Consider the following 57374-nt stretch of genomic DNA (forward strand, 5'->3'; position numbering starts at 1 on the left):
ATTCTGCGCTCGTATGGTGTAGGTAACGCTCCGCAAAACGGCGAGTTTATCCAGGTGCTGACCGAAGCCAGCCAGCGCGGCATCGTGGTGATTAATTTGACCCAGTGTATGTCCGGCAAAGTGAATATGGGCGGTTATGCCACCGGTAATGCCCTTGCGCAAGCAGGCGTGATTAGCGGTTTCGATATGACCGTTGAAGCCACGCTGACCAAGCTACACTATTTGCTGAGCCAGAATCTGGACGTTGCGGCTATCCGTAGCGCGATGCAGGAAAACCTGCGTGGCGAACTGACCCCCGATGAGTAAGGAGATGCACATGACCCAGCGCGCGCTGTTACTGGTCGATTTACAGAACGATTTTTGCGCCGGCGGTGCGCTTGCCGTCCCGCAGGGCGATAGTACGGTGGACATCGCCAATCGGCTTATTGAATGGAGTCTGGCGAGAGGTGAAACGGTGGTCGCCAGTCAGGACTGGCACCCAGCGAATCATGGCAGCTTTGCCAGCCAGCATCAGGTTGAACCCTATACCCTGGGCGAACTTGATGGCCTGGCGCAAACCTTCTGGCCGGATCACTGCATCCAGAATAGCGAAGGCGCGGCGCTGCATCCGCTGCTTAAACAGCAGGATATTGCTGCCGTGTTCCATAAAGGCGAAAACCCGGTTATTGATAGCTATAGCGCCTTTTTTGATAACGGTCATCGGCAGAAAACGCAGCTTGACGCATGGTTACGCGAGCGCGGGATTGACGAGCTAACCGTACTTGGCCTGGCGACCGACTACTGCGTGAAGTTTACCGTGCTTGATGCGCTGAATCTGGGCTATTCCGTCAACGTGATTACCGACGGCTGTCGCGGGGTAAATATTCAGCCACAGGACAGCGCACACGCGTTTATGGAAATGTCGGCGGCGGGCGCGACGCTGTATACGCTGGCAGACTGGGAAGAAACTCAGGCGTAAAATCTGTCGGCGTCAGACCTCAATATTGACACCGTGCGATCTTTCTCCCGGGCGCGGCGCAAAGGGCCTTGCCCGGACTACCAGTCCGCGCGGTTTGGTAGCCCAGACAGATGCGCAGCATCGCCTCCGGGACACCAGCAAAGCATCATCCAAGGCTCGAAATCTCCTCCAGCGAAACTTTGCGCGTTTCGATACCAAAGCAAAACAGAATTAGTGCGCAGAGCACTAGCATCACGCCGAGAACAATAAAAACGGTGATTGAACCATAGCGAGTCAGCAACACGGCCACACCATAGGGCGTAAACACCGCAACAATTCTCCCTACGGCGTTCACAAAGCCCGAGCCACGTAGCCGAAGATGCGTCGGCCACAGTTCAGGCACGTAAACCGCCGAAGCAAAACAAACGTACATGTAGAGGAAAAAGATCATCACCAGGCCATAGCTCAAAATGGCCCACTCCTCGGTTTGTATTGAATAGAAATAACCGAGCAGCGCAATAATAATCAGCAGCGATGAGCCAAACAGTCGCCGCGGAAAACGGTCTATAACCAATGCCGCAATAAAAATCCCCACCGGCGCGCCAATCATAATAATCGCGGTCATAAAAATAGATTTCGTCACATCGATCCCCGAATTAACAAAAATCGTTGGGATCCACACCGTAATGGTATAGAGCGAAATGTTCATCGCGATCAGCACGGTAATCGCCACCAGGGTACGTTGCAGCATCTGCCCTTTAAACAATAGCCAGAAGGAACCGCTTTCCGGGTACCCGTCCGCCTTCAGTTCGCTATTCTGGAAAGCTGGCAAGACAATATTCTTCTCTTTCTCGATTTGCGCTTCCACTTCCAGGAGGTGTTTTTCCGCGGCGCTTCGCTGCCCCTTTCCCGCCAGCCAGCGAGGAGATTCAATAAAATACTTACCGGACAGATACCAGGCCAGCAGCATTGCCACTCCGCCGAGCAAGAACATCATCCGCCAGCTTAAAAAAGCAATAACCACGACGCCAATTGCCGCTGATAGCATTGGCGACCAGTTACCAACAAACGACAGTCGTGCGGACCATTTGCCGCGAACGGTAGGCGGAATAAATTCGGTAAATGAGGCGTAACCAACCATGATTAGCGCCCCCATCCCGGTCCCCATTAAGCAGCGGAAAAAGATGAGCCAGTACATGTTAGGAACAAAGGAGGCCGCGCTTGCGGAGATCCCAACAATCAGCAAGTTCATGCGAAACGCTTTGCGCCGTCCAAGATAATCGCCAATAAAACCGCCGGTCAGCGAGCCGATAAAATAGCCGAACATCAGCGCCGAGGTAAATGCGGCATTAAGATAATTATTTGACCAGCCGTTGCTGACTAATTTTGCCAGCACCACGTTCCCGGAATAGCTAAGAAAACCGGTGACTAATAAACTGAAACTAATAATGCCGAAAATACGAAAATGAAATCGAGATAAGGGTAAACGATCTAATCTTGCGCCGATAGGGTCACAATGTTCCATCTGGATGCCTCAAATTCAGCTAAAATATAAAGTATGGCGATCGCGGCAGAGTAAAACTTGCCGCGCCATCCATCATCATTAATTTTTTGGCATTGCCAGGTGCAAACTAAATAATATTGATACGAACAGCATTAAAGTTAATAAACGAGTTGAATATTATTTTCTTTACAAAATGCTATCCATTCCGCACCTGGCGCCTTATTGGTTATAAGGTAATTAATATGACTAAAATCGACTAACTGGACAAAGGCTTTACGATCGAACTTAGAGTGATCAACTAACAGGGCTACTTCTGTCGCCTGACGGATCATCGTTTTCTTGATTTCCGCCTCCGCTTCATTGGAGTCAAGCGCCCCGCTCTGCATGTCCAGGCCTTTGCAACTCATCACCATGATATCAACATGATAGCGACTGATAATCTCTTTGGTGATCCGCCCCTGTAACGATAGCGTGTTCTTATTCAGCTCACCGCCGGTAGAAACCACTTTAATTTCCGACTGCGCCAGTTCATGAAACGCTTCCGCCGAGTTGGTTAATAACGTGAGGTCGCTTCTTTCCTTGAGCAGTTTTAATAACTCCATGGCGGTACTGCTGGAATCAGCAGCCATAGTGGTTTTATTTTTAATAAACGGTAATGCATTGTGCGCAATAATCTGTTTCTCTTCAAAGAAAGACTTTGCGCGCTTATAAAAATGAATATTGTCGGACAGCGCAGTGGTATTTAATACCGCCCCGCCATACGTTCGGGTCAAAAAACCTTCATCTTCGAGCTTTTCCAGATCGCGGCGAATGGTTTCCTCAGTCACCTGAAAAATTGAGCTTAAATTAGAGACCGCCACTTTCTTATCATTAGCCACCATTTGCTTAATGGCCTGAATTCTGTCTTTTGCCGCCACGATAACACCTCTGTTTCCTGCAAAGTAATAATAAGACCTTAGTATCTCACAGGCTATGTTTATTTTCAAAAGAACATGTCTGAATCACAGATTTTAATACTCTTTTACACAGAAACAGAGGTTAGTAACATCACTCTTATTTCGTATCCAACGCCTCTGCCATTCGCCTCATCAATAATGAATCATCATCAGTTAACGAGATCGTCAGGGCTTCGACGTTTTCACGTACTTGCTCAGGTGCCGTCGCCCCGCTTAACAGGGTGATTAAATCACTCTGCTTTAAAATCCACGCCAGCGCCAGCGCCGGGATCGAGCAGCGATATTTATCACACAGCGGCTGCCAGCGTTCGAGCATCTCAATCACGAGCAGCATATTTTCTCGCTGGAACCAAACTTTGTTGGCCCGCGCACCGCCAGGGACATAATCCCGCGTGATGGTTCCGGTCAACAGCCCCTGTTCAAGCGGTGAGTAGACCTGCACGATGATGCCATTCTGCTGGCAAAGCGGCAGCAGTTCAGCTTCCAGCGCCCGATCAAGGATGCTGTACTTGGCCTGAATGATATCCAGCTCGCCGTGCTTGAGATACTCCTTGATATGCCCGGCATCGACATTCGCCGCGCCAATAGAGCGGATTTTCCCCTCTTTCTTGAGCGCGTTAAGCGTATCCATGGTTTCCGCAATAGGTGTAAAGCAAGGCTCTACCGACTGCCAGTGGGTCATATAAATATCAATGCTGTTGATACCGAGTCGTTGCAGGCTGGCGTCTACCTCTTCGCGAATCGACTCAGGCGTAAGGTTTTTATACAGCTGGCGGTCGCCCACTTTGTTAAACAAGCTACCTTCCCGCTCCCAGACAATGCCGCATTTGGTTTCAACCACGATCTCGCTGCGGGGCAGCTTTTTCAGCGCCTGACCAACAATGACTTCGCTGTTACCGAAGTTGTAGCCCGGCGCGGTATCAATCAGATTAATGCCGCAACGGTGCGCTTCAAGAATGGTGTCGATACAAACCTGCAAATCAAGATCGCCATTCCATGCCGGACCGCCGCCGATGGCCCAGGTGCCCAGCCCCATGCGGGAGAGCGTAATATCCGTACTGCCTAATGGAATCATTTTCATCTGCCGCTATTACCCTTCATATTCGTCGAGAAGTTGTTCAACCAGCTTTCTATTTTTCACGCCCGTCGTGGCACCCACGCTGAGTACCGATATCGCCGCCGTCGCGTTGGCAAACAGCGCGCAGTCGCGAAGCGGTTTGCCTTCAAGCAGCGCGGAGATAAACCCCGAGGCGAAATTATCTCCCGCGCCGATGGTGTCGATGGCGGTAATTCCCGACACCGCAGGGACCTCCATTTTCATATCAGCACGCTTGATAAAGCAGCCCCTCTTACCGGTCTTAATGACTACCGTTTTCACACCGCAACTCAGGAAACTGTCGGCTATTTCATCCAGCGTCTCTTTCCCGGTGAGCAGTTTTGCCTCTTCAAAATTGGGAAACAGATAATCCACATAGCTCAGCGCTTCACGGATGTCGTCCAGCGTTTCATTCAGCCGCGGTTTAATCATATCGGCGCAGATAATGAGCTTATGCGCTTTCGCCTGAGTGAAAATAGCCGTTAACGCTTTGCCGTTCAGCAAGGGACTATTAAAGATGCTTGCCAGCGACAGCAGCTTTGCCTGCGAGAAACGGTCAAAATCAACATCGTTAATATTCAGTTTCCACAGGCTGCCGTTGCGGTTGGTGACAAAGGTGCGTTCACCATCGGCTGTGACTAAACCCACGTTAATGGAAGTATCAATATCCGCATCCTGTTTCAGGCTCTGAATATCAATATTCTCCCGACGGCAGTGGTTAATAATAAAATGCCCCGCAGCATCATCACCTACCCGGCTTATTAACGCGGTACGATGACCGAGACGAGAAATAATCGTCGCTTCATTAATCGCATCTCCCCCGGTGGTCATAGCAATACGTTCTAACGGATAAGAATCTACATCAAAGATATTTTTACTCACCGGCTGCAAGGGAATATCAACAATAGCCGCCCCTATACAAATAACCTCGATCTTATCCATATTGTCATTCCGCTTTACCGTCTGAACCAAATAATTTGATTTTCTCCAGCGCGCGCTCTTTTACGGCTTTACGTACTTCACGCTCGACGTGCAGGAACGGCTGATCCTGATTCTCCTGCACTGCAACCATCGCGGCCTGACACAATTCAGTATGGATATTGATTTTCGAAATACCTAATGAGATGGCTTTCTTAATATCCGCATCGCTAATGCCGGAGGCACCATGCAGCACCAGCGGAACGGATACCGCCTCGCGCACGCGTTTAACCACGTCAAAGTTCAGTTTCGGTTCGGAGGTGTAGACGCCGTGCTGGTTACCAATCGCTACCGCCAGAGAATCACACCCGGTACGCTCGACAAATTCAGCCGCCTGGCTTGGGTCAGTGTAGTGATAACCGGCCAGCGCCTCTTCGTAGACCGTTTCATTCCCCACATGGCCCAGTTCTGCTTCGACCGGAATACCCAGCGGGTGGAAGAAATCGACCGCCTCTTTGGTCAGACGAATATTTTCTTCGAAATCAAAAGCGGAAGCATCACGCATCAGCGAGTTCATGCCGTGGGCCCAGGCGTTATGGATGATCTCCATACTGCGTCCGTGATCCCAGTGGGTAATTACCGGTACCGAGGCCTTTTTCGCCATAGAAACCATCATATGCGAAAAATCTTCAAACGAGGTATTGCCGACAAACCCGGTACCGAACGAGATAATTACCGGCGATTTCGACTCTTCCGCCGCATCAATCACCCCCATTAACATTTCCGCATTCCACACATTAAAGTGGGCAATCGCATAATGTTTATTCTGGGCATCATTTTCCCAATATTTAATATCTGCTAGCATGGTTATTTCTCCCTTTCCAATTAATTAATGATTAACTTTAATAACGCCTTTAATAATGTCGCGTTTGTTATTAACGGATTCATCAAACGCGCGCTGAACATCTTCATAATCGTAAATATGGGTCACCATCGACTTGACATCGAAACAACCGGAGGAGATAGCCTCAATGGTGACCGGGTAGCGGTTGGCGTAGCGGAAAACGGTTTGAATCGAGACTTCACGGTTAATTTTGAGGAAATTAATCGCCGAGTCACCGGGCACCGTACCGACAATCATGATTTTGCCGCCGCGCATCACCAGATAAGGGGCCTGCTTAACGGTGATGGCTGAACCGGCGGTTTCAAAAACAATGTCGGCCCCCATATCACCAGAGAATTGCTGGCAGCGGGCAACAGTGTCCTCTTTTGCTCCGTTGATGACGGTCGTTGCACCAAGCTGTTCGGCTATTGCGAGGCGTTTTTCCAGGACATCAACCACAGCGATGTCGGTTGCGCCCATGCACTTACAGGCTTGTAGGGTCATTAAGCCGATACAGCCGGCCCCCAGAATGACGATTTTCTTGCCCGGTTTAACATCCGCCAGCATCGCAGCATGCATCCCTACCGCCGCAGGCTCTACCAGCGCGCCTTCCATGGTGTCCATGTTATCGGGCAGCTTGTAAGTGAAGCTCTCCGGATGGCACAGATAGTGGGTTAGTGCGCCGCGATAATTTGGCTGGGTAGCCATAAAATCGACATCCGGGCAGATGTTGTATTTACCTTCCAGACAATAACGACAGTGGCCGCACGGCACGCCGGGTTCAATGTTCACCCGGTCGCCCGGTTTAAATTTACTGACGCGATTTCCTACCGCCACCACGGTACCGGCACATTCATGTCCGAGGCCAATTTCCTGGTTGGGGTCTTTTGGCGGAATAAAAGGACCCGATTCGAAACCATGAACATCTGAGCCGCAAATACCGACGTATTCAATTTTAATCAGCACTTCATGCTCTTTCGGTACCGGCATATCGGCGATGATAATCTTCATCGTGCCGGGCGTTTTTAATATCGCTTTTGAATTTTGCATTTTCTTTCCCATCAATATTATTTGCTGGTGGCTGCATCAATACCGAGACTTTCGACAGAGACGCCTTTGGTTTCAATTCCGATAGTAGCAATGGCAATGGCGACAATAATGGAGACCGCCCCGAGCAGTACAAACACCCCCGTCACGCCGTAACTATTAAGCAATACTGCAACCGCGTAAGGCGCAGCGATACCGCTGATACGCCCCACCGCATTTGCCAGTCCGGAGCCACGCAGTTTCGCTTCGGTTGGCCATATTTCCGGTACATACACCGCCGAGGCGTAGCAAACGTACATATACACAAAGGTAATCAGGAAGAAGCCAATTAACGTAATCAGCAACATGCTGGTTTGTAGCGAGTAGATATATCCCAGCACGGCGATTAAAACTAATAAGCCCACCCCCATGGTCTTTCTGGGGATTTTATCCATCACCAGCATGGCGATAAATATTCCAAACGGTGCACCGAACATACTCATGGTATTTAACACAATGGAATCTTTCAGGTTAATACCCTGGGTCATAAATATCGTCGGCAGCCAGTTAATTAAAGTGTACTGCACGACGTTCATGGCAATCAGAACAAAGGAACCTAAAATAACGCGCTTGAGTAATACGCCGGTTAATAAAGCCGAATACGGAACAGAGCGCGGTGCCTTGCCGTCATCCTCTATCACCACTGGCGGTAGTGGCTTACCGGTCTGCTGAACCACGCCCTCTTCTATTGCCCGCATCACTTTTTCGGCTTCCGCGTAACGTCCACGAGACTCCAGCCAGCGAGGCGACTCGGGGAACCAGCGCCAGGCAATGGCGGTGGCAATCAGCGACAGCACCGCCGGGATCCGCAGTTGCACGCGCCAGTTCCATTCAGCACTGATTAACGGCGTCAGTCCCATCGCAATCAGCGAGCACAGCGGATAAGACCAGTTACCGATAAACGAGACCCTACTGGACCAGGTACCACGATTTCTGCCAGGCATATATTCGGTGAACCCGGCAAATAAGGTTACCAGCAGCGCACCTAATCCCACTCCCATCACAAAACGGCAGGCAATCAGGAAGGTCATATTTGGCGAAAACGCCCCCACAACCATGGCAATAATATGAATCGCTTCATACAGAATAAAGGCTTTTTTGCGCCCGGTTTTATCCCCGATAATTCCCCCGGCAAGCGCGCCGAGAAACATTCCCGCCGTGGTAATGGCGGAAAACGTAGCGGTGGTGGAATTATCGGTCCAGCCAAGTTCTTTTAACTGCGCGAGAATTAACCCGCCGACGGCATTACTCCAGCAGACCAGTAATCCAAAGGCGACCATGGCAAACATCGACGAATGCCAGCGGCAGTCAGGCAGCCTGTCCAGCCTCGCGCCGCAGTGCGGTTTTGCTATTTGTTCCATCCGGGAACCTTCCTTTAATAAATGGGGTTATTCATCAAAGTCGTAGGTCATAATGACCTTAATCGCGGTTTTATCGACCATGGCGTCAAACCCTTCGCGCCATTGCGACAAGCCGATACGGTGAGTAATCATCGGTTTAACTTTGATCGCGCCGCTGGCCAGCAGGCGGATGGCGTTGCGCCACGACGTGGAGTCGTAGGCCATATGCCCGATAATGCTTTTATTCCATGCAGTGATATCGTTGATGGAGAAATCAAGAGGTTTAAAGCCCATGCCCACGCGAACCACTTCACCATTCGGGCGCAGCATTTCGATCGATTGTTTAAGGGCGATATTGGCGCCGGAGCATTCGATGACCAGCCCCAGATTGTCTTTACCGCAGATTTCCTGGCAGCGCGCGACCACATCTTCGGTGGAACCGTTGACAACCGCTGTCGCCCCCAGCTCTTTGGCGATCGGAAAGCGTACGGCAACATCCTCTTCCAGCCCGACCATGACGATATTTACGGCCCCCATGATACGTGCCATTTGCACGGAAAAGAGCCCTAATGGGCCGGTGCCGAAAACCACAACATCCTGGCCGGGAAGGAATTTAGATTGCTGAGCGATAGATTTGTAGGCGTTACAGATAGGATCCAGCACCGCCGCTTCTTCATAATCAACGCCCTGCGGAATTTCCCACAGCGCGTGACGGTGAATTTTGAGGATTTCCCCCGGCACCAGACAATATTTCGAGAACCCTCCGCCCCAAGTGTTGTTGTCGAGACCTAAGTTCACTTTTTCTGTACAACACAGAAAATCGCCTTGTTCGCAGGCCGGGCAAACGCCGCAGACGTGTCCGCTGTTGTCAGAAACCACCCGCTGGCCAACTTTCCAGTCCTTGACCTTTTCCCCGACCCGCACAATGTTGCCCGCAAATTCATGGCCACGAACGGAGTTGAACTGGTCGGAACCGCTGTCGACATTGTAATGCTTCATGTCCGCGCCGCAGATGGCCGCCGCTTTGATTTCAATCACCACGTCATCCGGCCCGCATACCGGTTCCGGAACCTCAATCATCTTATAGCCGCCAAAGGCCTTGCCAAATCTTGCCAGTGCTTTCATTGCGTCTTCCTTTGTGTTTAGTTTGCATCAGTGGCACCAATACTTAACCACAACATCTTCAAGGTCAACACTAAATCTTTAAAACACAGATAATGATCTGCATTTCACAACTCAGATCACAAATACCGCGAAATGGGTGTTACATGAAGGTGGAGGATTGGAAGAAAGAAAAATCGACAGGCGTGCCGCTGCGCTTATCCGTACAGCCGTGAACACCTTCGCAGTTTTGTACTGTGGATGATGCTAGCCTGCGAAGGTTGTTTTTTCGCCACGCCATTTCCGTGGCGTGTTTGTTTTGCAATGTTACTTTTTAAGTCAAAGAGGATTCGATATGAAACTTTTGCCTTTGTTGGCAGCATTACCCCTGCTCTGCGCGAGCGTTGTTTCCGCTAACTCCCTGATGTCCGTCGGCTACTTTAACGGCGGTGGTGACGTCACTGCCGGTCCTGGCGGCGATATCGATAAACTGGACGTGCGCCAGATTACCCATCTCAACTACTCATTTGGTCTGGTCTATAACGACGAAAAAGACGAAACCAACGACGCTCTGAAAGACACCAGCAAGCTGTATCAAATCTGGCTATCACCGAAAGTGCAGGCTGATTTGCAGAAAATTCCCACATTGCGTAAACAGAATCCGAATCTGAAAGTTCTGCTTTCCGTTGGCGGCTGGGGAGCTCGCGGATTCTCTGGCGCGGCGGCAACCAAAGAAACCCGTGAGGTATTTATTCAGTCGGCACAGGAGATTGTTGAAAAGTATGGTCTGGATGGGATTGATCTTGATTGGGAGTACCCGGTCAACGGTGCATGGGGACTGGTCGCCAGTCAACCGGCCGATCGGGATAACTTTACTGCCCTGCTGAAAGAGCTACGGGCGACCTTTGGGCATAACAAGCTGGTCACCATTGCCGTGGGCGCAAACGCGGAGAGCCCGAAAAGCTGGGTGGATGTGAAAGCGATTGCCCCCTCGCTCGACTATATCAATCTGATGACCTACGACATGGCCTATGGAACTCAATACTTCAATTCCAATCTGTACAATTCAACCCAGTGGCCGACAGTCGCAGAAGCGGATAAGTACAGCGCGGATTTTGTGGTCAATAACTACATTACCGCTGGTTTAAAACCGAGCCAGATGAACCTGGGAATTGGTTTCTATGGCCGGGTACCTAAACGCGCCGTCGAGCCGGGCATCGACTGGAGCAAACCTGATGCACAGAAAAATCCGGCGACGCAGCCTTATTTCGAAGCACAGCAAGTTGAGCTGTTCAAGTCGTTAGGCTTTGATCTGACCAAAGATACCTATGTGAAATACAACGACATTGTGGCGAAGCTAATCAACGATCCGCAGAAGCGTTTTACTCAGCACTGGGATGATGAAGCGAAGGTGCCGTGGTTGTCGGTGCAGTCGGCTGACGGTAAAGCGCTATTTGCCCTCTCCTACGAGAACCCACGCTCGGTGGCTATCAAAGCGGAGTACATCAAGAGCAAGGGCCTGGGAGGCGCGATGTTCTGGGAGTACGGCGCGGACGATCAAAACCAGTTAGCGAAACAGCTGGCAGAGACGTTAGGGATCAAGCACTGATCGACTCTGTGCCATGCCAGGCACAATAGGTTATGATTAGCACCATCCGCTGCGCCAGACATTGGCGCAGTTTTTTATTTTCTACAGGAGGCATGGGGTCTTATGGCTTTTATCCCCAAAAACTACGCCCGTCTTGAAGTTGGTTATCGCGAAAAGGCGCTGAAAATCTTCCCCTGGGTCTGCGGACGCTGCTCCCGCGAGTTTGTCTATTCAAACCTGCGTGAGTTGACGGTGCATCATATCGACCACGATCACTCCAATAACCCGGAAGATGGTAGCAACTGGGAGATGCTGTGCCTGTATTGCCACGACCATGAACATTCCAAATACACTGAAGCCGATCAGTATGGCTCCACGGTGGTGGCGGGCGAAGATGCTCAGAAAGACATCGGCGAAGCAAAATACAACCCATTTGCCGATCTGAAAGCAATGATGAATAAGAAGTAACACCAGGCGCTCATTACGCTTCAGCGCCCGGCGTTCAACAGCCGGGCCAGAGCTATCAGGATTTAAACGTCGCAATAGGTTGCGGCGTGATGCCGAAGTCAACTTTCAGCTGCTGTTTGCTCTTCATCACCATCTGTCCATTGGTGTCGATGGTCATATGCTGCGCCTCAACGTTGTGTCGGGCCTGCCAGAGCATAACTAGCTGCAGGCTGTTCTCTTTCTGTTCCGCAGTCAATGCTACGCCATCCGGCCATTTCCCCAGCTCCACCGCCGTCGCCAGACGCTGATAAACTTCCGGCGTCATGCTATCGATAATTTGTTCAATTTCCATCTTCCGCCAGCCCCGCTTTGGAATAATTTGCTGAATCGGTTTTTCAACCTTTAATTTGCTCACCATTTTCATCATTGGTGAAGCTTAAAGACGCCGAATTAACACAAAAACGCTCGCCGGTGGGTTGCGGACCGTCCGGGAACACATGTCCAAGATGAGCATCGCATTTTCCGCAGCGAATTTCAGTGCGCTGCATACCGTGGGAGTAGTCCGTTAGATAACGGATCGCTTCCTCGCTGACTGGCTCATAAAAACTCGGCCAACCACAGCCCGAATCATACTTGGTTTGCGAGTTAAACAGCGCTGCATCGCACACCAGGCAGTGATAGACGCCATCGCGTTTGTTGTGGAGTAGCCGCCCGGTGAACGGCGGTTCAGTACCGTGATTCTGCGTCACGTAAAACTGCATCTCGCTCAAATCTTTTTTGAGCTCGTCCGAGGAGGGTTTATTCGACATTGGCTTGCTTCTCGCTGTGTAAAGGACAACTTTTCGCGTCAATTCTAACAAAATATTAACAATGAAGCGTGAACTTTTGTTCTAAACTTAGGCGATGCCAAGAGGCAGCTACGCAATTGTGATTAAGATCACATTTTTATCTTTAATGCCCTTTAAAATTCCGGGCGCAGCCCCCATATGGAATTGGGCTCAAAGGGAAAGTGGGGTAAATCAATCGCGCAAAGGTATGCTGAGGATTGATTTGTCGCAATGATTGACACGATTCCGCTTGACGCTGCGTAAGGTTTTTGTAATTTTACAGGCAACCTTTTATTCACTAACAAATAGCTGGTGGAATATATGACTATCAAAGTAGGTATCAACGGTTTTGGCCGTATCGGTCGCATTGTTTTCCGTGCTGCTCAGGAACGTTCTGACATCGAGATCGTTGCAATCAACGACCTGTTAGACGCTGACTACATGGCATACATGCTGAAGTATGACTCCACTCACGGCCGTTTCAACGGTACCGTTGAAGTGAAAGACGGTCATCTGATCGTTAACGGTAAAAAAATCCGTGTTACCGCTGAGCGTGATCCGGCTAACCTGAAGTGGAACGAAGCAGGCGTTGACGTAGTTGCTGAAGCAACTGGTCTGTTCCTGACTGACGAGACTGCTCGTAAACACATCACTGCTGGCGCGAAAAAAGTCGTTCTGACTGGCCCGTCCAAAGACAACACTCCGATGTTTGTTAAAGGCGCTAACTTTGACAAATACGAAGGCCAGGACATCGTTTCTAACGCATCCTGCACCACCAACTGCCTGGCTCCGCTGGCTAAAGTTATCAACGACAACTTCGGTATCATCGAAGGTCTGATGACTACCGTTCACGCGACCACCGCAACTCAGAAAACCGTTGATGGCCCGTCTCACAAAGACTGGCGTGGCGGTCGTGGCGCAGCTCAAAACATCATCCCGTCCTCTACCGGTGCTGCTAAAGCTGTAGGTAAAGTACTGCCAGAACTGAATGGCAAACTGACCGGTATGGCGTTCCGCGTTCCGACTCCTAACGTATCTGTTGTTGACCTGACCGTTCGTCTGGAAAAAGCTGCTTCTTACGAAGAAATTAAGAAAGCAATCAAAGCTGCTTCCGAAGGCGCAATGAAAGGCGTTCTGGGCTACACCGAAGACGACGTTGTATCTACCGATTTCAACGGCGAAGTTTGCACTTCAGTATTCGATGCTAAAGCAGGTATCGCTCTGAACGACAACTTTGTGAAACTGGTTTCCTGGTACGACAACGAAACGGGTTACTCCAACAAAGTTCTGGACCTGATTGCTCACATCTCCAAATAAGTTGAGATGAAAAAGTAATCTGTAAGAGCGACTTCGGTCGCTCTTTTTTTTATCTGAGCATTAAAGGATTGCGTAATGATTAATAAAATTTTTGCTCTCCCGGTTATCGAACAACTTACCCCTGTCCTCTCCCGCCGCCAGCTTGATGACCTGGAGTTAATCGTTGTTGACCATCCACAGGTTAAAGCTTCTGTTGCTTTTCAGGGCGCTCACCTGCTCTCCTGGAAACCCGCAGGTGAAGAGGAAGTTCTGTGGCTCAGCGGTAACACACCGTTCAAAAAAGGCGTTGCCCTGCGCGGCGGCGTGCCGATTTGCTGGCCATGGTTTGGTCCTGCGGCTCAGCAGGGTCTGCCATCACACGGCTTCGCCCGTAATCTGCCGTGGACGCTGAAAGCACATAAAGAAGACGACAACGGCGCGGTGCTGACCTTTGAACTGCAAAGCAGCGATGCGACTCGCCAGTACTGGCCGCACGAGTTCACGCTACTAGCCCGTTTCAAACTGGGTAAAACCTGTGAGATTGAGCTGGAAGCACACGGCGAATTTGAAACCACTTCCGCCCTGCACACCTACTTCAACGTTGGTGATATCGCCGCGGTGAAAGTGAGCGGCCTTGGCGATCGTTACGTTGATAAAGTCAATAATGCCGAAGAGGGTGTATTAAGCGACGGCGTACAGACTTTTCCTGACCGTACCGACCGCGTTTATCTGAATGCGGATGCCTGCAGCGTGATTCATGACGACGCGTTGAACCGCAACATCGACGTTATCCATCACCATAACAGCAACGTGGTAGGCTGGAACCCAGGACCGGCACTTTCTGTCAGCATGGGCGATATGCCTGACGATGGTTATAAAACCTTCGTTTGTGTAGAAAGCTGCTGCGCGATCGAGCCACAGAAGGCCAGCGAAGAGAAACCTTCGCGCCTGGCGCAAACCATTCGCGTAGTAAAACGCTAAAAGCCAGAACTGATTGTGTTCGTCATTGTGCCGGGCGGCGGCTCATGCCTTACCCGGCCTACGATACTTAAGCCCCGCTGAGTTTTAAACCATATCCAGCGGCGTTTTTCTTCCCGGTGCCGGATAGGCTTTATCCAGAAGCGCCAGCTCCTCAGCACTGAGCACAATTTCCAGCGCCGCAGCATTTTGCTCTACGTGCTCAATGCTTGCGGCTTTCGGAATAGCCAGCACGCCCTGATGGCTAACCACCCACGCCAGCAGCACTTGTGCGGCGGTGACGCCTCGGGCTTCAGCGATATTTTTCACAACGGTATGATTTAAAAGTCCATTACGCAGGCGTCCAGCCTGAGCCAGCGGACAATATGCCATCACCGGCAATCGCTGCTGCTGACACCACGGCAGCAGGTCATACTCAATACCGCGGGAAGCCAGGTGATAGAGCACCTGATTGGTCGCGCATTGATCGCCACCGTCCGCCTGCCAGAGCTGCTGCATATCATCGTAATCGAGATTCGACACACCCCAACGGCGAATTTTACCCTGCGCAACCAGCGCTTCCATACCCTCAATCGTCTCCTGCAATGAGTAATCACCACGCCAATGCAGCAGATACAGATCGAGATAGTCGGTATTCAGGCGGCACAGGCTGGCTTCGCAGGCGCTGGCTATTTTGCGTCCACCAGCATTCCACGGATAGACTTTGGAGACCAGCACCACACGTTCGCGCTGCCCGCGAATGGCTTCACTCACCACCTCTTCCGCACCGCCATCAGCATACATTTCCGCCGTGTCGATAACCGTCAGCCCTAGATCAATGCCCGCACGTAGTGCAGCAACCTCCTGAGCGTGCAGCGCCTGGTTTTCGCCCATATACCAGGTTCCCTGCCCGATGACAGGAACCGCCGGATGCCCACCAAAACTGATTGTCCTTTCTGCCATTGATACCTCCTGTTATTTGATTGCACCACCGTAATGCAAAACAGGGCATTACGCCCTGTTTTGATGCACGAATTGCCTTGTAAAGAAGCACAATCAGAAGGAGTAAGTGATCCCGGTAGAAATCACACCGCTCCAGGATTTGTCCACCATTGGGCTATCGGTGATTTCATCGGACAGACGCGTATAGCGGGCAACACCGTATACGCTCCAGTCGCCGAGGAAACGATAGTTTGCCGACAGCTCCAGGTACGGGTTCCAACTGCTGTCCGGATCGTAGCTGCGCATGCCGCTGCGATTCGACTCATGCTTCGAAACACCATAGTAGTACTCATTCTGGTTATCGCTGTTCCACTCCACACCAATACCCGGTGTAAGCGTCAGGTTACCGTTGGTATAGCGATACAGCCAGGCCAGATCCCACACAATACCGTTGCTGTTATCCAGCGTGTCGCCTGCAAGCGTAGTGCGCAGGAAACCGTACTGCGTATTGTGAACGTACGAAAGCCCTGCCATCACCGTGGATTTACGCTTATCCAGGCGACGCATTTGCTGGCTGTCGCTATCGCCCGGTTTAAAATACATCGGCGACCAGTATGCGGTCACGGAGAGCTTATCGTTGGTGTCATTCCACAGGTAGTAACCACCACCTAAACCGCGAAACCAAAAGTTATCGCTCTCATAATTAATAACGGGCACCGGGTAAACATCAGCATCGTACTGCTTGTAAGGATGTTCGACGACACCCACACCCGCACCCAAAGTGAACTTCCCTTCAGCGTGTACGACGGATGCTGAAGTCGCAATCAACACACCAAGTGCCAGAAGTTTGATTTTAGTCACGATCCATATTCCTGTTGTCAAATAATCAGCGCAGGCAGTTTAACGTTGTAAACGTCATGCCTCAAATTCTTTACCTGTCATTACACTAAACTAACTAATTTCTCATCTTCAGATGACTGCAGGCTGACAACAAAATGACAGCGTGATGACTCCCGTTGACAAGACGTGAGTAAAGCCGTCGTTTTTCTTGATGAGTTATTGATATGTCATTGAAATTGATTTTCTGTGCCATGCAAGTTTTCCAAATGCATCTACGCTTTAATTTAGAAGAAGTAATTGCGGGGCACGTTATCCAGAGACTTCGCCAACCTGGCATAAGGGTTGCTGGAGAATCAGTGAACGTTGTGCGGCTTACCTCTTCCGGGAGCTCCCACTATTCATATGAACGGCTCTCAACCTGTGCTAAATACGAAAGGACGGCATGCCATGAATATATTCGATCACTATCGCCAGCGTTATGAAGCTGCCAAGGACGAAGAGTTCACACTGCAGGAGTTTCTTACCATCTGTCGGCAAGATCGCAGTGCTTATGCTAACGCAGCAGAAAGATTGCTGATGGCCATCGGTGAGCCGGTCATGGTCGATACGGCCCTGGAACCCAGGCTATCCCGTCTCTTTTCAAACCGGGTTGTCGCACGCTATCCGGCGTTTGAAGAGTTTTACGGTATGGAAGATGCCATCGAGCAGATTGTTTCTTACTTAAAACACGCCGCTCAGGGGCTGGAAGAGAAGAAACAAATTCTGTATCTGCTGGGACCCGTGGGCGGCGGCAAATCATCGCTTGCCGAACGCCTGAAGTCCTTAATGCAGCGCGTCCCGATTTACGTTCTGAGCGCCAACGGGGAGCGCAGCCCGGTTAATGATCACCCGCTGTGCCTTTTTAATCCGCAGGAAGATGCGCAGATTCTTGAGAAAGAGTACGGCGTGCCTACCCGCTATCTGGGGACTATCATGTCGCCATGGGCGGCCAAACGTCTGCATGATTTCGGCGGCGATATCACTAAATTCCGCGTGGTAAAAGTCTGGCCATCTATACTGGAACAGATTGCCATCGCCAAAACCGAGCCGGGTGACGAGAACAACCAGGATATCTCCGCGCTGGTGGGTAAAGTGGACATCCGTAAGCTGGAACACTACGCGCAGAATGACCCGGATGCCTACGGCTATTCCGGCGCCCTGTGCCGTGCCAACCAAGGGTTGATGGAGTTTGTGGAGATGTTCAAAGCGCCAATTAAGGTGCTACATCCGCTGCTGACCGCCACTCAGGAAGGAAACTATAACGGCACCGAAGGGATTTCAGCCCTGCCGTTCAACGGGATTATCCTTGCCCACTCCAACGAATCGGAATGGGTTACCTTCCGTAATAACAAAAACAATGAGGCTTTCCTCGACCGTGTGTATATCGTCAAGGTACCTTATTGCTTGCGCATCTCGGAAGAGATCCGTATCTACGAAAAACTGCTTAACAACAGTGAACTGACCCATGCGCCTTGCGCCCCAGGCACCCTGGAAACGCTATCGCGCTTCTCAATTCTGTCGCGCCTGAAAGAGCCGGAAAACTCGAGCATTTACTCAAAAATGCGCGTTTATGATGGCGAGAGCCTGAAAGATACCGATCCGAAAGCGAAATCCTACCAGGAGTATCGCGATTATGCCGGTGTCGACGAAGGGATGAACGGCCTGTCCACCCGCTTTGCCTTTAAGATCCTTTCGAGGGTATTCAACTTCGACCACGCGGAGGTCGCTGCTAACCCGGTACATCTGTTCTACGTCCTGGAACAGCAAATCGAGCGCGAACAGTTCCCGCAGGAGCAATCCGAGCGTTACCTGGAGTTCCTCAAAGGCTATTTGATCCCGAAATATGCTGAGTTTATCGGTAAAGAGATCCAGACTGCCTACCTTGAATCCTATTCTGAGTATGGGCAGAACATTTTTGACCGTTATGTCACCTACGCCGACTTCTGGATTCAGGATCAGGAGTATCGCGACCCGGATACCGGTCAGTTGTTTGACCGCGAGTCGCTGAATGCGGAACTGGAAAAAATCGAGAAACCGGCCGGGATCAGTAATCCGAAAGACTTCCGTAACGAGATAGTCAACTTTGTGCTGCGCGCCAGAGCACATAACAGCGGGCGTAATCCAAACTGGACCAGCTACGAAAAATTGCGCACGGTTATTGAGAAGAAAATGTTCTCCAATACCGAAGAGCTGTTGCCGGTCATTTCCTTCAACGCGAAAACGTCAACTGATGAGCAGAAGAAACACGATGATTTTGTCGACCGCATGATGGAGAAAGGTTATACCCGCAAGCAAGTTCGTCTGCTGTGCGAATGGTATCTGCGGGTCCGTAAATCATCCTGATAGACCAGCTCGGCAGGCGATAACTGCCGGGCTAATAATAACTGCGCGGACTCCGTTAACTCGGGTTGCAGGAAAAGATAGTACTGAAGCCCGAATAATTAAGGGCATTACCCTAAATAATTCAAGTTTCAGGACAAAACGATTAAGCGTTTTGAACAGCGCTTGCGTTGGCCCCGAAGGGGTGAGGCCGGAGGCCGAATCACGCGGCAAGGGAGTGAATCACCGGGAGCTTACTAAAGTAAGTGACCGGTGTGAGCGAGTGCAGCCAACGCACATGCAACTTGAAGTATGACGGGTATCGTTGGCAAATGCAGTACAGGAGGGCATATGACCTGGTTCATAGACCGACGCCTGAACGGGAAAAACAAAAGCGCAGTCAACAGGCAGCGCTTTCTGCGCCGTTATAAAGCGCAGATAAAACAGTCGATCTCCGAGGCCATCAATAAGCGCTCGGTGACTGATATTCAGAGCGGAGAGTCCGTCTCCATCCCAACGGACGATATTAACGAGCCGATGTTTCATCAGGGTCGCGGCGGGCTGCGCAATCGCGTGCACCCGGGTAACGATCACTTTGTACAAAACGACCGCATAGAACGCCCACAGGGCGGCGGTGGCGGTGGTAGCAGCGGTCAGGGACAAGCCAGCGCCGACGGCGAAGGACAAGATGAATTCGTCTTTCAGATTTCGAAAGATGAATATCTGGATCTGTTATTTGAAGATCTGGCCCTGCCAAACCTGAAAAAAAATCAGCAACGGCAACTGACGGAGTTTAAGAGCCACCGTGCAGGTTATACCGCCAACGGGGTTCCGGCCAATATCAGCGTCGTTCGCTCGCTGCAAAACTCGCTGGCGCGGCGTACTGCAATGACAGCGGGTAAGCGTCGGCAACTGCACGCGCTGGAAGAAGATCTGGATATCATCAGCAAAAGCGAACCGGCACAGCTGCTGGAAGAGGAACGCCTGCGTAAAGAGATTGCGGAGCTGCGGGCGAAAATCGACCGCGTACCGTTTATCGACACTTTTGACCTGCGCTACAAGAACTATGAAAAGCGACCAGAGCCTTCAAGCCAGGCGGTGATGTTCTGCCTGATGGACGTCTCCGGATCGATGGATCAGGCAACCAAGGATATGGCCAAGCGTTTTTACATCCTGCTGTATCTGTTTCTCAGCCGGACCTACAAAAACGTGGATGTCGTTTATATACGCCACCATACGCAAGCTAAAGAGGTCGATGAACACGAATTCTTTTATTCGCAGGAAACCGGCGGCACGATTGTCTCCAGCGCCCTGAAATTGATGGATGAAGTGGTCAAGGAGCGTTACGACCCGGGGCAGTGGAATATCTACGCCGCACAAGCATCGGATGGTGATAACTGGGCTGATGACTCGCCGTTATGTCACGAATTGCTGGCGAAGAAAATTCTACCTGTAGTGCGTTACTACAGCTATATCGAGATAACCCGACGCGCGCATCAGACGCTGTGGCGCGAATATGAGCACCTGCAGTCAACGTTCGAAAACTTTGCCATGCAGCATATTCGCGATCCTGAAGATATCTATCCGGTGTTCCGCGAACTGTTCCACAAGCAGACGTCAAAATCCGACGGTTAGTCTATCCAAAACAGCCAGCGACGCGTTGTTGCTGGCTGTTTCCACCCTCACTTAGCCAACCTGTTCACACTCCGGCGTCAGTGGCAGCAGGTCAGAATCAATCTCAGCCATAATCAGGCTGGCGAGGTTTTGCTTCTGATGTACCTTACCGCACTGGACAATGATCTGCCGCGCGTTGTCATAACCCGGAGCCCAAAGCCGATTGTTCATGCGCACATCTTTATAGATGGCGATCAGCGGTTTTTTCCATGCCGCCGCCATATGCACAACGGAAGTATCCGGTGAGATAACCAAATCAGCTTGTGCAATCAGCGCCATAGTATGGTGCAGCGTTTTAAACGGATTCACCCTTACCTTTTCGGGCAAAGGAATACGGATCTCATTGCGATGATCGAGCAAGACAATGTTTATATCAGGATAATCTGAGCGTAATTTTTCAATGATTAACGCGAGTTGTTCCTGCGACAAACTGCGGTCCTGATGCCCGGCAAAAATATTAATCACCACCTTACGCCCATCCAAACCAGCCAGATACTCGCGAACTTGCTGATAGATATCCTGCGGAATATGCAGGTCATAGGACTCCAGATGCTTTTTATCCAGCTTCAGGTGATCGGCAATAAGTGCAAATGTCTTGCTGACGTGCCAGTTTTCGCAGTCAAAATCAAAGGACTTGGTGTAGTGGTTAATCGACGCCCACTTATTAAACCCCAGCACTGACTTAGCTTTTATTTGTCGTAGCAGCAACATTCTGTGTACTGGGATATCAAACAGCGAGGGATCAATAATAATATCGTACTTATTATTCGCAAGCTCATTAATTACAGATTGAGGAACATTGTGTTTGAATTTACGCAGGTAATCCGCGGAATCGACATTTTCAGCTTCATAGATGCGACGGATGTACGGGTTGTGCCGCATAACCTGACTGTTTGACTTTGTCAGCAGGAAATCAACGGTCATCCCCGACTCATGGAGGCATTTAACCAGCGCCGAATCCACAATCACATCGCCTATCGCCCCTTCATTACGCATCATCAGGACCGTTTTAGCCGATGACAAGTCGACATCATGGCGTTTGCGATTATCCCAAAATGCTTTGGCGATATGAACCCGCAAGACATTGCGTACTTTCTTTACAAAGTAATTACGGCGCCTGTTCAGCTCTCTTATTTTTTTGAACTTTCTGGGGGATACCTGCACCGCTGTGTTTTCCATCATCATAACCTCGTAACCACTATCAACAGTACTTCTCCTGATCTTGCTAAGGACTAATAAAAATAAGAAAAGTTCGCTTGATAAAAAAAATTCTTATGTCTATGGCGCAGGAAGAATAGTAATACTTTTTGTCATTCCAGCATAACTGATTGAAGATAAAATGAGTAAATTGTGGAATTAGCCTGGATATCATCGAGTAACCCAATTTGCATAGCTGCCTTATACTTAAGCAACTACTTACCCCCCCATCATCGGTCAATATTTGCGCACCGGAGGTAAGACGTTTGAATGACATACCCAGTCTGGACATGGTAAAATCAGCGCAATGACTTTGGCGGAACTATCATCATGAAATTAAAGAATAAATTACTCCGCCATTTTATTTCTGCGGGCGTGATTGTTCTGACCTCTTCATTTCTGGTGTATGAATTAGTCGCCAGCCATCGGGACATGTCGGAATATATGCGATATATCGTCGAAAAAGGCGAAGCCGCATTTTTGTACGATAAATATCAGAATCAGCTTATTATCTCCCAGTTCTCGCGCAAACTGGATACGTCTCCCTCTGTGGAAATAGCAAAACAAGCTTGCGACGGCGTACAAACCAACGGAGAAGTCAGTGGACTAAATATTGCCGGACGCTCGTTTCCTCTGCTTCACGGTACGCTCAGCACCACTCAATCTTCATGTCAGCCGTGGGTTAATGACCTCCCTGCACTACAGGCATTTGACGCAGCGATTATCCAGAACAGGCCCATCTCTGCGCTGAGAACGGGCACTGCCAAATCAGACCAACGCTTTCGTTATTACATTGATTTAAAAAATAAATATGCATATTTTTATTCGCCGCTTGAGATAAACAGTAGCCCGGTAGATAACTGGAATTTTCTTCATGACAGTAAACTAGGCATAACCCAAACCAGTTTTAACAATTTACTGCGTGGACGCACGCTGATTTCCAGCATCTACGCTGACGCCTTGACCGGACAGAATATTTTATCTTTTTTAACGCCGGTCTATCATCAGGAGCGACTTAAAGGGGTCGTCATGGTTGATGTTACCCGCAAAGATCTCGGGAAACTCCTCTATACCGCCGACCGTCCCTTAGTCTGGCGCTATCTGGACGTCACCTTAACGGACTCGGATTCAACAACCGAAATCATCGTTCATCGCAGCCAAACGCATATTTTCGGCTATGCACACTACAACAATCAGGTTGCAGAAAATATGCAGATCGCGCTGTCGCTGGACGTGATGTATTTCCTGCTTAGCTCCTGGAAGCTGTTCCTGTTTTACCTGATATCTACCGGCGTACTACTGCATCTTGTACAGATGCACTTCCGTTTGTATACCGATGTTTTCAAAGAAAACATCAGCGATTCATTAACCGGTCTTTTCAACCGTAAAATCCTCTCCCCGATCCTTGAGTCCCGCCTGCAAAAGCTAACGGAACAGGGCGTGAACATCGTGTTCATGGCGCTCGACTGCGACCGACTGAAATACATTAATGATACCTGGGGGCATAACGAAGGCGACCGGGCTATTGTTATGCTCGCACAGGCCATATCGTCGTCCATACGTAAAAGCGATTACGGTATTCGCCTGGGCGGAGACGAGTTCTTCCTGATTCTGATCGATTACGCCAATGAAGATGCTCAGGATATTCCCGAGCGCATCCGCCAACACTTGACGACGGTTGATATCAATAAACGCGTTAATTTCTCTTGGGGAGCCTGCAGCATGGCGCCGGGAAATAACCTGGTGGACGTGATGAACATCGCCGATGCCCGGCTGTACGAAAATAAAAAACAGAAAAAACATCCACTTCCGGCACGAGAAGGTTAAAATGGATACTTTAACCCGCAAGGATAGACTGACATGAATGCGCCTGTAATACAGAGCACCCACCAGCAGTTGCTCGAGTTGCTTAACCGATCCGATGCTCGTTACCGGGTTGTTGAGCATGAAGCTGTCGGGAAATGTGAAGCGGTTTCTGAGATCCGCGGTACGGCCCTGGGTCAGGGTGCAAAAGCGCTGGTATGTAAAGTCAAAGGTCATGGGGTGAATCAACACGTACTGGCGATTCTTGCCGCCGATCAACAGGCCGATTTAGCGCGCCTGGCCGAACATATCGGTGGCAGCAAAGCCTCACTGGCCAGCCCCGTAGAGGTCGATACCCTCACCGCCTGTGTGTTTGGCGCGATTCCACCTTTCAGTTTCCACCCATCGCTGCGTCTGGTCGCCGACCCGCTGCTATTTGAGCGTTTCCCGGAAATCGCCTTCAACGCCGGGCAGCTCGACAAATCGATTATCCTCAACACCGCTGATTATTTACGTATCGCCCAACCCGAGCTGGTGGTCTTTCGCCGCGAGGTCTGACCCCTCCCTCGCTTCTACTGCAACGTTATCTGAGTTATTTCCGATAGCGTTGCATTTTATTTTGCATTCTTTGTTACCGGTATCACGAAAAGCACTTTACGTAATTCTGATACCAAATCCCGCAATTGTTAACCCTCCAGCTTCAACCACACTATAGCTCGTGATTACTGAAACCGTACCTTAACGACACCAGGTGACATCAATGACGACTAAAGTTACCCGTAAAGAAAAAATCAGCTATGGCCTTGGAGATATGGCCAGCCATATCGGCCTGGATAACGTGATTATTTTTCTGACGTTTTACTATACCGACGTGGTGGGCCTCCCGGCAGCCTTTGTCGGCACGATGTTTCTGCTCGCCCGTACCGCCGATGCCATCATCGACCCGGCAATGGGCTATATGGCTGACCGCACTCGCTCGCGCTGGGGGAAATTCCGCCCGTGGATGCTGTGGTTAGCCCTGCCATTTGGCCTGAGCTGCCTCCTGACTTACGCCGTACCGCAATCTCTGGATATGACCGGCAAAATGATTTTCGCCAGCGTCAGCTACACCTTCATGATGCTGATGTATACCGCCATCAATATTCCCTACTGCTCGATGGGGGCGGTGATCACCCCCGATAATGACGAACGTATCTCCCTGCAATCCTGGCGCTTCTTCCTTGCCACGCTCGGCGGCGCGATGTCGACGTTTTTCATGATGCCGCTGGCGGAGTACCTCGGCGGCGCGGATAAACTGGCGGGCTATCGCTGGGCGATGGCGATTATGGCCAGCGCAGCGGTGATTATGTTCTGGATCTGTTTTGCCAACACCCGTGAACGTATTAAAGCGCCCGCTACCCATAACAATTATCTGTCTGAACTGCGCGATCTCCTGCGCAACGATCAATGGCGAGTCGTCGCGGTGCTGGTGATGACCAACATTGGCTTTGGCGTAATCCGTCTCGGGGCGATGATGTACTTCGTCACCTACTACCTCGGCAGCGCCAGCTACTTTATGTGGATGCTAGGCGCGCATATTCTTGGCAAGGCCGCAGGTAGCTTGCTGGCCAAACGACTGACCCGTAATTTCAACAAAGTTCAAATGTTCGGCTACTGCGCTGTGCTGGCGGGGGTGCTGAGCATCGCTCTATTCTTCGCACCGAAATCCGTTTTCGTGCTGGTCCCGCTGACGTTTATTATCTCCACGCTTTATCAGGCCACCACCACGCTGATGTGGGTAATGATGGCTGATGTCGCCGACTACGGTGAATGGAGACAGGGTAAACGTATGGATGGCGTCATATTCTCCACCTTCCTCGCGGTCCTCAAGTTGGGAATGGCCCTCAGCGGCGCTATCGTCGGCTGGACCTTGGGCTTTAGCGGCTACGTCGCCAACGCGCCAGAACAAACATCACTTGCAATGAACTGCATCGTCGCCCTGTTTACCATTGTTCCCGGCCTACTCTCGCTGGCGGCCTTCGCCACGCTGCGCTGGTACAAGCTTGATGACCAGACCATGCAGGAAATCAATTTGGCTAAAACGCAATCTCTTGTGAAAGGATGATCTCACCATGAGCGAATTAATACAGCACGCTAACGCCATCGAATGGCGCTTTGAACGGCAGATTTTACGCCTTGAGCCCTGGGGCGAAAACAGCCTGCGGGTACGCGCCACCTGCGCGCCAGAGTTTAATTCGGAGCTTCAGGCGCTACTGACGCCAGAATCATGCAAGGCTGAAATCTCCCGGGATGCGGAAACGCTGACCCTGCGTAACGGCAATATCAGCGCGGTGTTGAACCTCAAGGGCCAGCTAGCATTTTATAATCAGCGCGGCGAGCTGCTACTCGAAGAGATGTGGCGGCAACGTTCCACCGTTGGTATCGGCGCCAGCGAAAAGAGCCAGGACAAATACGTCAGCGCCCTGAAACTGGACGGCCGCGAATTTAAACCACTTCCAGGGGGCAAATATCAGCTAACGGTTCGTTTCGAAGCCCGCCATGAAGAGAGACTGTACGGCATGGGCCAGTACCAGCAGCCGTGGCTGGATCTGAAGGGTTGTTCTCTTGAGCTGGCGCAACGTAACTCACAAGCCAGCGTGCCGTTTGTGCAATCCAGCCTCGGCTACGGCCTGCTGTGGAACAATCCAGCGATTGGCGAAGCCAGCTTTGCCAAAAACCACAGCCAATGGACCGCCCGCGTCACTCAGGAGATGGACTACTGGATAACCGCCGGCGACAGCGTAATGGAGATAACCCGCCAGTACGCTAAAGCCACCGGTACGCCGCCCGCCGCTCCGGAATTCATTAGCGGCCTGTGGCAATGTAAATTGCGCTATCGTACCCAGCAGGAGGTACTGGAGGTGGCTCGCGAATACCGCCGCCGCAACCTTCCGCTCTCGGTGATGGTTATCGATTTCTTCCACTGGCCGAATCAGGGAACCTGGTGTTTCGACCCTACCGACTGGCCGGATCCGAAGGCGATGGTAGAAGAGCTCGAATCAATGGGCATCAAGCTGATGGTTTCAGTCTGGCCGACCGTTGAAGCCCGCAGCCCGCTGTTCCCGCAGATGAAAGCTAAAGGCTGGCTGGTGACCAGCGATCGCGGTGTACAGGTCAACCTGGATTTTATGGGCAATACCACCTTCTTTGACGCCACCCATCCTCAGGCACGGCAGTTTGTCTGGGATACGGTAAAGAAAAACTATTTTGACTACGGGATCAAGCTGTTCTGGCTGGATGAAGCCGAGCCGGAGTATCGCGCCTATGACTTCGATAACTATCGCTATCACGCCGGACCGGTGCTGGAAGTGGGCAACCGCTATCCGCGTGATTTCGCCCAGGGCTTCTACGATGGCCTGCGTGCGCAAGGTGAAGAAGAGATTGTCAATCTGGTGCGCTGCAGCTGGGCAGGCAGCCAGCGCTACGGCGTGCTGGCGTGGTCCGGCGACGTTCACTCCTCCTTCCATTCGTTTCGCAATCAATTGGCTGCCGGGCTCAACATGGGGCTGGCGGGCATTCCATGGTGGACCACCGATATCGGTGGTTTCCAGGGCGGCAATATCCACGATCCGGCATTTCACGAACTATTGATCCGCTGGTTCCAGTGGGCGGTATTCTGCCCGGTTCTGCGCATGCACGGCTATCGCGAACCGCGGATCCAGCCGCCGGAAAGCTATCGCCACGGCATTCCTCAATGCGACAGCGGTTCGCCAAATGAGCTGTGGAGCTACGGAGAGGATAATTTCGCCATCATGCAACGCTGGCTGGGCGTTCGCGAGACGTTACGTCCCTATATTGATGAGCTGTACGCCAATGCACATCGCCACGGCGACCCGCTCATGCGCCCGCTCTTCTGGCACTATCCCGACGATGCGCAAAGCTGGCAGGTCGAAGACCAATACCTGTTTGGCCAGGATTTGCTGGTCGCTCCGGTCATGCACGCAGGCCAGCGTCAGCGCGAGGTCTGGTTGCCTGGTGAACATCAATGGGTCGATTTACAGGGCGAGCGCTATCAGGGCGGGCAGTGTATTTCGGTTCCTGCCGAGCTGGAGACTATTCCGTTGTTTATTCGTGAAGGCAGCCCGCTGGTTTCACTGCTGGTAAAATAAATCAGGCAGATGCCTGAAATAGCGAGCATGTGCTAAAAAAAGCCTGTCTACTCACGCAATTATGCGTAGAGTAAATGGGCTTCTCTTTTTTTGTATTTTGGCAAGGACCTCTGCACATGCTCGACACCACCCTGTTAATTCTGCTGGGCCTGGCGGCGCTCGGCTTTATTAGCCATAACACGACCGTTGCGATTTCAATACTGGTTTTAATTATCGTCCGCGTCACCCCGCTTAATACTTTCTTCCCGTGGATTGAAAAGCAGGGGCTGACCATCGGGATTATCATCCTGACTATCGGCGTGATGGCGCCTATCGCCAGCGGTACTCTTCCGCCCTCAACGCTGCTCCATTCGTTCGTTAACTGGAAATCACTGCTGGCGATTGCAGTCGGCGTCGGTGTCTCATGGCTCGGCGGGCGCGGCGTGGCGTTGATGGGCTCGCAGCCACAGCTGGTGGCCGGGCTGCTGGTCGGCACCGTACTCGGCGTTGCTCTCTTCCGCGGGGTACCGGTAGGTCCGTTAATCGCCGCCGGGATCATTTCGCTGTTTATAGGGAAGTCGTAGTCAGGCTGGCGAGATAGCGTCCCGGCGTTTGGCCCAGCCCTTTTTTAAACATGGTGATAAACGCGGTGGTGGAGTCATAACCCAGACTCTGCGCTGTCTGTTGAACGCTTTGCCCGCGGATCAACATTTGCAGAGCGAGGATCAGCTGCAGCTGATGCCGCCAGCGGCGAAAGCTCAGGCCCGTTTCGCGCACCACCAGCCGCGCCAGATTACGCTCGCTCATGGCGAACTCCGCCGCCCACTGCGCCAGCGTTTGCCAACGAGCGGGATCATCGGCCATGACCTCCGCCATTTGGCGAATTTTCGGATGTCCGGATACCGGCAGTTGCAGATGTTCCTGCGGCTGCTGGGGTAGTTCATCAAACAGCACCTGCACCAGGCGGTGCATCGCCGCTGATTCCAATTCTGCCCTGCCGCGCTGGGCCATGGTCAAAATAAGCTCGCGCACCAGCGGTGAAATCTTTAACGTACAGCAGAAATTCGGCATCGGGGCCGCACCGGGTTCAATAAACAAAAAGCAGATCTGCGCTCCCGGCGTCGCCCGGTTGCTATGGGGTATCTGCCCAGGGACCCACACCGCATACTGCGGCGGTACCATCAACATGGCATTTTCCACCTCGCAGGTCAGTGCCCCGTGCAGTGCCAGGATCAGTTGCCCTTTGCGGTGCTGATGGCGCGGAATGTACTGCTCGTTCGCGACTACCTGAATACGAAAAGCCAGCGCCGCCTCATGCCCGCTGTCCGGGTCGTAGCCATCCAGACCGAGTCCGATCATAAGATTGTCCGATTTTAGCGATAATCTGTCATTTTAGCTTGATTTAAACAGGCGGCAAACAGGCTATTGTAAACGCCTCGTATTCTTGTTTGAGATAGCCATGAATTCTGTTTCACCTTCTGCCGGTCAACGCAATCTGTTATTGATTGCCGGTATTCTGCTGATAGCCACCACTTTACGCGTGGCCTTTACCGGCGCCGCGCCGCTGCTGGATGCCATTCGCAGCGAATATGGTCTCACTACCGCGCAAACCGGTCTGCTAACCACCCTGCCGCTGCTGGCATTTGGCCTGGTCTCGCCGCTGGCTGCGGGCATCGCACGTCGCTTCGGCATTGAACGCAGCCTGCTTCTGGCAATGATCCTGATTTGCCTGGGTATTGGTCTGCGCTCCCTACCCTCCGTCGCGCTACTGTTTATCGGTACCACAATTATCGGCTGTGGTATTGCCCTGGGAAACGTTCTGCTGCCGGGGTTAATCAAGCGCGATTTCTCGCAGCATGTTGCCAAAATGACTGGCGCTTACTCTCTGACGATGGGCGGTGCAGCGGCGCTGGGTTCGGCCATGGTGGTTCCGCTGGCGCTTGCCGGATTGGGCTGGCGCGGTGCGCTGCTGATGTTAATGGTTTTTCCGCTACTGGCGCTGTTTGTCTGGCTACCGCAGTCTCGCAGGCAGGCTACCGCGCCGCTGACGGGCTCAGGCGCGATCCATAACCGCGGGATCTGGCGCTCGGCGCTGGCCTGGCAGGTTACACTGTTTCTCGGGATTAACTCGCTGGTCTATTACGTGATTATCGGCTGGCTACCCGCTATTTTACAAAGCATTGGTTACAGCGAAGCGCAGGCAGGCTCCCTGCACGGGCTACTTCAACTGGCAACCGCCGCGCCGGGGCTGGCGATCCCGTTAATACTTCATCGGCTGAAAGATCAGCGTGGTATTGCTGTTCTGGTCGCCCTGATGTGCGCCGTCAGCGCGCTCGGATTATGGTTTTTACCTAGTCAGGCAGTGCTGTGGACGCTTATCTTCGGCTTCGGCTCTGGCGCAACCATGATCCTGGGGCTGACCTTTATCGGCCTGCGGGCCAGTTCAGCGCACCAGGCCGCCGCGCTGTCGGGGATGGCGCAGGCGGTGGGTTATCTGCTGGCTGCCTGCGGGCCGCCGGTGATGGGGAAAATTCATGATGCCAACGGCGACTGGCATATTCCGCTGATCGCCGTAGCGCTGATTTCTGTTGCCATGGCAGTGTGTGGCGCGCTGGCCGGTCGCGATCGGGAGATCAACAGCTAACCCTATCAACGCCCGGCAACCTTCGCTGCCGGGCGCTTAATTACTGGCTTGCGGCGCGTAAAAACGCGTGAACCAACGGTGCAGGCCGCCCTTCCAGTGCATTGCGCTCGTGCTGGAATAGCGTGGCGACAAAGAACGGATGCGTCACCAGCTCCACGGCTCGAATCTCGCCGTCATCATCCCAGCCCGTCACCCGTAGATCGCCCTGCTCCAGTTCACGGGCAAAATCTTCAGCAATCCCGTAGCTACAGTGATAACCCTCTTCAATGCTGTCACGGCCATAGGCGCGAGCAATAAGCGTATTGGCGCGCAGTTCAATATTGTCCGACTTTTCCACCAGCGAGCAGCTTAGCGGCGCAATCACCATTCGGCCTTCAGTATCGGTTTCCGCGTGCGCGGCGTCCTGCCAGCCCATGACGTTACGTGCGTACTCAATAATCGCGTGCTGGAACCCACCACAGGTGCCAAGGAACGGAATGCTGTTTTCACGCGCGTGGCGAATGGCGATAAACGCGCCTTCGGCATTTTTATAAGGACTGGCGGGAACGACCCAGATAGCATCGTAGTCGGCCAGATCGTCGGCGGAGCTTATCTCGCTGGTTGCCAGCCAGTCGTAGCGCAACGGAAGCTCCAGTACAGCAGCGGCATCATCAATCGCCAGCGGAATCGCTTTATGGGCAATTACATCAGGGTTGTAGTCACCAACCAGGGCAATACGCAAGGGGGAGGAGGTCGAGGAGGTCATAGCAGGATCCTTATGTCAGAGCGATTATCAGGCAACACAAGGAGCCTCAGGTTAGCGATCCCGGCGGCGGAACACAATCCTTATTTTTTACACGCCAGGTTCCGCGCAATTTTGCCTGACAGGCGGTATGGTATAAAGCAAAGGAATGGCTACGGATACGAGATGAAGAGCAAAATTCTGGTCAGCGCCTGTCTGATGGGCTTTCAGGTTCGCTATAACGGCAGCAACAAGGCGCAGCTGACCGACGCGCTATCGCGCTGGCAGCAAGAGGGACGGCTGGTCATCCACTGCCCGGAGCTGGCAGCCGGTTTGCCAGTCCCCCGACTCCCGGCAGAAATCCTCAATGCTCAGGGCGCTGATGTAATGCAAAACCGTGCGCAAATCGTTGAAAGTAATGGTCAGGATGTTACTGCGCACTATCAACTGGCCGCCTGGCTGGCGCTGAAAGCAGCGCTAGAAGAAGGCTGTGCCGCCGCATTGTTGACCGATGGCAGTCCAACCTGCGGTAGCCAGTTTATCTATGATGGTACCTTCAACGGGCAGCGCAAACCTGGCTCTGGCGTTGCTGCAGCGCTGCTTCGCGAACACGGCATTACGGTATTTTCCGACGGGCAGATCCCGCAACTGCTCAACTGGATGGAACAAAGGGAGAGTGACGATGATTCAATGTAAACGCGTTTATGACCCACAAGAAGAGAGCGATGGCTATCGCGTACTGGTTGATCGTCTGTGGCCACGTGGCATTAAAAAAGAGGCGCTGAACTACGATGAGTGGTGTAAAACGCTGACCCCGTCGACTGATTTACGCAAAGCTTTCCACAACGAAACTATCGATTTTGCTCACTTCAGTCAGCTCTATCGTCAGGAGCTGGATGACCACCGCGATGAAGGCGCGCGCCTCGCGGCGCTGGCCCGTCAGCAGCCGCTGACGCTACTCTATGGGGCGAAAAACACCCGACAAAATCATGCTCAGGTGCTTGCCGCCTGGCTGGAAGCGCTGGAATAAGCGCTACGACTTAGCCGGATGATCGCGACGCCAGAGGTCCCATTCGTCAATCGTTTCGCCACCCGGCAGCTTACAGTCCGTGCGCACGCCCTGCGGGCTTTGTACAGGCACCTGAGTGCCTCCCAGCTGTTCGCAGTAAACCGACGCCGGGTTAGCCATGCCCACCGGATGCGTGGGCTGAGTCTGTTGAGGCTGAGCGCATCCGGCGAGCGCCAGAGGCAGCATGATAGTCATCCACTTCATTTTTACTCCTTCGTTGTTCAGGACGACCTTTTCGTCCTGAATCTCCACGGTTTCTCCATTTTAACTACACTTTTACCTCGTAGAGTAGCCCCTGTTCTCGAACTGACCAGAGAACAGATCATTCCATAATCAATGAGTTTTTCCCCGTCGCCCCCGACGGGGCTTTTTTTTGGGATTTAATAAATTGAAATAAAAGGATTTATTTCAAAAATGTCCACATATCGACCACATTGACAAGAATAGCCCCCCTTTCCAGGGGGCTATTTTTATACTGCAAGACTAAGTTGACTGTTCCCGTAATGAGAAGCCGGGAAAGCATCGCCGGGGATAAATCCTGGCGGCAAAGGATCTGCGCTGGTTGAGCGCTTCGTTACTCTGCGCTCTACGGTGTTAAGTGTCGTGAATGACTCGCTGCATTCAAGATTCTGGCATTGATGATATTGCCGGATGGTGAACTCGCTTAACCGGCGGCTGGTGCGGGTGCGGGCGTTTGCGCCGCAGTAGGGACAAACAAACATGATGATCTCCCATAGGGAGTTGAACTCACACCTATTATGGCCGCTACTGCTCAGTTTCTGCAATCCAGTCGCTTATTTTCGCCTCAAGCTCCATTTTCGTGGTAAATCCGTTATCACCGATTACATGCTCCGCTCTTGCAATGATCCAATCCTGAGTATCGATTTCAGGCTTAAAGCCCGACACGTTCAGATGCATACCCGGATATAAATCGGCGCGGCCGCGCGCCAGGGTTATCGAAAACTGTGCCGCGCCTTTCTGGATCTGTATCCATTTTGCCGCAGCTGCGCGCCTGGCCGCCGTTTCGTTCTGATAGGTTTTACGCAAAACATATACGTTACCTTCAGCGCCCTCCATGTAATCCCCCTCCGGCCGGCTGCTTTTCTCCTCGGCCTTTTTTCTGGCAGTATTTGTTTTGCGCTTAGTGACCTTGACCGGTTTTTTCTTGCCGAAATTAAGATCCAGCCAGTACGCCCGCACACCAGTGTAAGCATCACGATCGGCAATGCGGAACCTGTGACGATCTCCGCTGGCACGGGTTATCTCAGCCGATGGCAGCGCCCTACCGGATGCACTGACGCCTCCCCCAGGCAGGATAAACAGCAGACAGCCATTTTTCACGGTGGCAATGGCCCCCAACATCTCCGCCATGCGCGTTAAAAACGACATGTCGCTCTCTTCGGTCTGATCCGCATGGTCGATCTCGATGTCGATCAGGGCTTCGCTAATCATCGGCTTCAGGTCATAGCGCCGGGCTATGGCCGATACCACCCGCTCTACTGTCACATCATGCCAGGACACCTCCCGCCTGACGTTCATCTCTTCGCGAAAATCAGCGCTGTGCGCGGTGATGTCGATAACATCCGGCGGCCCGCTATGCCCCACCTCGTCAACGGTGTAGAGACCTTTGTAGATCAACGCCTCACCCAGCCAGCCGATGGACACCGCCAGCTCCGCACCACGTGGGGGTAAATCTGTTACCCCGTCAGAGTCATCTACTGACAGGGTTAGCTGGTCAGCATCAAAACCGTTGTTATCTGTAACAGATAGCGAGGTGATGCGGTCGGCCAGTTCGGTCAGGGCAACCCCACCCAGCGTGATGCTAAAATCCGGTGTCTTTACGACCTCACTTAATTTATCTACATACGCTTCGGCTGCTGTTGTCAGCGTGTCTGCTATCGACATAACTCCCCCGTTTTTTGCTGATGATTCCATGCCCGCGCGCGGGGCTGAATCCCTTTTTGTTGTCAGCGAACGGGCAGACCGGCAACCAGGCGACGCCAGCAGACTTAACGTTGAATATTGCCCTGAACTCAAAGAGCAACATGATGGTGAACTTATGTCTGAAACTCGTTTTCACGGCGTCCGCTCTCGCGAAAATACCGACCTACAGCAGGCAATCAATGACATTGATTCCAGCGTAATCGGTATTGTTGCGGTTGCTGATGACGCCGATCCGGAAACCTTCCCGCTCAATACGCCGGTTCTGCTGACACGGGTGCGTAACGTCCTCGGCAAGGCAGGTAAAACCGGGTCACTTTACAAAACCCTCAAAGCCATTTCCGATCAGTGCAGTCCGCGTGTTGTGATTGTCCGGGTGGAAGAGGCTTCCGGTAACGGCCCCAGCCAGTCTCAGGCCGTTATTGGCGGAACAGATGGCGACAGCTACACGGGAATGTATGCCCTGCTGACAGCGGAAGCCAAAACCGGCTATCGTCCGCGCATTCTGGCGGTGCCGGACTACGACACCGAGGAGGTAACGTCACAGCTTTGCGTGATTGCCCAGAATCTTCGGGCTTTTGTTTATGCCGGTTGTAACGGCTGCGCGACCATGGCGGAGGCTATTGCTTATCGCAAAACCTTCGCTTACCGCGAGCTGATGCTGATCTGGCCTGACTTTATCGCTTACAACCCCCTGACGGATGATAACGAAACGTTTCCCGCCCCGGCTTACGCCTGCGGCCTGCGCGCCGCTATTGATAACAGCCAGGGCTGGCACAAATCACTGTCCAACGTTGTAGTGAATAACGTTCTGGGTATTTCGAAAGATGTTTTCTGGGCATTGCAGGCAGAAGACTGTGACGCCAACGAGCTGAACAACAACGAAATCACAACGCTTATCAAGCGTGACGGTTTCCGCTTCTGGGGTAACCGCACCACGGACACCGAAACCTACACTTTCGAGGTGTTCACCCGTACCGCGCAGATCCTGGCGGACAGTATCGCGGAGGCGCAATTTACCTCTGTTGACAGCCCGCTCACTCCGGCCAACGTGAAAGATGTGGTAAGCGGCATCCGCTCTGCTCTCAGCAAAAAAGTCACTGCCGGTCAGCTTATCGGCGCTGACTGCTGGTATGACACGCTGGACAACGGCACCACGGATTTGCGCCAGGGAAAACTGATTGTGCGCTATAGCTACAGCCCGGTCCCGCCGCTTGAAGATCTGACGCTATACCAGACCTTTACTGATGATTTTTACGAACCGGCGTTCGCGTCGCTCGGGGGTGAATAATGGCTGTTCCTCACAAACTGCGGCTTTTTAGCTGCTTTGTTAACGGCGACAACTATCTGGGAAAAGTGACCTCTTTCACTCGCCCCAAACTGTCACGAAAGGTAGAGGACTATCAGGGCGGTGGCATGCTGGGTGCTGTCGGTGTTGATCTCGGCCTTGAGGCTGGCGCGCTGGATTCCACCATTGTATTTGGTGGTGTCATCAAAGCACTGTTTCTCGAATACGGGGCAGAAATTGACGGTACGCGGCTGCGCTTTGCGGGTGAATATTTCACTGATGGCGAAAGCCAGCTTGTCGAGGTTGAGCTGCGCGGGCGATTTACTGAACTCGACGGTGGAGACTCAAAACAGGGAGAAGACACCGAGGAAAGCTACACCTTCAAATCCACCTACTACAAATTCTCCATAGATGATCAGCCCATTATCGAAATCGATCTGCTGAATTTCATCTACAAAAAGAACGGTCAGAACATGTTCCAGGACCGCATCACCTCCGCCCTTGGCATGGGCAATTGATAACCTTTCAGAGGGTGGCAAAGATGCCGCCCGGAGATTTTAAACATGGCTAAAAAAACTAAAAACCTGTTCACGCTGATGCAGCCGGTAGTTCGTAAAGACAGTGAGATCGGTCAGGTGGAAATCACCGGTGCCATCAGTCAGGCCGGATCGTTGCGCGGCCTGAATCTTATCCGCGTTGCCAATATGGATGCAGACTCAATTGCCACGCTGTTGACGCGAGTCACCGCGCCTGCGCTGACACAAAAAGAAATCAACGAAATGCACACTCTGGATTTTATCGGCCTGGCAGAGCTTCTGGTCCCTTTCTTGAATCCGCCGGAGCCTGGAGCGTCGAACGTGGCGGAGACGGAGAGCGAGTAATCACCGTTGCGTTTGACCAGATAGACGATCTGGTTGCTGATATTGCCGTTATTTTTAACTGGCCGCCCTCTGAAGTTTTCGGCATGGATCTTGGCGAGGTGATAGCCTGGCGCAAGCGGGCGGCGCTTCGAAGTGGTGCCAGTGATGAAGAGTCTTGATATCCGCGTTGCTTTCAGCGCGATCGACAGATTTACCCGCCCCGTTAATGCTGCCCGCCAGACTGCGGGCGGCCTATCCGACTCCCTCAGAAAAACACAATCCGCCCTGAAAGGACTCGATAAGAGCAGTGCTACTTTTCAGCGAATGACCGCGGCCGTCGGCAAAACCGACCGTTCCATCTCACGTGCCCGTACCCGCTTTGATGGATTATCAGAAGCGCAACGTAAAAACGGAACGCTGACGGAAAAACAGCAAATACTGATGTCCCGACTGGGTGAGCGGCTTGATCGGTTGACCGCAAAACGCGTGACGGAAGTGGCCCGCCTTCGTGAGAGTGCATCAGCCCTGCGCCAGCATGGCGTCATGCTTTCCGGTAGTAGTGCCACCATTGGTAACGCGATACGCCGCACAGAACAATACAACCAATCCCTTGAACGGGAAAAACGGCAACTTGCTGCGGTCACTCAAGCTCGTAAACGTTACGAGGGCGCACAGCAGATAGCCGGAAAGTTGCGCTCTGGCGGTGCCATAGCATTAGGTACAGCAACCGCTGCCGGGTACGGCGCCGGACGCTTCCTGTCGCCTGCAGTTGGTTTTGATGAGGAAATGTCAAACGTCCAGGCGTTGACGCGGCTTGATAAGGGCGATTCACAGCTGGCCGCCTTGCGCACTCAGGCAAAAAAACTCGGTGCTGAAACCGCCTTCACCACACGTGACGCCGCCAGCGGCCAGGCCTTTCTGGCAATGGCGGGCTTCACGCCAGATGCTATCCGTGCCGCACTGCCCGGCGTGCTCAATATGGCACTAGCGGGCAGTATGGAATTGGGTGAAACGGCAGACATCGGCTCAAATATTCTTTCACAGTTCGCCCTCGACGCCGGGGAAATGGACCGCGTCAGCGATGTGCTGACAGGTACATTTACCCGTACCAACACCACGCTTAGCAGCCTCGGCGAGACAATGAAAGTTGTCGGGCCGGTAGCCGCGGGACTTGGGATAAGCCTGGAAGAAGCCGCAGCTATGACCGGCACGCTGGCGCGCGTGGGTATTCGCGGTAGCGAGGCCGGTACGGCAATGCGTCGCTCCCTCTCCCGCCTGGCCTCCCCCACTACGGCAGCCAAAAAGGCACTCAAAGAGCTGGGAGTGGAAACTGCCGACGCGAGCGGAAAGATGAGACGTCCGTTCGATATTCTTCTCGATCTACAAAAACGCGTTTCCCGCTTTGGCGAGGTGGATCAGGTTTCATTTTTCAAAGATATCGCCGGAGAAGAGGGTTTTACGAGCCTCCAGTCTTTGGTCAACGGCGCAGGTGATGGCTACCTCCAGTCACTCTATGAACAAATTGCAGAAGCACATAAAAATCAGGAGGCGTTCGCCGTCGCTAACAAGAAAAAAGACAACCTTGGCGGCGATTTGAAAGAGCTGGACAGCGCGTGGGAGGCGTTCCGCATTTCTGTGGCTGAGACAGTAGACGGCCCATTGCGCAGGCTGACACAGGGGCTTAGCCGGGTTATTGGCACTATTCAAAGCTGGGTAGACGAAAACCCCAGACTTTCACGAGCGTTGTTACTCGTCTGTGGTACTGCACTGGCATTAACCGCAGTAATTGGCGGTATGTCATTAGCTGCTGGTCTACTTTTAGGGCCGCTTGCAAAGCTCAGGCTGGGGCTTGCACTGCTGTCCGGCGAGAGCGGCATCGGAGGTACGGTATCAGCGTTCCGCATATTGAGTGCTGTGGGCGGCAGTTCACTGGCAAAAATCAGCGGATGGCGTGCCTTACTCGGCGGTCTGGCTGGACGCGCCAGCGTATTAACCAGGTTGATGGTAACCCTGCGCGGCGCGTTACTTGGCGCCTTTTCCTCTCCGGGGACGGCGATAAGCGCCCTGTCAAAAGGCGTTGGCGGGCTGGTGTTGCGGCTAACCGGGATCCCTGCTCTGCTCGGTATTGTGAAAGGTGGAATTACGACACTGGGCGGCGGATTATCAATGCTCTTGAGCCCAATCGGTTTAGTGGGTGCTGCGTTTGTAGCTGCTGGGGTACTGATCTGGAAATACTGGGGACCAATTAAGGCCTTCTTTAGCGGTTTTTTTACAGGCGTCATCCAGGGGTTAGCGCCTGTTTATAACGCATATTCCCGGCTGGCGCCCGTTTTCGGGGTCATTGGGGATGGCGTCAAAAACGTCTGGAACTGGTTTAAAAAAGTATTAACGCCCGTTGAGGAGAGTCGCGAGGCGCTAAACAAGTGCGCCAGCGCCGGGCAAACCTTTGGCGAGGTCCTGGGGACCGCACTTAGCGTTCTGCTTTGGCCCCTTCAGAAGTTAATGGAAGGCGTCGGCTGGTTACTGGAGAAGCTCGATCTCATCCCCGATGGCATTGAAAGAGCCAAGCTGGAAGCGGCCAGACTCAGGGCTATTCCGGTTATGTGGGAATGGGATGAAAAATCCGGGCGCATGGTTAAAAGGGAGTGGCAATGGTCATCTGAAAAGCCTGCAAGCAAAGGCAGCGCCCCGCCGCCCAATGTGCTCGGGGGCAACTCTGGAACAGAGCGGCGGCTGGGCCAAATCGCGGATAACACCAAAGGCCTTTTAGATGAGGAAAAGCGCAAACGTATCGGGCCGGGTGACATTGTATTTAAAAACCTCCCTCCAGCCTTTGCAGTGCGTGGTGAATGGCAGGAGTCGAGGCTTGTCCGCCAGTCCGTCAGCGCTCGCCCGGTTATTGCCGCTGGCGAACCATTGATAAAACAGACGCAGGCATGGCAACCGGTACGCCGAAATCAAAACACCCACACGGCGGCTGCGGCTTCAGATGGTAGTTTTTCCGGTGATATTCACGTCCATCTACATTGTATTCAGAGCAGCAATCCGCGCGAACTGGCGCGACTTGTTGGCGAGGCTGTCCGCGCGGAAATTGATAAAAAGCAACGTGCTGCACGAGGTTCGTTCCGGGATAACGATTAATTAGGAGTAATAAATATGATGATGGTTTTCGGACTTTTTGTATTTGAACTCAGGACACTGCCCTATCAGCAATTGCAGCTGTCCCGTAACTGGCGGCACGTTAAAAATGATCGTGTGGGCAGGAGCGCAAAATGGCAGTACGTTGGCGCCGGCGAGAACCAGTTGACGCTGGGTGGGCTGCTGTACCCTGAAATTACCGGCGGCAACCTGTCGCTGGGTGCTGTCTCAACAATGGCTTACACCGGGCTTGCCTGGCCTCTGATTGATGGCGTCGGTTCCATCTATGGGATGTATGTCATCACGGGCTTGCAGGAAACGCATCAGGAGTTTGACCGCTACGGCAAAGCGAAAAGAATTGAGTTCACGCTTTCGCTGCAAAGGGTTGATGAAGATATCAGGGAGCGGTTGCAAAGTGCCTCTGTGAGTGATTTGATGGAAACCTTAAAGAATGGATTAGAATTGATTATGTAGTAGACCGGCAATCAAATGACATGTCATCATTTTGCGCAAGAATAAAACGATTTCTTGTGATGCCTAATACTTAGCCAAGAATAGCATTGAATTATTTAAATTTATCGCCTACCCCCCAAACTATACATAACCCCACGTATTCTATAAAGGCTAAACTCATTAGCCAGATCATCTTTAATTATCTATGATTTGGGTTTTTTATTTAATTTTTTAGTAAATTCCGCACCACTAAATTAGACTTAGATTAACTTCAACAGCAAGAACTCTCTGCGCTCTTATAATATTAGCTCATGCTGTCAAATAAGTATTATAGGATCAATTACATGTAGAGCTTTTATTTTTTGCATGTTATAATTAGATATCTACTATAAGACTGCAAGAAAAATAGTTGTGGTGAGAAAACAAAAGCACACTAATTAATAAGGAATTTTTAATGGACAACAACACATACCACACAGATATTTTAGCTGTAACTGATAAGGACGTAGTTGATTGGTGCGAGCAACATCTTCCACAATCACTTACCACTGAAATGCTCATAAATATATTAGATAACACAAGAGAACATACAGATGATGAAATATTTTATGCATATTTTTTATACTGCTGGAGCTTTTTGTCCAAGATTTTTTTAAGTAATAGTAATTATCAGTTCCGCTCATTCTCATACACTAATAAACTCATTAAAATAAATAACATTACTCTTAATGTAAATTTACTAAAAAATCACCCTTCAATATTCCTTTATTATATTGTACTCGCAACCCAAGAGGCGTTGTTAACCATCTCCAACTTCATAATTCCTATTAATGCTGTGAGTTTGATGCCATATGTTGGTAAAATTCAAAATATGATGAGCATAATTGATTCGATTTCAAGTAAAAAAATGCAAAATCAATTGTTCTTATCTTTCATTCCATACTCTTTAATAAGTTACATTGAAAAGGATAAGGTAGAAAAACTAAATATTGATGTTTCTAATCTCGAAAGACAACTAAACGACATAGTAAACGATCCGCAATGGTCAGAAATCAGACTATTCCTTAATGATAACAAAAAACTTAAAGACGATATCGACAGGCAAAATGATTTAATTGCACAAATTGAAAGCTATGACAATAAAATTAACAACTTAAAGTCAGAATATAATTTCATTAGCCTATCCAAAGCATTCAACAGCATGCGAAAAATAAAAACAAAAGAGTTAAAAAACGTTAACATAATTTTTTATTTAATTATCCTTGCGTTACTATCAACCCCCGCGGGATTACTATTTTTTAATATCTTCGGCAACCCAGAAAAATTCAATGGCTGGAATAAGCTATTTTATTTCCTCCCTATTGCCACCATTGAATTAATACTTATTTACTTACTTCGCTTGTTTTATATTCAAAAAAATTCCATCATGGCTCAGCTATTGCAAATAGATTTTAGATTAAGCATCTGTGAATTTATAAAAAACTACATTGAAGACAGATCAGAAAATAGTGGTGACAAAGACACATGGAGTGCTTTCGAAGCATTAATATTCAGCCCAATACAGTTAAGAGAAGATAAAATACCTTCAGTGTTGGATGGCGCAGACTCTGTTGCAGAGTTTATAAACAAGGCCCTCAAGTCAAAAAATATACCCAGCTAAACATAAAAGGGTGCGATTGATATTTTACCAAAACACGTATGCTAGTGCGCTTCTTTATATGGCGCACTAGTAGCCTCAAGTTCTAACGCGCCAAAGGATGAACATATTGGAATTTAAAGAACATTTTAGGATTTAGTTTTTTGTGTAAAGCCAACACTCCAAAAAAACAGTCCCACTCGTATCAATGCAATAAATGTTCGTTTCCCTTATGTCAAGCGTTTCCATAAACATAAGGAAACATACTCGTTAGTCACATCAATCGGCTCGTTTGCGGACTCGGTCAGGCCCTCCGCATCGATGTAAGTCCCATCAGTAAGGGCAAGCGGACCACTTTTCTGGTTGTCTGTACCATGTGTCGTGGTTGGATCCCATGTAGCCCCCGGAGACCGGTCGCCAGAGCGGTGCCAGTGAGGAGGCAGGTTATCGGCTTCGAGTTTCACCTTGTTACTGCCGCCGGTCGCGCCGTATTGAGAGCCAATCCGTACAACCCTGTCAGCAAAGGTTTCACTTAAGTCAGCCCATGTCTGCCAAGGGAAACGCATCGCCGGGCTTTGTTCGCCAGAGATGACAATTCCAACGTAAAAAATAGCGTCAACAATGGCCTTGTATCCGTCCCCATCGCTGTCCAGCCCCAGAGCTTTTAGCGCCTCAGATGGATTGCTCAGATCGGACAGGTTTTTCTCTTTTTGCAATGCGCCAATAATGCGTGAGTCATTTCCTGCGGCTACCGTTCCCGCCTCTGTGCCAATGTCCCGCGTGGCCGAGTTGCCCAGCTCCAGATTTTCCCTAGCCTCTTCAGCATCAGTTAGATCCGAGAGGTTCAGCTCGCGCCGCAAATAACGTTTATCGCCTGACTCCTGAGTTAAGGTGGCAAGCGTCGGATCGATAACCAGCTGCACATTTGAGCTGTGCGTAAGTGTCAACACCAGCGTCAGAATGATCTCTTTGATAATGGAATCCGATTGTGCCGGGAGGTATGTCGCTGGGTATGCGCCGTAAGCAATGAGCGTACCCTTAGCGCTGACCAGCCCCGCCTCTCTGAGCGTCTTACCCGGATAATCCCTGCAATTGATAACAATCTGACCACTGATAAACCCCTCATAGCTTGAGTCAGAGTCAAAGGTTTCACGGCCAAACTGACCAAAAAGCGCCGTCACCGCCGCCAGGTCGTCGGGTTCGGTCGGTAAAGTCACGCCGCCACCATCACCGATCAGTACGGCGGTAATATCCACAACCTCCCCCGCCTGATACGCGGCCTCGATTTCAGCGGCGCCCGCCGTCGTTAGTGTCAGTCCTGTTGCCATAGTGTTTCCTCTGCTTCAATGCCATACACGCTGGCAAGACGATCATAAAAATCATCACTAACAGTTTTGCTGTCGGCATCAATATCGCTTTCACCGGGATGAATAACTCCCGCAGCCTGGAGCATTTGCAGGTATTCCAGGAAAAACTCATCTGTCTGGCAAAATCCGATCAGGCTTTTAATTTGATTGAATGTTTTCATAACTTATTCGTTATCCAGTTACCGGGTAAATCTGTGAAATCGTCCAGGCTTGTGCAGTTGTAGAACGCGTAATAATGCGCTGTGACATTTGGCACTTTGTCCATAAATACCTGGCCCTTACCTGTGAGGGCAGAGCATCCCCTGAATGTGGCCGTCGTGGTGACAATCGTCGAATAACTGCTGAGGTTGAATATCGTGCTGACGTTGGTTCTCAGCTGCACGCAGCCATCAAACAGATAGCCGATTGTCGTGGCCGGTAAGTTATTCATTAGACCGGCCCCGACCTCTTCCAGTGCGACGCACTCGGCAAACACATTAGTGAATGTCGTGGCGTTGATACTGGCGACAAAAAGACCGGCAGGCACTGAGCGCAGGTTTTTACATCCCCTGAAGGTCTGGCCGTATGCCGTCACCAGCGGGTTACCACTGAACAGATTTTCCGGTATTTCCACCACGCCGGTATTCTGGAAGGTTGCGCCAAATGCGGTGATAAGCGGGCACGATGCAAACAGCGACGGCGGAATGTTCACCAGTGCCGCGCAGCCGTAGAACGTAGAACCGGCACTGATCAGCAGGGTGTTATGTTTCAGTAAATCAGCAGGCAATACCGCCAGCGCAGTACAGCCGGAGAAGGTCAGCGTCATGGAAGTCAGGTTGACACAACCCGCAAACAGATCGGACGGCAGCGCGGCCAGCGCGGTGCAGTCCTGGAAGGTGCTACCCATTGCCGTCAGAGAGGTCAGATCGCTGAACAGCTTTTCAGGCAGTACGGCAAGGCCTGAGCACTGGTTAAACAGACCGGTGACATTCGTCACTTTGATGCATCCTGCAAACATATCCCCGGCCAGCGATACCAGCGCCGTGCAGCCCATAAATGTATAGGTAAGGTTAGTCAGTGAGCCACAGCCACGGAACGCCCCGGCCCCAATGCTTTTCAAAGATGTACATTGGGTGAATGCATAATAGAACGTCGTGACCAGTGATTTACCTGCAAACGCCTCTGCTCTGACGGCTGTCAGAGAAGAACAGGCATAGAAAGCCCGGTCAAAGCTCGTTGCCTTGTTACAGTCAACAAACGACGGTAGCGCCATTAATGCTGTGCAACTATTGAAGACGCTGGCAAAGGTAGTTGCACTGACACACCCCTCAAAAATATCATCGCCCACTTCTTCCAGTACACGGCAATAGTAAAAAGCGGAGGAAAATGTTTGCGCAAGCGCACAGCCAGAAAACACGGCTTTTCCCGCTTTTACCAGTGAAGAGCAGCCGGAAAAAACCGTTCCAAAATAGTTAGCCAGAGGTAAATCCTTAAAGAACTCATCGGGCACAGAAAGCAGTTGTGTGCATCCACTGAATGCCCCGCCGAAATGCGTGGCTTTCAGGCAGTTGCGGAACAGGCGCGGCGGTAGCTGCGTCAGCGCCGTGCAGCTCCTGAAAATCGCCGTAAACACGCCACCAGGCACATCGCTGAATAAATCTGGTGACAATGTTGTCAGCGCGCGGCATCCATCGAAGGTATAACCGAAGCCATTTCCACTGACACACCCGTCAAAAATGCCCGTCCCGGTATCGATAAGGGATATACATCCCGAAAACGCACTGGTGAAATTCGTCGCAGCAGCACAGCTCCGGAATGTGTTTTTGCCAGCACTCAGCAGCCGCGTGCAGTTCTCAAACACTGAGGTGAATAGCGTCACCTGAGATAATTCGCTGAACAGCCCATCAGGAACAGCAGCCAGTGCCGTGCAGCCATAAAAAGCCGACGAGAAATTTGTGGCACCAGTAATCCGCGCGAATAAACCCTCTGGCAGTTCAGTCAGCGACGAGCAGCCCCGGAAAACAGAGTTACAATTCTGAATATTCGGCAGATCGTCAAAAGCCCCGGCATGAACCTTGTAAAGGCCAGTTGCGCCACTCGCGAAAGAAACAAGATTGTCCCTGTCTCCCGTCAGAAGAATGATTTCCTGCACGGGGTTCAACGTCACTGAAACGTTACCCACAGTGCGCTGGAAACTGGCGGTTTCCGTGTTCTTAACCGTTATTGTGTACTCTTCTCCCTCTACAACGTCACGCGTCGGAATAACCCAGCCGTACACAGCACTGGCTGCATCAAAACGGTATTCCCGGCTGTCTGTTCCGTCGCCATAATCAATCGTGAAATCCTCATCCATGCGCACGTAGAACAACGGACGGCTTGCATGGTCGATGCGGGTAATGAACTTCATCACCGCGACCACTTTCACACTGATCACCGCACTGACGCCGTTAGTCGTCGTGACGGTGACCGAACAGGTGCCCCGCTTCACGCCCGTAACCAGAATAGCGCCTTTGACAATTCGGGCAGTCGCGATTGTTTTATCCGACGTGGTTACCGTATAGGTTTTATCTTCCGCGTATTCAGGGAGGATGGTCACCGTGACCGTTTCCGCGTCACCGGGGGCCAGATTCAGCTCGTAGCGGGATAAAATCACCTGCAACGGGACAAATCGCGGCGTGATTTTCTCCGTGGCGTACATGTAACCGGCCGCATATGAGGTTCCCTGAAGTCGGCCAAATACATGAACGGAAAACCAGCTGCGCAGGTTCCTGGCGCGCAGCACCGCCAGTTTCAGATCCTGCTGGTCGTATTCCGTCACCGGCAAATCGTTCTGATAAACGTTCAGGCGAAAGGTATACGGATCCCCTTTCGGGTTCTGATTGAACCATTCAACAATATCCGTCCCAAAAGGACTGTCCACCAGGGCATGACGGACGGCGGCGACCGTACCGCGATGGCGGTGGATGTAGTGGGCGCGCTTGATCGCATCGCGTTTCTTTTGTTCTGACCAGTTAATATTCCAGGTATCAACCTGGTATTCCCACGCCAGCCACGGCAGGAGTGCCAGCGGGCAGCTGTCGGGATCTTTAACCCAACGGATCAGATATACCGGCAACCTCTCCAGTGCGGCGGCGCTGGCCCTGTCTATGGCCCGCTCCACGGCGGTGGCGTTGGGTGGCAGAATACTGGCGGGATAATTAGCGGTCATAGTCCATCACCACAAGATTGATTTTCACAGAGGTGCAATGAGGCGCTTCACCCATCGTCGCAACGACGTCGGCGGCCGGTGAATGCAAATCGACAGTGACAACACCGTCCTGATGCAGCGCCCCGTCGATGCCCGACCGTGCAGCGGTGGCGTTGATAAGATGCACAGAGGCGGTGTATTCGTTCAGTGCTGCGGTAGCTTTTTCCAGCACCGTGGCGGTGTCCACGCCGTAAGGGACGTAAATGTCAGCAACCACCTGATAATTCACAATCACAGCGGAACGGACGTAATCAGCCACATAATCCGTAATCGGGCGCACGTCTTCCGGGTTTACCGCCGCCAGGACTTTATCGAGCAGCGCCTGCGAGGCGGATCCATCCCCGGTGCGTGACAGCACGTAAAGGAAAACGCGGCCCTCCTGATCATGCGTCTCCGGGCCATAGGCGCGCACGTCGAGCACATCCGCATCAGCGCCGCGCGCAAAGTAGTGATAGGCATTACGGGCGCCCGCCGTGCTCAGGCGCGCCCATGAGAGCAGCGTGCGGGCGCGCAGCTCTTCGTCGCTTTCGTATACGGCGTCCGCCTCGTCGGTGGCTTCAGTAATCAGCAGACGTTCAGTGTCAAAATTACCCGAGACCTGATCGAGATCCGCCCCCAGGGCGCTGGAAAGCAGCACCGCTCGAACGGCTTCATTGATGCGTTGCAGCAGATGGATCTCGCGATAGGTGAAGGCCTGAGCCAGTGCCGCCATCGGTTCAGATTCCAGCAACAGCGCAGCAGACACAGAAGCCTGAAGTTCCGCAGGCATGGCCGCCACGATAAGCGCCCGGATATCAGCCAGCACCGTTTCAAAATCGGGCACCTCGACGATATCAGGCTGCGGGATCTGAGATAAATCGACGGACGTTTGCACGCTAGCTCCTTAACCTGATGGTGTTGCTGGTATCTGTCATGGTTTCCGTGATAGTGCCGGCCAGTTCAGCAGTCACCGCGCCTGTTTCTGAAAACACCACATTGACGGTGGTCAGACTGATCCGCGGCTCCCACTGCGCCAGCGCAATAGCGGTGGCGCCCATCAGCTGCATGCGGGTGACGGTGTTCTGTGGCGCATCGAGTAAATCAGGTACCACGCTGCCAAAGTCCCGGCGCATCACACGGGAGCCTGTTGGCGTGGTGAGGATTTTTGTCACAGACTGCCAGAGCTGATCGTGATCGGTCAGCGAACCGGTGCCTTCCGGGTTCATCCCCGTGTAACTGGCTGTCACTGCGGGCCTCCTGTAGTACTCCCACCAGACTGCACGCCACCGTGTTTATGTTCATGTACGGTGATCCCGTTTGACTGCAACACGCCGCCGGAATGGAACACATCACCGGCCATCGTGCCGCCGTGGGTCAGTTCGAAAGTGCGCGTTTTGAGGTGTTCCGTGCATTCCACCTCCGGTGTGTCCAGCGTGACGCGGGTCTCTGCCTGGATATGCGCGGTTTTAATACCGGTCACGGACAGTGCTCCGGCATCGGCGGCGGCGTCGTAATGCAGGCGCGCGCCATCCGGTGCAGTGATGCTGATTTCCAGCAGGTTGCTGCCCGTTGGCGGGTTATCTGCGCTGTATGCAGAGCCAATCACAAACGCGTTTTCAGGGTTGCCGCCCGGACAACCGATCCAGACCTGCTCCCCTATCGAGGGCGGCAGCCAGATGCTGAATGCCCCTGCGCGGGTGACGTTCCAGCGGATCCAGGTGGTCAGCAACCTGCCGGAGCGAACGCGCACCGCTTTCTTGTCGGCGCTGATTTGTTCCACGACGCCCAGGCGCAGAATGTTTTCCAGCAGGCGCATCAGCTCAGCATTCATGACGCACCGCCCAGACTGCTGATAGCGGCGTTTTCCGTAGCGATCAGGTCCGCCGGAGTCATGCCCAGCAGTTCGCGCACCGGGTACTGTGCGTAAGCGCCCGGACCAACTTCGTCTTTGAGGCCGTACTGGTGAATACGAGCAATGCGCGCAGCGATGCCGTCAAATCCTACGGTGACGCCGTCCGCGTCCGGTCTGACTTTCATAAAACGCAGGGTACGCAGGCGGGTAAACATCGGCGCTTTTTTTGTCTCTGTATGCGTCGCTGACTGCGTTTTGATTTCCAGATACCGCTCGATATCGGCCCGGTAGAAGGTACGTATATCACGGCGCTTCTCATCAAATCCCGTGATCGTCCGGCCATATTTACCGCGCCCGCCCCGCCAGTTTTTCAGCGCCCGCACCTCGTTATTCCAGAAGAACTTGATCCCCTGCTGGGTGCGGTAAACTTTACGACGGCGCACGGCATAGCCGCTACCGTCCGGGTTTTTCTGTGAGGCGATGCGGCGCTGCTGACTGCGGCGCACTGCCAGACCAATTTTGCGCGCGGTACGGGTGCGCCCCGCCGGGCTGACGCCGTCGAGGATGTCCTGAAAGACTTGATCCAGCTCGCTGAACATGCGATCGCTCACGCTCCGGCCTCCTGAAGCATGCCTTCAAATACCAGCCCCCAGCCTGCGGCGTGGGGTGCCAGCACGCGCGGGCGCGGCTCCGGCAAATGCTCGGCATACGGCACCCCGTTTTCATCCAGCTGCACCAGTACCCGCTGACGCACCGGCAGCTCAAACATAAGATCGGCGGTGTCATCGCTGTTAATCAACGTGGTGAATTTAATCTGCTGGTTTTTATCCGGGTTCAGCAGCAGATCGGGCTGATTAAACCAGAGCCAGGCCATCAGCGGCAGCGTGAAGTCGTCAATGCTCCCGGCGTAGTTCATGACGAACAGCACCAGAGAATAGCGGTACATGAAAGACGGCGTTTCAATGCCACCCTCTTCAACAAACACCGTCCAGGCTTCCGGGTTCGCCCGGCACCAGGTGTTTGCTTTCTCTATGGCGGCGCGGAGTGTGTTTATCTTCAGCATTTATGGCTCCTTATGGGTGTTCTGACGCAGGTTGTCCCACTGGCGGATCGCCGCTTTGTCAGCATTGCAGGCATCAAGCGCATCCATCAGCCTGTCGCTGAATATCGCCACCGCGCCCCAGGTCACTGGCTTATCCAGCACCGGGCGTGGCGTCTCTTCGGTCAGGCTCTCCGGGACGGGTTCACGGAGCAGCTGAATGATCGGCGCGGGCGGTGCGTTTTTGCAGGCTGCGGCTGACAGCGTCAGGCACAGGAGTAACAGCGCACGAGTCACCATTGAACGCGGCCTGCATTGCTTCACGTCGGCGCTCCCCTTCTGCATTACGCTGTTGCTCACGGACTTTTACCTCTGCCAGTAATTTGTGGGTTTGTATGGCGGTCGCCTTCACTTCCTGAATAACCTGGTCGTAACCGGTCGCCGTTTCGGTCAGCAGCTTGTTGCGGGTCCGGGCCTCGCTAAGCTGGTCGGTCTGCCACAAGACAGCGGCCAGCAGGACAAGCATTACAATCACACTGCCCGCCCTCATGACGGCGTTCTCAGGCCCAGCAGGCACCAGGCTTTAAAGTCATTGCACCGGTTAACCAGCCCGGGGGAGCGCTTACCGCCCGCATTGACAAAATCAGTAAGCCTGTTGCACATCTGCGGCCATTGCCTAGCCTGAGCATGCTTCCAGATCGTGGTCCTCTGCTTGCGTCCGTTTTTATCGGTGAACCACATCAGCCCGGTGCAGCCCAGATTCAGGGCGGCATCCGTCATGGCCTCAAAGGTGAGCTGCGGCATGTCGGCGCCGTGGAAATTGTTATTAATGCAGTTTTCTGCCCGTTGCAGATCGTTAACCCAACGCCGCGCTATTTCCTGGTTGCTGTATTCGCGGTTTTCCACGCCACCCGTGGAACCAATGCCCACCGTCAGCACCCCTGCCGTGCAGTAATAAGGCGTGCTGCGGCAGTCTTCCCAACCGGCGATCTTCTGCTGCCCTTCTTTCGACGTTCTGACGCTCCCGGGCGCCAGCGAAATGCCCAGGGCCACAATCACCGCAATTGAACATTTTTTGATGATGTTCTTCATGCCGGTTTGTCTCCGTGCAGTTGCTCCAGCAGCTGCCGTTCGCGGTCCGACAGGTTGCGGGTTTCAGCCTGGCGGAGAATCTGCTCGATCAAGTCGTTGCGGCGCTGGCTGGCCTGCTCAATGCGGCGGCGATGAATCGCCAGCCGGACGGCGGAAACAATCCCCAGAAGAAGGCCAGCCAGCGCCAGCTTTTCGCTGACGGTCATCACGCCCACACCGGTCACCAGGGCGGATGTTGCAAACGCAAAATATTCGTTAATACGATCCAGAGTCATTCCCATAACTGGACGGTTACCCGTTCCACCTCGCTGGTTATCACGGGCATTTCGATCTCCTGCCCGGCATTCAAAAAAACCTGGTTGCTCAGTCCCGGATTGGCTTCGAGCACCTTCTCCGTGACACCTGCAGTTTTGCCGTAATGACGCCAGCAGAGCTGATCAACCGTGTCGTTTTGCAGCGCCCTGACTTTCATCAGAACAGCTCCGCATAAATACGGGCTTCTTCCCGAATGTCCGCGATACTCCAGCGCCCGTCCCGCCAGAGATCATCGATCTGCCTGTCCAGAGCCTCCGCATCCTTGTCGCCCTTAGGCGTGGTGCCAACGTCCCTGTAACCTTCCAGTACGCTGGCGCGCGTGAAGGAGTAGACCGCACGCCGGAAGCGATAGACTTTTGCGCTTTCGCCGTTAATCTGCTCGACAGATTCACCGGTGGAAGTCAGCAGGACGGAAGCCAGCGATTCCACGCCTTCCGCTTCCCTTTGCTTCCGCCAGTCCTTCAGTTGATCCGCGACGTGCAGCGCGGCCTCCGTAGCCATATGCATCAATCGGGAAGTCGTAATATCACCGGCGATGCGGGCCGCGAGGCGCAGATCGTGGAGTTTTACCGTAGGCCAGAAAGTACCGACGGCAATCTGTGCGCCGCCGTCGTCCACGTCCGTCACATCACTCTCAGCAGGTCTGACGGGGCGCTGCGCGATAAAACTCATCGTCGTTTCTCCGGTAGGTCAGGCGGTGGGCTCCCGGTAAAAAGACCGCAGAACGGGCAGATCGCCGGGCGCGCCGCCTGTGGCGCGGGGCCAGTTCATTACGCTCAGGCGTTTACTTTGTGGCGGTTTTCGTTGTCTTTTTTGCCGCCGTTTTGCGGATAGCTTTTTGGGTGCCGGCCGCCGTTTTCGTCTGCTTGCGCGTTCGTGTTGCTTTTTCTGCTGCGGGTGTTTCGGTTGCCGCTGTATCGCTGGATGAAGGCTCATCTTCCGCATCACCTCCCGCGGCGCTGGTCTGCGGTACCTTCTTCAGGGTGCTGACCAGAGAGGATATCTCCCGTTTCACACCGGAACCCGGGTTCAGGCTCATGGCTTCCCGGAAGAGTTTCAGCGCTTCGCCTTTGGTTTCCGCGTCTTCCGTGTCCCGACGGCAAAACGCCCTCACCTTGCACAGCTTCGCGCGGACCTCATCAGGCATATCACTGTCAGCCACAATGTCGGCCAGCTCGTCCAGCATGGGGATATAGCCTGACAAATCGGCTCCGGCGTCCGTGGTGGCGAGGTTCAGAATGGGATTGCAGATTTCCTCGGTCAGTACCGTGGGTGCCGGGCGGCGATAGTTGTCATCCGGCATGCTCAGGCCATGCTTAACGACATAGCGCCCGATACGCAGCGCCAGCGCATAGTCGGAGCAGTCCACCGCCCACACCATCAGCGTGGTGATGACCGGATCCGCGCGCCCGCTGTCGCCCTCGATCGTGCCGTCAATCCATCCCTGAAACTCAGGAAGGATGCTGGCCTTTACAGCGGCCTTCGCCTGGCGGGACTGGATCTGGCTTAGCGAAGATTTATGCATATGCAGGCGAAAGAGGATCTGCTCATGCGCGGTGCGCGTCTCCGCGTCACGCTCATCACTGATGCCCCGCCTCTCTGCCATGACCTTCTGAAAGTGTCTTTGTGCCGGTGTCAGCATGGGTTCATTCTCCTGGGCGGGCTTGCTGCCCGCCATGTGATGGGGATTATCAGGCGAATGTCACGCCGTCGATCATGGCAATCATGCCGTACTCTTCAATGACATAGTCATCATTGCTGGACTGGTAAGTCGCCACGCGGTTGTAGTGCGGCTCTTCCCGGATAGAGCGACGCAGGGAGCCTTTCTGGTAGTACACAGAGAGGTTTTTCAGGTTGGTGATCAGCACTACATCTTCAGGAATGCCCGGGACAAAGACCGTCGGCAGACCGCCGATCTTTTCCTGGCTGACAATGAGCTGCGCGGCCAGCAGTTCGGTATTCGGATTGGTCTGGCTGAGCGCGTTCACTTTCGGCAGGTTCACTTTCAGCAGCAGATCGGACGAGAGCACAGTCACCAGGCCGGGAGCGCGGCGGAACCAGGGATCCATAAGGCTGTGACGCGCATCAAGCACGGCGGCATCAATATTGCCGTAGGTGCCTGACGCAATTACCGCGTTATTCTCATCACGGGAGGTCAGCGTGATACCCGGCATAATGCGCTGCGGCGCTTCATTGCGGATTTTTTGCAGCCAGCCAACGCCGCAATCCTGCAATAACGGGTAGGTCGTGCGGTCGGAGTTTTCAGAGTAATGCGTGCCATTAAAGCCAATCATCTGGCGATCCAACCCCAGTTGACGAGCCATCGCATTACTGATTAATGACTGAAATTCAGGGTGACCGGCCCATGCGTCCAGCTCCGCATACGAAAGCGCATAGTCATAGTTGGTTTTGCGGCAGTGGTAGTTCTGCGGCTCTTTGTTATGGTTCGGTGCAGGGTTACGGCGGTTGGTGCCGTCCGAGCTGTTATTGGTGCTCGCCATCGGTCCCTTACTGCCAATTTTTACTTTCTGCCCTTCCTGCTCTTTAACCCCAAAGTGGTTAACCAGCTTCATGAAGTCATCCGACTCCATGGCGGCCTGTTCCAGTTTTTGCTGGATTGTCGGATCGACGTTAAAACGTTTGGTCACAGCAGAAGGTGAAACGCCGTTCAGATGTGCCTGGCGCACAATGTAATTATCAAATAGTTCGCGGGTCTGGTTTTCCATGGTTACCTCTTAGAAGTCTGCAAGCTGCGCGCTTCCGTTGCCGGTTGCCGCCGGTCGTGCGCTGTAATTTTCTGCGGGCTGGAGCTGGAGCTGACCGCGCAGCTCGTTAAGTTCGCTGGTCAGTTGCTGAATGGTGGTTTTGTCCTGCTGGCGTTCCTGCTCCAGCGCACTGAACCGGTCGATCTGGTCGGCCTGAGATTGCGCAACAGCTTCAACAACCTGATGCAGCTGACTGAAGCGCTGATCGTCTGTTTTCTGGCCTTTACCAAGGATGCCCATCACGCGGTTGAACCAGCTGACGCCCTCCTCGCCGCGCTGGGCCGCCAGTTCGATCACTTCAGCTTCAAGCGCATCTGAGAACAGCGGCGCCTCAATCTGCTGGTTATTGAAGGCCATCACCTGCGCGCGCTGCTGGGCGGCGAATTTAAGGCGCTCAGTCCCCAGACTTGCCGGAGTGTCCGTCATCGCCAGTCCGACCACATACGCCTTGCCGTTGAGTGCAAACTGCGGATGCAGCTCAATACTGGAATAGATTTTTTTGCCTTCATCGGTGAGCTGCTTCATTCGTGCCGACGCGTCGATCTCGGCATAAAGCGCCGTACGACCGGCCAGCGGCCCCTCGGTGATATCCTCCGCGCTCAGTGCAGCAACATCCCCCATGGCGCCGAAATTGCTGTCAGGAAGCATAGAGAGATAGTGCTCCACGTTGACGCGGGCGCCGTAAACGTCCGGGTTGTAGCTCGCCGCTGCATCGCGGAGGTGCTGCGGCTGGATCTCGCGCCCGTCAACGGTGGCGCCGGAAACCGCAACGCGAAACTTCTTGCGGGCGGGTTTAGTCGTGCTGGCCATGTTGTTTAATCCTGTTGGTTTGTGTCAGTCGCAGCATCATCGCAGAGCCTGAAAGCCCCGCGCCACGCGGTTTTGTTGTCGGAGAACGGCCAGACCTGAAACCCCGCGCCGCGGGGATCGCGCGCAGGTAATCTCCCTGCTCAAAAGGGGGAAGTGATGATTCAGGATGCGTTTATTCGATTAAGGGCAAAGCAGCTCTACTGGCAGGGTTACCCGCCCGCCGAAATTTCGCGACTAATGGGTATCAACTCAAACACGGTTTATTCGTGGAAAAAGCGCGACGCATGGGATGACACAACGCCCATCAAACGGGTGACGCAATCCATTGATACCCGCCTCTGCCAGTTGAGCGCGAAAGACAATAAAACCAGTGGCGATTTCAAAGAGATTGATCTGTTAACCCGGCAGTTGAAAAAGCTAGATACCGGGCAGGCCTCCACTACCACCGGCGTTAAAAAAACCAGTCGACGCAAGAAGAAAAATCACTTCTCAGAGGAGCAGATCGAGGAGTTGCGCTTAAAAATTCTCGACTCTCTCGCATGGCACCAGCGCCGCTGGTACGAACAACGAGATCAGCGTAACCGGATGATCCTCAAATCGCGGCAGATTGGGGCGACCTGGTACTTTGCCCGCGAGGCATTGCTGGGAGCGCTGAGAACGGACGTTAAGCACGACTACCAGCGCAACCAAATCTTTCTGTCAGCATCACGAAAGCAAGCGCTACAGTTCCGCAACTTCATCCGCAAAGCGGCTGAAGAGGTGGACGTCGAACTTAAAGGCGGCGAGCAAATCACGCTGTCAAACGGCGCGGAGCTGCATTTTCTCGGGACATCAGCTGCGACCGCGCAGTCCTACACGGGGCACCTGCGATTTGATGAGTTTTTCTGGACCGGTAACTTTATCAATCTGCGTAAGGTTGCCGGCGCTATGGCAACGCTCAAAGGCTTAACGCGTACTTACTTCTCCACGCCATCCAGCGAAAGCCATGAAGCCTATCAGTTCTGGACCGGCGATCGGTGGAATGCGAAACGGCCTAAAGCGCAGCGCGTTGATTTTGACGTGTCCTGGAAGAAAACGCATAGCGGCGTGCTTTACCCGGACAAAACGTGGCGGCAGATCGTCACTATTCAGGACGCTATCAACAACGGCTGGGACTACACCGACATTGATGAAATCAGGGACGAAAACAGTCCCGATGAATTTGAAAACCTGTACATGTGCGAGTTCGTCAAAGACGGCGAAAGCGCGTTCAATCTTAGCCAGTTACTGGGGTGTGGCGCTGACGGATATGACGACTGGCCAGACTGGAAACCGTTCGCCAGTCGCCCTATGGGTCAACGTGAGGTGTGGCTGGGCTACGACGCCAACGGCAGCAGCGGCAATGGTGATGCCGGTGCTCTGTCCGTGACGGTCCCTCCCCTTGTGGCTGGCGGCCGGTTTCGCACGGTTGAATTGAAGCAACTGCGAGGACTTGAATTTGAGCAGCAGGCGGCGGTCATCAAAGAGGCAGCCGAGCGCTACAACGTCACTCACATCGCCATTGACGGGCAAGGCGTCGGGGAGGCGGTCTGGCAGATTGTTAAAAACTGGTTCCCGGCGGCTATTTGCTACCAGATGAGCCTCTCTTCTAAGCGCGCCCTAGTCCTCAAAATGTTGCAGGTTATACGCGCCGGCCGCTGGGAATATGACCGCAGCGAGCAGGGTCTGGTCAGAGCCTTCAACGCTATTCGCAAAGTTGTTACACCCGGCGGTTTCATCACTTACGAAACTGACCGAACGCGCGGCGTAAGCCATGGCGATATGGCGTGGGCAACCATGCTTTCGATTATCAATGAACCGTTGGGCCAGGAAAGTGGCGGCGGTGGTTTCGCAATGGGATGGTAACTGTGAAAAAGAAATACGGTAAAAAGCCGATAACCAGCACCGCCGGTTCTGACATTGCGGAGTCACTGAAGGCCGATCCTGAGTTAACTGCATTCAGCTTTGACGGGCCTTATCCGGTACGTGATATGGCCGACCTGCTGGACAATCTCTATTGCCTGGATAACGGGCGATACTATGAAACACCGGTAGATTTTTATGGGCTGGCTAAAGCTCCGCGCCAGAGCGCCTGGCATGAGTCTGCCCTGTACTTCAAACGTAATGTGCTCACCGGCTGTTTTATCCCGCACAAGCTGCTCAACCGTCAGACCTTCTCGGCCTTCGCGCTGGACTGGTTCACGTTTGGCAATGCCTACCTTGAACTCCCGCGCAATCGCCTGGGCGGGCCACTTCCCTTCCGGCATTCACTGGCGAAATACACCCGGCGCGGGAGTACGGACCTCGATCAATACTGGTTCATCCGGCGCTGGAAAGAGGAACACTCGTTTAAACCGGGTTCAGTGTGTCACGTTCTGAATCCGGACATTAATCAGGAGGTCTACGGCATGCCCGAATATATGGCAGCGCTGCTGGCGGCCAGTTTGTCACACTCCGCTGACATGTTCCGCAAGCTGTATTACGACAACGGCTCCCACGCGGGGTGTATTGTCTATATTGGTGCGGGACAGGTTGACGATAAAAGCATGAAAACGGTCAAAGAGACACTGACCGGCGCGCGTGGAAAAGGGGCATTTAAAAACGTACTACTGCATGCGCCAGGCGGCGGCAAGGATGGCGTTCAGATCCTTCCGTTTCAACAGATTACGGCTAAAGATGAGTTTATCAACATTAAGAATGCCACCAGGGACGACATACTCGCGGCGCACCGTATCCCGCCACAGCTGATGGGCGCCATGCCAGCAGGAAATGGATCGTTTGGGGATATCGAGAAGGCCGCACGGGTCTACGCTATCAACGAGCTGACGCCCGTAATGGAGGCCCTGAAGGTGGTCAACGAGTGGCTAGGAGAAGAGGTGATCCGTTTCAACCCTTATGCGTTGCTTTCTCCAGAGAAATAACCGCTAGAGAATTCACTTTCTTTGAACAACATCAGACATTTATAACAGGCCAGCGTTTTCGCTGGCCTCATCTTTTCTGCTTAAAAAATCCCGCATCAGCTGCCCTCTACGCATCGCTGCTTTTTTTCTGCGCGAGGCATGCCTCTACCTAAAATCACCGCTCACCGTGACGCAGAACCCGTGAAATTGCGTATTCTGCCGCCTTCCCTACCCTAACCCGTTTGCGGGGGCTTGCCCCCCGTCACCTGCGCGCAGCTATCCTGCCGTTTTTCTTGCATACATATAATCGAGCTTGAAACCGTCGACCAAGTGTAAGTATCCCAGCTTTAGTTCCACGCACTTTTTGAGAGTTCCGATTTTTCA

Annotated in this window: 58 protein-coding genes and 1 pseudogene; 25 read left to right on the forward strand and 34 right to left on the reverse strand. The window is 52.7% G+C overall.

Annotation, left to right across the window (positions count from 1 at the left end; all coding sequences use genetic code 11):
- Both ansA and pncA read left to right on the forward strand, forming a co-directional pair.
- A pseudogene (ansA, locus tag QVF11_RS17180) lies at nt 1-306 on the forward strand (asparaginase); the annotation flags it as partial.
- A gap of 10 nt (nt 307-316) precedes the next feature.
- Nucleotides 317-958 carry a bifunctional nicotinamidase/pyrazinamidase gene (gene pncA, locus QVF11_RS17185; RefSeq protein WP_287858396.1) on the forward strand — a complete coding sequence of 214 codons (642 nt, stop codon included), beginning with the start codon at nt 317-319 and terminating at the stop codon, nt 956-958.
- Nucleotides 959-1103: 145 nt separating this feature from the next.
- Here pncA and QVF11_RS17190 read toward each other — a convergent pair whose 3' ends face one another.
- The 8 genes from QVF11_RS17190 to QVF11_RS17225 all read right to left on the reverse strand — a co-directional run bounded on the left by QVF11_RS17190 (nt 1104) and on the right by QVF11_RS17225 (nt 9845).
- Nucleotides 1104-2462, reverse strand: coding sequence for an MFS transporter (locus tag QVF11_RS17190; RefSeq protein ID WP_287858397.1), 1359 nt, complete (start codon nt 2460-2462; stop codon nt 1104-1106).
- Between the two features lie 137 nt (nt 2463-2599).
- Complete coding sequence (locus QVF11_RS17195; RefSeq protein ID WP_287858398.1) at nt 2600-3358, reverse strand: DeoR/GlpR family DNA-binding transcription regulator; 759 nt, start codon at nt 3356-3358, stop codon at nt 2600-2602.
- Between the two features lie 136 nt (nt 3359-3494).
- Entirely contained in the window at nt 3495-4478 is a 984-nt protein-coding gene (ydjG, locus tag QVF11_RS17200) for an NADH-dependent methylglyoxal reductase (protein ID WP_287858399.1), read from the reverse strand.
- 9 nt (nt 4479-4487) lie between these two features.
- Nucleotides 4488-5435, reverse strand: coding sequence for a carbohydrate kinase family protein (locus QVF11_RS17205; protein WP_287858400.1), 948 nt, complete (start codon nt 5433-5435; stop codon nt 4488-4490).
- Nucleotides 5436-5439: 4 nt separating this feature from the next.
- Entirely contained in the window at nt 5440-6276 is an 837-nt protein-coding gene (locus QVF11_RS17210) for a ketose-bisphosphate aldolase (RefSeq protein ID WP_112217050.1), read from the reverse strand.
- Between the two features lie 24 nt (nt 6277-6300).
- Nucleotides 6301-7344 (reverse strand): NAD(P)-dependent alcohol dehydrogenase, encoded by a 1044-nt coding sequence (locus QVF11_RS17215; RefSeq protein WP_287858402.1) that lies wholly within the window; start codon nt 7342-7344, stop codon nt 6301-6303.
- Nucleotides 7345-7361: 17 nt separating this feature from the next.
- Nucleotides 7362-8741: an MFS transporter gene (locus QVF11_RS17220; protein ID WP_287858403.1), complete on the reverse strand. Its 1380-nt coding sequence runs from the start codon at nt 8739-8741 to the stop codon at nt 7362-7364.
- Between the two features lie 27 nt (nt 8742-8768).
- Nucleotides 8769-9845 carry a zinc-binding dehydrogenase gene (locus QVF11_RS17225; protein WP_112217053.1) on the reverse strand — a complete coding sequence of 359 codons (1077 nt, stop codon included), beginning with the start codon at nt 9843-9845 and terminating at the stop codon, nt 8769-8771.
- 331 nt (nt 9846-10176) lie between these two features.
- Between QVF11_RS17225 and chiD the strand changes: the two genes are divergently transcribed.
- Together chiD and yajD are read left to right on the forward strand one after the other, a co-directional pair.
- The gene (chiD, locus tag QVF11_RS17230; protein WP_287858404.1) at nt 10177-11430 is read left to right on the forward strand and encodes a chitinase ChiD; all 1254 of its coding nucleotides are present in this window, start codon (nt 10177-10179) and stop codon (nt 11428-11430) included.
- 102 nt (nt 11431-11532) lie between these two features.
- On the forward strand, nt 11533-11877 hold the full coding sequence (gene yajD, locus QVF11_RS17235; RefSeq protein WP_112217055.1) for an HNH nuclease YajD: 345 nt from the start codon (nt 11533-11535) through the stop codon (nt 11875-11877).
- Between the two features lie 55 nt (nt 11878-11932).
- On the opposite strand, the gene QVF11_RS17240 is transcribed toward yajD, so the two are convergent.
- Together QVF11_RS17240 and msrB are read right to left on the reverse strand one after the other, a co-directional pair.
- Nucleotides 11933-12208, reverse strand: coding sequence for a YeaC family protein (locus tag QVF11_RS17240; RefSeq protein ID WP_112217063.1), 276 nt, complete (start codon nt 12206-12208; stop codon nt 11933-11935).
- Between the two features lie 43 nt (nt 12209-12251).
- Nucleotides 12252-12665 (reverse strand): peptide-methionine (R)-S-oxide reductase MsrB, encoded by a 414-nt coding sequence (gene msrB, locus QVF11_RS17245; RefSeq protein WP_112217056.1) that lies wholly within the window; start codon nt 12663-12665, stop codon nt 12252-12254.
- 339 nt (nt 12666-13004) lie between these two features.
- Between msrB and gapA the strand changes: the two genes are divergently transcribed.
- On the forward strand, nt 13005-14000 hold the full coding sequence (gene gapA, locus QVF11_RS17250; RefSeq protein ID WP_004860805.1) for a glyceraldehyde-3-phosphate dehydrogenase: 996 nt from the start codon (nt 13005-13007) through the stop codon (nt 13998-14000).
- Between the two features lie 75 nt (nt 14001-14075).
- Nucleotides 14076-14960, forward strand: a complete 885-nt coding sequence (locus tag QVF11_RS17255; RefSeq protein ID WP_112217057.1) for a D-hexose-6-phosphate mutarotase — start codon at nt 14076-14078, stop codon at nt 14958-14960.
- Between the two features lie 84 nt (nt 14961-15044).
- Here the strand turns inward: QVF11_RS17255 and QVF11_RS17260 are convergent, their stop codons facing one another.
- Both QVF11_RS17260 and QVF11_RS17265 read right to left on the reverse strand, forming a co-directional pair.
- Nucleotides 15045-15899, reverse strand: coding sequence for an aldo/keto reductase (locus tag QVF11_RS17260; protein ID WP_287858412.1), 855 nt, complete (start codon nt 15897-15899; stop codon nt 15045-15047).
- Nucleotides 15900-15992: 93 nt separating this feature from the next.
- Entirely contained in the window at nt 15993-16739 is a 747-nt protein-coding gene (locus QVF11_RS17265; RefSeq protein WP_110273588.1) for a MipA/OmpV family protein, read from the reverse strand.
- A 426-nt stretch (nt 16740-17165) separates the two neighbouring features.
- On the opposite strand from QVF11_RS17265, the gene yeaG reads away from it, so the two are divergent.
- Nucleotides 17166-19100 (forward strand): protein kinase YeaG, encoded by a 1935-nt coding sequence (gene yeaG, locus QVF11_RS17270; protein ID WP_142514194.1) that lies wholly within the window; start codon nt 17166-17168, stop codon nt 19098-19100.
- Between the two features lie 327 nt (nt 19101-19427).
- Nucleotides 19428-20711, forward strand: a complete 1284-nt coding sequence (locus tag QVF11_RS17275) for a YeaH/YhbH family protein (RefSeq protein ID WP_287858415.1) — start codon at nt 19428-19430, stop codon at nt 20709-20711.
- 51 nt (nt 20712-20762) lie between these two features.
- On the opposite strand, the gene QVF11_RS17280 is transcribed toward QVF11_RS17275, so the two are convergent.
- Nucleotides 20763-21932: a glycosyltransferase family 9 protein gene (locus tag QVF11_RS17280; protein WP_112216661.1), complete on the reverse strand. Its 1170-nt coding sequence runs from the start codon at nt 21930-21932 to the stop codon at nt 20763-20765.
- A gap of 345 nt (nt 21933-22277) precedes the next feature.
- Between QVF11_RS17280 and dgcJ the strand changes: the two genes are divergently transcribed.
- The 5 genes from dgcJ to QVF11_RS17305 all read left to right on the forward strand — a co-directional run bounded on the left by dgcJ (nt 22278) and on the right by QVF11_RS17305 (nt 28461).
- Nucleotides 22278-23774 carry a diguanylate cyclase DgcJ gene (gene dgcJ, locus QVF11_RS17285; RefSeq protein ID WP_287858416.1) on the forward strand — a complete coding sequence of 499 codons (1497 nt, stop codon included), beginning with the start codon at nt 22278-22280 and terminating at the stop codon, nt 23772-23774.
- A gap of 33 nt (nt 23775-23807) precedes the next feature.
- Nucleotides 23808-24308: a YbaK/prolyl-tRNA synthetase associated domain-containing protein gene (locus tag QVF11_RS17290; RefSeq protein WP_112216621.1), complete on the forward strand. Its 501-nt coding sequence runs from the start codon at nt 23808-23810 to the stop codon at nt 24306-24308.
- Nucleotides 24309-24510: 202 nt separating this feature from the next.
- A complete protein-coding gene (locus QVF11_RS17295; protein ID WP_287858417.1) occupies nt 24511-25854 on the forward strand; it encodes a glycoside-pentoside-hexuronide (GPH):cation symporter in 1344 nt (447 codons plus the stop codon).
- Nucleotides 25855-25861: 7 nt separating this feature from the next.
- Complete coding sequence (locus tag QVF11_RS17300; protein WP_112216623.1) at nt 25862-27898, forward strand: glycoside hydrolase family 31 protein; 2037 nt, start codon at nt 25862-25864, stop codon at nt 27896-27898.
- A gap of 116 nt (nt 27899-28014) precedes the next feature.
- Nucleotides 28015-28461 (forward strand): DUF441 domain-containing protein, encoded by a 447-nt coding sequence (locus tag QVF11_RS17305; protein WP_110273595.1) that lies wholly within the window; start codon nt 28015-28017, stop codon nt 28459-28461.
- On the opposite strand, the gene QVF11_RS17310 is transcribed toward QVF11_RS17305, so the two are convergent.
- The gene (locus QVF11_RS17310) at nt 28445-29236 is read right to left on the reverse strand and encodes an AraC family transcriptional regulator (RefSeq protein ID WP_112216624.1); all 792 of its coding nucleotides are present in this window, start codon (nt 29234-29236) and stop codon (nt 28445-28447) included. The two genes, QVF11_RS17305 and QVF11_RS17310, sit on opposite strands and share 17 nt — an antisense overlap.
- Before the next feature lie 100 nt (nt 29237-29336).
- On the opposite strand from QVF11_RS17310, the gene QVF11_RS17315 reads away from it, so the two are divergent.
- Nucleotides 29337-30521: a CynX/NimT family MFS transporter gene (locus tag QVF11_RS17315; protein WP_287858420.1), complete on the forward strand. Its 1185-nt coding sequence runs from the start codon at nt 29337-29339 to the stop codon at nt 30519-30521.
- 40 nt (nt 30522-30561) lie between these two features.
- Here the strand turns inward: QVF11_RS17315 and QVF11_RS17320 are convergent, their stop codons facing one another.
- A complete protein-coding gene (locus tag QVF11_RS17320; protein ID WP_112216626.1) occupies nt 30562-31266 on the reverse strand; it encodes a CTP synthase C-terminal region-related (seleno)protein in 705 nt (234 codons plus the stop codon).
- A 162-nt stretch (nt 31267-31428) separates the two neighbouring features.
- Between QVF11_RS17320 and QVF11_RS17325 the strand changes: the two genes are divergently transcribed.
- The gene (locus tag QVF11_RS17325) at nt 31429-31938 is read left to right on the forward strand and encodes a 2-thiouracil desulfurase family protein (protein ID WP_287858421.1); all 510 of its coding nucleotides are present in this window, start codon (nt 31429-31431) and stop codon (nt 31936-31938) included.
- Complete coding sequence (locus QVF11_RS17330) at nt 31925-32272, forward strand: DUF488 domain-containing protein (RefSeq protein ID WP_287858423.1); 348 nt, start codon at nt 31925-31927, stop codon at nt 32270-32272. The genes QVF11_RS17325 and QVF11_RS17330 overlap by 14 nt, the downstream gene beginning before the upstream one ends.
- A gap of 3 nt (nt 32273-32275) precedes the next feature.
- On the opposite strand, the gene QVF11_RS17335 is transcribed toward QVF11_RS17330, so the two are convergent.
- From QVF11_RS17335 to QVF11_RS17345, 3 genes are all read right to left on the reverse strand, one after another.
- The gene (locus tag QVF11_RS17335; RefSeq protein ID WP_110273661.1) at nt 32276-32515 is read right to left on the reverse strand and encodes a putative hemolysin; all 240 of its coding nucleotides are present in this window, start codon (nt 32513-32515) and stop codon (nt 32276-32278) included.
- A gap of 266 nt (nt 32516-32781) precedes the next feature.
- Complete coding sequence (locus QVF11_RS17340; RefSeq protein WP_004213128.1) at nt 32782-33033, reverse strand: ogr/Delta-like zinc finger family protein; 252 nt, start codon at nt 33031-33033, stop codon at nt 32782-32784.
- 43 nt (nt 33034-33076) lie between these two features.
- The gene (locus QVF11_RS17345; protein ID WP_287858425.1) at nt 33077-34216 is read right to left on the reverse strand and encodes a phage late control D family protein; all 1140 of its coding nucleotides are present in this window, start codon (nt 34214-34216) and stop codon (nt 33077-33079) included.
- A 154-nt stretch (nt 34217-34370) separates the two neighbouring features.
- On the opposite strand from QVF11_RS17345, the gene QVF11_RS17350 reads away from it, so the two are divergent.
- From QVF11_RS17350 to QVF11_RS17380, 7 genes are all read left to right on the forward strand, one after another.
- A complete protein-coding gene (locus QVF11_RS17350) occupies nt 34371-35543 on the forward strand; it encodes a phage tail sheath family protein (RefSeq protein WP_287858426.1) in 1173 nt (390 codons plus the stop codon).
- Nucleotides 35543-36058, forward strand: coding sequence for a phage major tail tube protein (locus tag QVF11_RS17355; protein ID WP_287858428.1), 516 nt, complete (start codon nt 35543-35545; stop codon nt 36056-36058). The genes QVF11_RS17350 and QVF11_RS17355 overlap by 1 nt, the downstream gene beginning before the upstream one ends.
- Before the next feature lie 45 nt (nt 36059-36103).
- A complete protein-coding gene (locus QVF11_RS17360) occupies nt 36104-36421 on the forward strand; it encodes a hypothetical protein (RefSeq protein ID WP_004131585.1) in 318 nt (105 codons plus the stop codon).
- On the forward strand, nt 36421-36579 hold the full coding sequence (locus tag QVF11_RS17365) for a GpE family phage tail protein (RefSeq protein ID WP_032440702.1): 159 nt from the start codon (nt 36421-36423) through the stop codon (nt 36577-36579). Before QVF11_RS17360 ends, QVF11_RS17365 begins: the two co-directional genes overlap by 1 nt.
- Nucleotides 36566-39541, forward strand: a complete 2976-nt coding sequence (locus tag QVF11_RS17370) for a phage tail tape measure protein (RefSeq protein WP_287858430.1) — start codon at nt 36566-36568, stop codon at nt 39539-39541. The genes QVF11_RS17365 and QVF11_RS17370 overlap by 14 nt, the downstream gene beginning before the upstream one ends.
- A 15-nt stretch (nt 39542-39556) precedes the next feature.
- Nucleotides 39557-40012 (forward strand): phage tail protein, encoded by a 456-nt coding sequence (locus tag QVF11_RS17375; protein ID WP_287858432.1) that lies wholly within the window; start codon nt 39557-39559, stop codon nt 40010-40012.
- Between the two features lie 433 nt (nt 40013-40445).
- The gene (locus QVF11_RS17380; protein ID WP_287858434.1) at nt 40446-41651 is read left to right on the forward strand and encodes a hypothetical protein; all 1206 of its coding nucleotides are present in this window, start codon (nt 40446-40448) and stop codon (nt 41649-41651) included.
- A 206-nt stretch (nt 41652-41857) separates the two neighbouring features.
- Here the strand turns inward: QVF11_RS17380 and QVF11_RS17385 are convergent, their stop codons facing one another.
- The 16 genes from QVF11_RS17385 to QVF11_RS17460 form a co-directional block, all read right to left on the reverse strand.
- Entirely contained in the window at nt 41858-42955 is a 1098-nt protein-coding gene (locus tag QVF11_RS17385) for a phage tail-collar fiber domain-containing protein (protein ID WP_287858435.1), read from the reverse strand.
- A complete protein-coding gene (locus tag QVF11_RS17390; RefSeq protein ID WP_024359481.1) occupies nt 42940-43155 on the reverse strand; it encodes a hypothetical protein in 216 nt (71 codons plus the stop codon). Before QVF11_RS17390 ends, QVF11_RS17385 begins: the two co-directional genes overlap by 16 nt.
- Nucleotides 43152-46181 (reverse strand): phage tail protein I, encoded by a 3030-nt coding sequence (locus tag QVF11_RS17395; RefSeq protein WP_287858437.1) that lies wholly within the window; start codon nt 46179-46181, stop codon nt 43152-43154. Before QVF11_RS17395 ends, QVF11_RS17390 begins: the two co-directional genes overlap by 4 nt.
- Nucleotides 46171-47094, reverse strand: a complete 924-nt coding sequence (locus QVF11_RS17400; RefSeq protein WP_116328497.1) for a baseplate assembly protein — start codon at nt 47092-47094, stop codon at nt 46171-46173. Before QVF11_RS17400 ends, QVF11_RS17395 begins: the two co-directional genes overlap by 11 nt.
- Before the next feature lies 1 nt (nt 47095).
- A complete protein-coding gene (locus QVF11_RS17405) occupies nt 47096-47446 on the reverse strand; it encodes a GPW/gp25 family protein (RefSeq protein ID WP_040229558.1) in 351 nt (116 codons plus the stop codon).
- Nucleotides 47443-48030 carry a phage baseplate assembly protein V gene (locus QVF11_RS17410; RefSeq protein ID WP_009486481.1) on the reverse strand — a complete coding sequence of 196 codons (588 nt, stop codon included), beginning with the start codon at nt 48028-48030 and terminating at the stop codon, nt 47443-47445. Before QVF11_RS17410 ends, QVF11_RS17405 begins: the two co-directional genes overlap by 4 nt.
- Nucleotides 48027-48662 (reverse strand): phage virion morphogenesis protein, encoded by a 636-nt coding sequence (locus tag QVF11_RS17415; protein ID WP_287858442.1) that lies wholly within the window; start codon nt 48660-48662, stop codon nt 48027-48029. Before QVF11_RS17415 ends, QVF11_RS17410 begins: the two co-directional genes overlap by 4 nt.
- Complete coding sequence (locus QVF11_RS17420) at nt 48659-49114, reverse strand: phage tail protein (protein WP_287858443.1); 456 nt, start codon at nt 49112-49114, stop codon at nt 48659-48661. Before QVF11_RS17420 ends, QVF11_RS17415 begins: the two co-directional genes overlap by 4 nt.
- Nucleotides 49115-49450: an Rz1-like lysis system protein LysC gene (lysC, locus tag QVF11_RS17425; protein WP_287858444.1), complete on the reverse strand. Its 336-nt coding sequence runs from the start codon at nt 49448-49450 to the stop codon at nt 49115-49117.
- Between the two features lie 186 nt (nt 49451-49636).
- Nucleotides 49637-50182: a lysozyme gene (locus QVF11_RS17430; RefSeq protein WP_287858446.1), complete on the reverse strand. Its 546-nt coding sequence runs from the start codon at nt 50180-50182 to the stop codon at nt 49637-49639.
- Nucleotides 50179-50463, reverse strand: coding sequence for a hypothetical protein (locus QVF11_RS17435; protein WP_004213110.1), 285 nt, complete (start codon nt 50461-50463; stop codon nt 50179-50181). Before QVF11_RS17435 ends, QVF11_RS17430 begins: the two co-directional genes overlap by 4 nt.
- Nucleotides 50454-50654, reverse strand: coding sequence for a tail protein X (locus tag QVF11_RS17440; RefSeq protein WP_045854925.1), 201 nt, complete (start codon nt 50652-50654; stop codon nt 50454-50456). Before QVF11_RS17440 ends, QVF11_RS17435 begins: the two co-directional genes overlap by 10 nt.
- Nucleotides 50654-51169, reverse strand: a complete 516-nt coding sequence (locus QVF11_RS17445; RefSeq protein ID WP_196520119.1) for a head completion/stabilization protein — start codon at nt 51167-51169, stop codon at nt 50654-50656. Before QVF11_RS17445 ends, QVF11_RS17440 begins: the two co-directional genes overlap by 1 nt.
- Before the next feature lie 112 nt (nt 51170-51281).
- On the reverse strand, nt 51282-52139 hold the full coding sequence (gene gpM, locus QVF11_RS17450; RefSeq protein WP_287858448.1) for a phage terminase small subunit: 858 nt from the start codon (nt 52137-52139) through the stop codon (nt 51282-51284).
- Between the two features lie 49 nt (nt 52140-52188).
- A complete protein-coding gene (locus tag QVF11_RS17455) occupies nt 52189-53223 on the reverse strand; it encodes a phage major capsid protein, P2 family (protein WP_287858449.1) in 1035 nt (344 codons plus the stop codon).
- A 9-nt stretch (nt 53224-53232) separates the two neighbouring features.
- Nucleotides 53233-54072, reverse strand: coding sequence for a GPO family capsid scaffolding protein (locus QVF11_RS17460; protein ID WP_239604963.1), 840 nt, complete (start codon nt 54070-54072; stop codon nt 53233-53235).
- Nucleotides 54073-54228: 156 nt separating this feature from the next.
- On the opposite strand from QVF11_RS17460, the gene QVF11_RS17465 reads away from it, so the two are divergent.
- Both QVF11_RS17465 and QVF11_RS17470 read left to right on the forward strand, forming a co-directional pair.
- Nucleotides 54229-55956 carry a terminase large subunit domain-containing protein gene (locus QVF11_RS17465; protein ID WP_287858452.1) on the forward strand — a complete coding sequence of 576 codons (1728 nt, stop codon included), beginning with the start codon at nt 54229-54231 and terminating at the stop codon, nt 55954-55956.
- A complete protein-coding gene (locus QVF11_RS17470; protein ID WP_103073007.1) occupies nt 55950-57011 on the forward strand; it encodes a phage portal protein in 1062 nt (353 codons plus the stop codon). Before QVF11_RS17465 ends, QVF11_RS17470 begins: the two co-directional genes overlap by 7 nt.
- The last annotated feature ends 363 nt before the right edge of the window (nt 57012-57374 follow it).

The sequence above is a fragment of the Klebsiella sp. genome, from assembly GCF_027492335.1.
Classification (GTDB): domain Bacteria; phylum Pseudomonadota; class Gammaproteobacteria; order Enterobacterales; family Enterobacteriaceae; genus Klebsiella; species Klebsiella huaxiensis.

Excerpts from the sequence above, each read along its gene's own strand:
- pncA (WP_287858396.1), top strand. The coding sequence starts at position 317 with ATGACCCAGCGCGCGCTGTTACTGGTCGATTTACAGAACGATTTTTGC.
- QVF11_RS17190 (WP_287858397.1), bottom strand. The coding sequence starts at position 2,462 with ATGGAACATTGTGACCCTATCGGCGCAAGATTAGATCGTTTACCCTTA.
- ydjG (WP_287858399.1), bottom strand. The coding sequence starts at position 4,478 with ATGAAAATGATTCCATTAGGCAGTACGGATATTACGCTCTCCCGCATG.
- QVF11_RS17205 (WP_287858400.1), bottom strand. The coding sequence starts at position 5,435 with ATGGATAAGATCGAGGTTATTTGTATAGGGGCGGCTATTGTTGATATT.
- QVF11_RS17210 (WP_112217050.1), bottom strand. The coding sequence starts at position 6,276 with ATGCTAGCAGATATTAAATATTGGGAAAATGATGCCCAGAATAAACAT.
- QVF11_RS17215 (WP_287858402.1), bottom strand. The coding sequence starts at position 7,344 with ATGCAAAATTCAAAAGCGATATTAAAAACGCCCGGCACGATGAAGATT.
- QVF11_RS17220 (WP_287858403.1), bottom strand. The coding sequence starts at position 8,741 with ATGGAACAAATAGCAAAACCGCACTGCGGCGCGAGGCTGGACAGGCTG.
- QVF11_RS17225 (WP_112217053.1), bottom strand. The coding sequence starts at position 9,845 with ATGAAAGCACTGGCAAGATTTGGCAAGGCCTTTGGCGGCTATAAGATG.
- chiD (WP_287858404.1), top strand. The coding sequence starts at position 10,177 with ATGAAACTTTTGCCTTTGTTGGCAGCATTACCCCTGCTCTGCGCGAGC.
- yajD (WP_112217055.1), top strand. The coding sequence starts at position 11,533 with ATGGCTTTTATCCCCAAAAACTACGCCCGTCTTGAAGTTGGTTATCGC.
- QVF11_RS17240 (WP_112217063.1), bottom strand. The coding sequence starts at position 12,208 with ATGGAAATTGAACAAATTATCGATAGCATGACGCCGGAAGTTTATCAG.
- msrB (WP_112217056.1), bottom strand. The coding sequence starts at position 12,665 with ATGTCGAATAAACCCTCCTCGGACGAGCTCAAAAAAGATTTGAGCGAG.
- gapA (WP_004860805.1), top strand. The coding sequence starts at position 13,005 with ATGACTATCAAAGTAGGTATCAACGGTTTTGGCCGTATCGGTCGCATT.
- QVF11_RS17255 (WP_112217057.1), top strand. The coding sequence starts at position 14,076 with ATGATTAATAAAATTTTTGCTCTCCCGGTTATCGAACAACTTACCCCT.
- QVF11_RS17260 (WP_287858412.1), bottom strand. The coding sequence starts at position 15,899 with ATGGCAGAAAGGACAATCAGTTTTGGTGGGCATCCGGCGGTTCCTGTC.
- yeaG (WP_142514194.1), top strand. The coding sequence starts at position 17,166 with ATGAATATATTCGATCACTATCGCCAGCGTTATGAAGCTGCCAAGGAC.
- QVF11_RS17275 (WP_287858415.1), top strand. The coding sequence starts at position 19,428 with ATGACCTGGTTCATAGACCGACGCCTGAACGGGAAAAACAAAAGCGCA.
- QVF11_RS17280 (WP_112216661.1), bottom strand. The coding sequence starts at position 21,932 with ATGATGGAAAACACAGCGGTGCAGGTATCCCCCAGAAAGTTCAAAAAA.
- dgcJ (WP_287858416.1), top strand. The coding sequence starts at position 22,278 with ATGAAATTAAAGAATAAATTACTCCGCCATTTTATTTCTGCGGGCGTG.
- QVF11_RS17290 (WP_112216621.1), top strand. The coding sequence starts at position 23,808 with ATGAATGCGCCTGTAATACAGAGCACCCACCAGCAGTTGCTCGAGTTG.
- QVF11_RS17295 (WP_287858417.1), top strand. The coding sequence starts at position 24,511 with ATGACGACTAAAGTTACCCGTAAAGAAAAAATCAGCTATGGCCTTGGA.
- QVF11_RS17300 (WP_112216623.1), top strand. The coding sequence starts at position 25,862 with ATGAGCGAATTAATACAGCACGCTAACGCCATCGAATGGCGCTTTGAA.
- QVF11_RS17305 (WP_110273595.1), top strand. The coding sequence starts at position 28,015 with ATGCTCGACACCACCCTGTTAATTCTGCTGGGCCTGGCGGCGCTCGGC.
- QVF11_RS17310 (WP_112216624.1), bottom strand. The coding sequence starts at position 29,236 with ATGATCGGACTCGGTCTGGATGGCTACGACCCGGACAGCGGGCATGAG.
- QVF11_RS17315 (WP_287858420.1), top strand. The coding sequence starts at position 29,337 with ATGAATTCTGTTTCACCTTCTGCCGGTCAACGCAATCTGTTATTGATT.
- QVF11_RS17320 (WP_112216626.1), bottom strand. The coding sequence starts at position 31,266 with ATGACCTCCTCGACCTCCTCCCCCTTGCGTATTGCCCTGGTTGGTGAC.
- QVF11_RS17325 (WP_287858421.1), top strand. The coding sequence starts at position 31,429 with ATGAAGAGCAAAATTCTGGTCAGCGCCTGTCTGATGGGCTTTCAGGTT.
- QVF11_RS17330 (WP_287858423.1), top strand. The coding sequence starts at position 31,925 with ATGATTCAATGTAAACGCGTTTATGACCCACAAGAAGAGAGCGATGGC.
- QVF11_RS17335 (WP_110273661.1), bottom strand. The coding sequence starts at position 32,515 with ATGAAGTGGATGACTATCATGCTGCCTCTGGCGCTCGCCGGATGCGCT.
- QVF11_RS17340 (WP_004213128.1), bottom strand. The coding sequence starts at position 33,033 with ATGTTTGTTTGTCCCTACTGCGGCGCAAACGCCCGCACCCGCACCAGC.
- QVF11_RS17345 (WP_287858425.1), bottom strand. The coding sequence starts at position 34,216 with ATGTCGATAGCAGACACGCTGACAACAGCAGCCGAAGCGTATGTAGAT.
- QVF11_RS17350 (WP_287858426.1), top strand. The coding sequence starts at position 34,371 with ATGTCTGAAACTCGTTTTCACGGCGTCCGCTCTCGCGAAAATACCGAC.
- QVF11_RS17355 (WP_287858428.1), top strand. The coding sequence starts at position 35,543 with ATGGCTGTTCCTCACAAACTGCGGCTTTTTAGCTGCTTTGTTAACGGC.
- QVF11_RS17360 (WP_004131585.1), top strand. The coding sequence starts at position 36,104 with ATGGCTAAAAAAACTAAAAACCTGTTCACGCTGATGCAGCCGGTAGTT.
- QVF11_RS17370 (WP_287858430.1), top strand. The coding sequence starts at position 36,566 with ATGAAGAGTCTTGATATCCGCGTTGCTTTCAGCGCGATCGACAGATTT.
- QVF11_RS17375 (WP_287858432.1), top strand. The coding sequence starts at position 39,557 with ATGATGATGGTTTTCGGACTTTTTGTATTTGAACTCAGGACACTGCCC.
- QVF11_RS17380 (WP_287858434.1), top strand. The coding sequence starts at position 40,446 with ATGGACAACAACACATACCACACAGATATTTTAGCTGTAACTGATAAG.
- QVF11_RS17385 (WP_287858435.1), bottom strand. The coding sequence starts at position 42,955 with ATGGCAACAGGACTGACACTAACGACGGCGGGCGCCGCTGAAATCGAG.
- QVF11_RS17390 (WP_024359481.1), bottom strand. The coding sequence starts at position 43,155 with ATGAAAACATTCAATCAAATTAAAAGCCTGATCGGATTTTGCCAGACA.
- QVF11_RS17395 (WP_287858437.1), bottom strand. The coding sequence starts at position 46,181 with ATGACCGCTAATTATCCCGCCAGTATTCTGCCACCCAACGCCACCGCC.
- QVF11_RS17410 (WP_009486481.1), bottom strand. The coding sequence starts at position 48,030 with ATGAATGCTGAGCTGATGCGCCTGCTGGAAAACATTCTGCGCCTGGGC.
- QVF11_RS17420 (WP_287858443.1), bottom strand. The coding sequence starts at position 49,114 with ATGCTGAAGATAAACACACTCCGCGCCGCCATAGAGAAAGCAAACACC.
- QVF11_RS17430 (WP_287858446.1), bottom strand. The coding sequence starts at position 50,182 with ATGAAGAACATCATCAAAAAATGTTCAATTGCGGTGATTGTGGCCCTG.
- QVF11_RS17435 (WP_004213110.1), bottom strand. The coding sequence starts at position 50,463 with ATGGGAATGACTCTGGATCGTATTAACGAATATTTTGCGTTTGCAACA.
- QVF11_RS17440 (WP_045854925.1), bottom strand. The coding sequence starts at position 50,654 with ATGAAAGTCAGGGCGCTGCAAAACGACACGGTTGATCAGCTCTGCTGG.
- QVF11_RS17445 (WP_196520119.1), bottom strand. The coding sequence starts at position 51,169 with ATGAGTTTTATCGCGCAGCGCCCCGTCAGACCTGCTGAGAGTGATGTG.
- gpM (WP_287858448.1), bottom strand. The coding sequence starts at position 52,139 with ATGCTGACACCGGCACAAAGACACTTTCAGAAGGTCATGGCAGAGAGG.
- QVF11_RS17455 (WP_287858449.1), bottom strand. The coding sequence starts at position 53,223 with ATGGAAAACCAGACCCGCGAACTATTTGATAATTACATTGTGCGCCAG.
- QVF11_RS17460 (WP_239604963.1), bottom strand. The coding sequence starts at position 54,072 with ATGGCCAGCACGACTAAACCCGCCCGCAAGAAGTTTCGCGTTGCGGTT.
- QVF11_RS17465 (WP_287858452.1), top strand. The coding sequence starts at position 54,229 with ATGATTCAGGATGCGTTTATTCGATTAAGGGCAAAGCAGCTCTACTGG.
- QVF11_RS17470 (WP_103073007.1), top strand. The coding sequence starts at position 55,950 with ATGGTAACTGTGAAAAAGAAATACGGTAAAAAGCCGATAACCAGCACC.